The following is a 53,319-nucleotide window of genomic DNA, read 5'->3' on the forward strand; positions in this document are numbered from 1 at the left end:
GTGCGAGTCGGTACCGACGAGCGTGTCCGGATAGGCGACGGTCGCGCCGCTCGCGTCCTCGGAGGTCCACACGGCCTGCGCGAGATATTCGAGGTTCACCTGGTGGCAGATGCCCGTTCCCGGCGGCACGACGCGGAAGTTGCGGAACGCCTGCGCGCCCCATTTCAGGAACTTGTAGCGCTCCATGTTGCGCTCGTATTCGAGCGCGACGTTCTGCTCGAAGGCCTTGGGGTTGCCGAACTCGTCCACCATCACCGAGTGGTCGATGACGAGATCGACGGGGACGAGCGGGTTGATCTTCTCCGCGTCCGCGCCCAGCTTCGCCATCGCGTCGCGCATGGCGGCGAGGTCGACGACGGCGGGAACGCCGGTGAAATCCTGCATCAGCACACGCGCCGGGCGATACTGGATCTCGCGCTCGCCGAGGTTGGCGTTCAGGAAGGAACGGAACGCCTCGACGTCGCCCTCGGTGACGGTGTCGCCGTCCTCGAAGCGGAGCATGTTCTCGAGCAGCACCTTCATGGAGAAGGGCAAAGCCGAGAAGTCGCCGAAGCGCTCGGCGGCGGCGGGGATCGAATAATAAGCGAATTCGCGGCCGCCGACATTCAGCGTGCGGCGGGTGTTCAGGCTGTCGCGTCCGGTGGCGGTCATCTTCACGATCCCCTTGTCTTTGCCGTTCGGGCCCGGCCGGCACGCGCCTATTGCAGCGCAGCAACCGCCGGAGTCGCGGCTGCTTTAACGAAGGGGAGCCGGGTTGGGAAGGGGACGAAAGTCGCAGGCGGGCTTGTCAAAATGTTGACTGGAAACGGTCAAGGGGGTGTGCCGGTTATTTGCGTCCGGCAGGCATCGCGAGATGGTCGGCGCGCCGGGCTGGCCGGAGTGGACTGCGACGGGCGTGGAGGCGCGTGGGCCGATCCCGGCCCCGACATTGTAAATTAACCCCATATGCCCTATATGGGTGAGGCTGACGTTGCGCGCGACGGATTGCGGCGCTCCGGCTCCCCTTTTCAGAACTCCCAGCCTCTCGGCACCCGCCGCCATGTGGCGCGCGGGTACGATCACGACCAGAATACTGAGACAAGATATGCCTATCGGCACCGTAAAATTCTTCAACGCCCAGAAGGGCTATGGCTTCATCGCGCCGGAAGGCGCGGGCGAAGACGCGTTCGTCCACATCACCGCCGTGCAGATGGCGGGCATGGAGACGCTCGATAAGGACCAGCGCGTCAGCTACGAGCTGGAGCGCGACCAGCGCGGCCGCACGAGTGCGGTCAGCCTGAAATCGGCCTGACACGTCCGATCACGGTTCGGAAGGCCCGGCGAGGTTCGCCGGGCCGCCCAAAGATCTGAAGCGAAAGCGCTTCACCGGAATATGCCGCCGGACCGGCGGCCAAGAAAATGACAGACATGCAAACGACACTGAACAACGGACGCCGGCACCCGGCGCGCCGCACACTTTCGCCTATGCCGAATACCGCGCCCCCGACGGGCGCCCGGCGCGAGCCCGGCGGGCTCACGCGCCAGCAGCTGCGGCAGATCGTCTACGACCTGATCGGCTGATCGCCGGTCCCTGAACGAAAGAGCCTTCGCGTGAAAGACCAGACGGCATTCTACGAGGAACGGATCGCGGAGGCCCAACGCGCCATCGCCGAGGCCGTGCTCATGAACGTGCGGAAGCAGGCGATCCTTGCGCGCGATCGCTGGATCGAGCTTGCAGGGCAGCACACCAGGAACCTGCTGGAGGGCGAGAAGGTGCGCGCCGCCAAGCTCGCCCGCGACGCGGAACGCGAGCTTGCCGCCGCCGGAAAATGAAGGCGACCGAACGCCGGACGCTGGCCTTCACCAACGCCTTCACCATAGGCGGAGTCGACGGCACGCTGCCCGCGGGCGAATATCAGGTGGAGGTGGACACGGATTTCACCCCCGGAGAGGACGCGCCTCAGAAAGCGGTTTCCGCCTTCCTCTACGTGCGCCGCGGGGGGAAAGCCTATGCCTTCGAAGTCGATGCGGAAGAGCTCGGCCGCATTCACAAAGCCGACCGGAAGAAATCCGGAAATACACCGCGTTGACGGCAAAGATCCGATTCGGCGTTCGCCGCGAATCAGAAAATATGCTAGACGTCCTTATCACCCGATTTCCGACCGCAAGCATCTCGTGACTGAGAGACACCATGCCCCCGCTTGCACATCCGGGAGAAATCGTGTGCTTTCAAACGTAAGACGCGAAACGCTTTCGCTGTCCTCATTCAGGGGCAGGGAACAGGCGCCGGAAGATATAGACGACAGCGGCTATTCGGAACTGCAGCTGAACCTCGCACCGGTCTGCTATTTCGAGATCTATCGCGGGGAAGAGAAAAGTCTCACCTCCGCCATACACTGCGGCGGGGACTGGCGCTGGCGCTTCTGCGCGCCGAACGGGGCGATCATGGCGCAGGCCTCCGGGTATCGGGGCGAGGCCGAATGCCGCGCCGCCATCGACATGCTGCGCTCCAGAGCTGCGGGCGCCAAAATTCGCGACGCCGTGCAATACGCCTGACCGGCGCACGACGCCGCCAGCCTGAAGGGAACCTCATGGGCCTGAACCAGCTTCTCCGGCAGGAGCAGATCGCCATCATGCGACGCGATGCGGCGAGCGAGCCGCGCGTGGTCGAGAAATACGAGACGGAGGTTCGCCGCCTCGGCCGCGCGCTCGAAACCCACGCCTACCCCCACCGCCACTTCCCGGACCGCCGCCTGCGCGCACGCGCGATGAAACTCTCCCTGATGCGCTGGGACGACGATGGCGGCGCGATCCTCGGCAGGTCCGAGAAGGCGTTTGCCAATCAGGTCAAGTCGGATAAATTCGGGACATAAAGAGCCCGAAGGGAGAATTGCGCGGTGATGGCCGCGCGCGTCCGCGCCCTTCGATCAGCAGGAGGGCATGTTCATGCGCGCGTCGTCTTTCGTTTCCCGTTTCGTGCTTGCCTGTGCGGCGTTGATGGCGGCGTCTGCCGCTTCCGCGGCGGACGACGCGGCGTTTCTCGCCTTCCCGATGGCGACGGAGATCAGCGCGGCGCGCGTGCCTGCCTTCGCGTGGACCGTGCAGCAGGGCGACAGGACGCGACTCTTCGCGGCGCGCGGGCCGGGCTTCAAGCGCACGGCGCTGTTCGAGCAGAGCGACGTGGACGGCACGCCGATCACCGGCATCCGGATCTCGCCGGACGGTGCGTGGGTCGCCTTCACCACGGGCTTCGCGGCGGGCGGATACAACCCGGCGAGCCTCATCACGCCGCCGAAAGCGACGCTGTGGCTTGTCTCCGCCGCGGGCGGGACGGCGCCGGTGAGGATCGGCGAGGGCAGCGGGCCGGACTTCTCGCCGGACGGGTCGCGGCTCGTCTACCGCAGCGGGGCGGACCTGTGGGCGGTGAATGCCGGCACCGCGGCGCCGAAGCCGGAGCTGCTGGTGCGCGGCGGTGCGGCCTTCGCGCAGCCGGTGTGGACGGCGGACGGCAAGAGCCTGATCTTCGTGCAGGACCGGGGCGGATGGTCGTTCCTCGGCCGCTACACGCTTGGCAGCGACCGCGTGGAGTGGCTGGTGACGGGCGCGGACCGGCTCAGCCACCCGGTGCTCTCGCCCGACGGCAGGACGGTCGCCTACCTGCGCTGGCCGGGGCGCGAGCACACGGTGACCTACGACAACCTCGAGAACCAGCCGGTCTCCGTGGAGACGGTGGCGACGAGCGGCGGCAAGACGCGGACGCTGTGGTCGTCGGGGCCGCGCGGCGGCTCGCGCATCTCCGACGACGACGAAGGGCTGCTGCGCTGGTCCGACAGCAGGACCGTGGTGTTCCGCGCCGAGGAGGACGGCTGGGCGCGGCTCTACGCGGCGAGCCTTTCGGGCGGCAAGGTGCGGGCGCTGACGGGCGAGAAGTGCGAGGTCGCGGAGAGCGAGCTTGCGGCGCCGGACACGCTGTTCGTCATCCACAACTGCCGCGATCTCGATACGCGGCAGGCCTCGCTCATCACGGTTTCCACCGGGCGCGAGCGGGCGGTGGAGAGCAAGGACGCGGTGCTGGCGCTGGCGAGCGCGGCGGGCGACGGGCGGCATGTCGCGGTGACGGGCGCGGGGGCGGATGCGTCGGCGATGCTGCGCATCGTGGATGCCGCGAGCGCGAAGGTCGCCTATGCGGAGACGCCCGCCGACTACGGGTATCGCTACGGCTTCGCGGCGCCCGCGCCGCAGCAGGTGCGCCTCACCGCCGCGGACGGGGAGAGCGTGACGGGGCAGCTGTTCCTCCCCAAGGGCAAGGGGCCGCACCCGGCGCTCGTCTACGTGCACGGCGGGCCGACGCGGCAGATGTTCCCGGCGTTCCACTTCAGCGGATACTACGCGAACGACTATGCGATGAACCGGCGGCTCGCGGAGATGGGCTATGTCGTGCTCGCGCTCAACTACCGCTCGGGCGTCGGCTACGGGCGGGACTTCCGCGAGGCGCCGGGGCGCGGATGGCGCAAGGCCTCCGAATACGCCGACGTGCTGGGGGCGGGGCGCTGGCTTGCGGCGCGCGCCGACGTGGACCCGAAACGCATCGGCATCTGGGGCGGCTCCTACGGCGGGCTGCTGACCGGGCAGGCGCTGGCGCGGAGCTCCGACCTGTTCGCGGCGGGCGTCGCCATCCACGGCGTGTTCGACTGGAGCTGGCCCTCGCCGGTGCCGGGGCACCTGAACCCGAGCAAGTTCTTCGGCGTGGGCGAGGCGGACAAGGCCGCGGCGTTCGCCGCCTCGCCGCTCGGCGCGGTGGAAGGCTGGCGCTCGCCCGTGCTGCTGTTCAGCGGCGACAACGACATGAACGTCGACGTGCGCGAGACCGTCGACCTCGCGCAGAAGCTGCGGCGGCAGGGCGTCGACGTGCGTACCATGCTGCTGCCCGGCGAATCCCACGGGCTGATCCGCTTCTCGGCATGGCAGCGGCTCTGGCGCGATCAGGCCGCGTTCTTCGACGAGACGCTCGGCAAGCGCTGAACAGGCCCAAGCGCCGAACAGGCAGGGGCATATCGGGAATTCGGGCCGCCGGAACCGATACGGCATCGCAACGACCTCTCCCGTGTGGTACATGTCCGCAAAGGGAAAAACGAAAGGGGTCGTGATGCGTAGGCGTTGGTTGGCTGCTGCGGCATTCCTGGCCGCGGCCGGATTCAGCGGGGCGGCGGCGGCGCGCTGCGTGCTGCCGATCCTGGTGCAGCGCGACGCGGACGAGGCCGCGAAATACGTGTTCGCGAACGAGGCGCTGGTGATCGACGGCATCGTCCGCGAATTGCCGCGCGGCGACGGCACGCTGTTCCAGCGTGTCGAGGTGATCCAGTACCTGAAGGGCAAGGGACCGGAAGCGATCGACATCTGGCCCGGCCCCGGCAAGCGGACCCGGCACGAGATTCTGAACACCGACGACTGGGGGCGCATCGACGCGCCCGCCGGCGCGCGCGTGGTGACGGCGCTCAGGCAGACGCCCTATGGCTGGACGGTGGGCGAATGCGCCTATCAGGCGCTTGCCGTGCCGGGCGTGGAGAGCGCGCTGCGCGAACTGTCGCCGGTCCGCGCCCAGCCCGAAAAACCCAAGAAGAAGTAGCGCGCGCAGGCGCGAGCAGGTAGGTCGGGGCGCATGGGGGACATGCTCATCCGCGCCGAAAACCTCGCCTGCGTGCGCGGCGGACGGCTGCTGTTCGAAGGGCTGTCGCTGGCCGTGGCCGCCGGAGAGGCGCTGCGCGTGACGGGGCCGAACGGCAGCGGCAAATCCAGCCTGCTGCGCTGTCTCGCCGGGCTGCTGGCACCCGCGGCGGGGCGTATCGAACACCCGGCGAGGATCGCGTGGCTGGGGCACGAGAACGCCCTGAAGCCGGGGCGCACGCTCGCGCAGGAACTCGGCTGGTGGGCGCGGCTGGACGGGACGGAACCGGCGTTCGCGCTGGGGCTGGAGTCGCTCGGCGACGTGCCGGTCAGGATGCTTTCGGCCGGGCAGAAACGGCGCGCGGCGCTGGCGCGGGTGATGGCCTCGGGCGCGAGGCTGTGGCTGCTCGACGAGCCGGGCACGGGCCTCGACGCGGCCAATACGAAGGCGCTTTCGGCGGCGATCGGCGCGCATCTTTCGGCGGGCGGCGGTGCGATCGTGGTGACGCACGGCGAGACCGACGTGCCGGGCGCACGGGAGCTGGCGCTGTGAACTTCTGGCGTCTTGTTCTGCGCGGCGTGGATGTCGCTGCGGGCGGCCTCATCCCGCTCGTGTTCTTCGTGATGGTCGCCAGCATGACCGCGTTCGCGATCGGTCCCGATGCCGCGCTGCTGCAACGCGTCGGCGCGGGCAGCCTGTGGGTGGCGGCGCTGCTCGCGGCATTGCTGCCGGTGGGGACGCTGATCGCCGAGGACGTCGCCGACGGTACGATGGACCAACTCCGCGTGCGCGGCATCGCGCCCGAGACGATCATGGCCGCGCGGCTCGCCGCGCACTGGCTCGGCTTCGCGCCGGCGCTGCTCGTCGCGGCGGTGCTCGGCGGGGCGATGCTGAACGCCGATGTGCCTGCGCTGGTGACGGGCCTCGCGCTCGGCACGCCCGCGCTCGCCGGGCTCGGCCTCGTCGCGGCGGCGCTCGTCGCGGGCGCGCGCGGCGGGCCAGCGCTCGCCGGGCTCATCGTGCTGCCGCTGGCGCTGCCCGTGCTCATCTTCGGGAGCGCGGGCGAACTGCGCCTGCTCGCCGCGTCGAGCCTCGTCGTCACCGCGCTCGCGCCGTTCGCCGCGGCGGCGGCGCTCCGGCAGGGCGACGGCTGAATCGGGCTTGCCTATCAGGCGCTTCCGGCTAGGCTGAGCGTTGTCAACGGGCAGGAGAAACGGGCATGGCTCACGTTTTCGAGATCACCAAGGACAAGGCGGGCGAGTACCGCGTCGCCTTCAAGTACAACGCCGAGAAGATTTTCTGGACCGAAGGCTATTCGAGCAAGGCGAGTGCCAAGAACGCCATCGACTCCATCAAGAAGAACGGCCCCGGCGCCGACGTGGTCGACAACTCGGACGGCTGAGCCAGCCTGTAAGGCATCCGGGGCGCGGCAGGTGCGAAACCGTTTGTCGCGCTCGGCTCCCGGCCGGACCCGGACCTGATCGTCTTCGCCTTTGCAGGCGCTGCCGATAAAAGGATTTGTCGCGATCGCGTAGTTTGCGGGACGAATGCGTCATATGGGAAAGTCCGATGAACCCGGCAATCTCGAAGCGCGTATCCGGTCGAGTTTCGCCAGACAGGGGCTGATGAGCACGCTGGGGGCGACGCTCGGCGACATCACGCACGGGGCCGTGGACATTTTCCTGCCCCCGAGCCCCGCGATTTCGCAGCAGCATGGTTTTGTCCATGCCGGCGCGATCAGCGCCATTGCCGATACGGCGGCCGGCTACGCAGCGCTGAGCACGATGGCGCCCGGCAAGGGCGTATTGACCACGGAATTCAAGATCAATCTCCTTGCCCCGGCGGTCGGCAGCCGCTTCGTTGCCCGCGGCAAGGTGATCAAGGCCGGCCGGACCCTCACCCTCGCGCAGACCGAGGTGTTCGCCGAGCAGGAAGGACCGCCGAGGCTGATCGCATTCCTGACGGCGACCTTGATGGCGATCGAAGGGCGGAACGGCATCAGCGACTGAACCTCCGCCGCTCGCCTCATCCCGGAAATCCCGTTATTGCGTTTCCGGCCCGCGGGGCCTTCCGGCCGTCAGCGAAGTGTCAGTGCGCAGGCGGTAGCAGGCGGGCGGTGGATGGATCGAACGGGGGAGAGGACATGGCGACAGGTGGACCGGTTGCAGGCGCGCGCTACGGCAAGGCGACGATCGCGCTGCATTGGCTGATGCTGCTGCTTCTGGCGGCGGTGTTCGCGACGATCGAGATGCGCGTGCTGTTCGAGCGCGGAAGCGAGACGCGCGAGTTCGTGAAGGCGCTGCATTTCATGCTGGGGCTTTCGGTGCTCGCGTTCGTCGCCCTCCGTATCGCCGCGCGCGTCGCGGGCGGCATGCCGCCGATCTCGCCGCGTCCGCCGGTGTGGCAGACCGCGCTGGCGCACGGGATGCACGTGGCGCTCTACGCCTTCATGATCGGGATGCCGATCGCGGGGTGGTTGATCCTGAGCGCGGCCGGCGAGCCGGTGCCGTTCTTCGGACTCGAACTGCCGCCGCTCGTGTCCCCGGACGAGGCGCTCGCCGAACAGGTCGAGGAAATCCACGAAACGGTCGGCGAAGCGGGCTATTACCTGATCGGCCTGCACGCGGCGGCGGCGCTGTTCCACCACTACGTGATGCGCGACGACACGCTCGCGAGGATGCTGCCCGGCCGGGGCTGAGGGTTTTCGGAGCAGGGACGCTTCGGCAGTGGCGAACCGGGCGGCGCGCGCTTACCTATGCTTTCCCAAGCAAGGAGACGAGCGATGAGCGAACCGGCCGACTACGTGCCGCCGAAGGGGTGGACCTGGGACCAGCAGAGCGGCGGGCAGTTCGCCTCGATCAACCGGCCGGTGGCGGGCCCCACGCACGAGAAGGTGCTGCCGGTGGGGCGGCATCCGCTCCAGCTCTATTCGCTCGGTACGCCGAACGGGCAGAAGGTGACGATCCTGCTGGAGGAGCTTCTGGCGGCGGGGCACGCGGGCGCCGAGTACGACGCGTGGCTCATCAACATCATGGAGGGCGACCAGTTCGGATCGGGGTTCGTCGACGTGAACCCGAACTCGAAGATCCCGGCGCTCGTCGACCGCAGCGGAGCGGAAGCCGTGCGCGTGTTCGAAAGCGGCGCGATCCTCGTCCATCTCGCCGAGACGTTCGGCGCGTTCCTGCCCATGGCCGGCGCGGCGCGCGCGGAGACGCTGTCGTGGCTGTTCTGGCAGATGGGCAGCGCGCCCTTCCTCGGCGGCGGCTTCGGGCACTTCTATGCCTATGCGCCGGTGAAGATCGAATATGCGATCAACCGCTATGCGATGGAGGCGAAGCGCCAGCTCGACGTGCTGAACCGCCGCCTCGCGGAGTCCGAATATGTCGCGGGCCCGGACTACACGATCGCCGACATGGCGATCTGGCCGTGGTACGGCGGCGCCGTTCTCGGCGAACTCTACGGCGAGTCCGCGACCTTCCTTTCGGTCCACGAATACGCGCACGTGCAGCGCTGGGCGAAGCAGGTGGGCGCACGGCCGGGCGTGCGGCGCGGGCGGATGGTGAACCGCCGCACCGGCCCGCTCGAGGAGCAGCTCCACGAGCGCCACGACGCTGCCGACTTCGACACGAAGACCGCGGACAAGCTGGCGGGGGAATAGCCGCCGCTCCCCCCGGCGCTCAGTGTCCGAGCTGGCCGCGCAGCGCGCCCTTCGGGTGGGGCGCGTTGTGGACGTTGACGTAATAGTCGGCCGGCTTCGCCAGCAGCGCCGCCACCACGTCCGCCTCGGCTCCGGCGCAGCCTTTCGACGTGCCCGTCGCGGGCGGATCGAGCGTGACCACGGGCGGGCCGGCGACGCCAGCCGCACCCTTGTGGATGTGCGCCATCGTCGCGGTGTCGATGCCGCTCACTTCGAGCGTGTAGCAGATTTCGGTCTTCGTGCTGTCGAGCGTAACGCTCGCGGTGCCCTTGCCGTCGGGGTCGCCGGGGCCGGGAACCTCGGCGGCGCCGGTGAGATGGATCTGCATGGTGACGGGCTCCGCAGCGGCGGCCGGTGCGGCGATGGCGGCTGCGGACAGGAACGCAAGGATCGTGCGCATGGCGTTTTTCCTCCTCATGGGGCCGTGGAACGCCGTCCTTGCGGGGAGCGGCGAACCGGCGTTCGCCGAAACGCATTCGGATGTCCGCAGGTTCCGCCGATCGCCTAATTCATCGACGCCCTGATGTGCGCGACGAGTTGGTCGACGACGGTGTTCCAGCCCTCGTGGAAGCCCATCTCCTCGTGCTGCCTCCGCGTCTCTTCGTTGCCGTGGATGGCGATGGCGGTGTAGCGCGTGCCGGTCGCGGTCGGCTCCAGCAGCAGCGCGGCGGTGAAGAACGGCTTCGGCGCGGGACGGAAGCCGGGGAGCAGCGTGTCCGTGAAGACGAGGCGCTCATTGGGCACGATCTCGAGATAGCAGCCGCTGTTCGGGAACTCCTCGCCCTCGGGCGAGCGCATCACCGTGTTGAACCGGCCGCCGGGGCGCAGGTCGATCTCGCACGAACTCACCGACCACGGCTTCGGGCAGAACCATTCCCTGATGCTTTCGGGGCTGGTCCACGCCTCCCACACGAGCTGAACGGGAACGTCGATCTCGCGTTCGAGGACGAGGTCGAGCGCGGGGTCGGGGATGAACTGGAACAGGGGGGATGTCATTCCGATCTCTCCTTCTTCATCTTCAGCAGCCAGGCATCGAGCCGGTCCAGCCTGCGCTCCCACATCGTGCGCTGCCTGCCCAGCCAGTCTTCGGCGACCCGAAGCCGTTCGGGGGCGAGTTCATAGGTCCGGACCCGCCCTTCCTTTTTCGAGCGCACCAGCCCCGCGCCCTCGAGCACTCTCAGGTGCGCGACGAACGAGGGCAGCGCCATCCGGTAGCCAGCAGCGAGGTCGCTGACCGAGGCGGGCTTCGCGCTCAGCCGTTCGAGCACGCTGCGGCGCGTCGGGTCCGACAGGGCGCGGAAGATGCCGTCGATCATTGCGGGCGGCGGTGGCGGCGGGGCGCTGTGCGTCGCGGGAATCATGCGCGGCTCCTTTTTCTTTCCGGAAGCGGGCGCATAGGGTATCGAAATACTTAGGTCAATTCCTAAGTTTTGAATAACGGCGACGGCGCACTTGCGCGGCTCAATAAATCTGTCATCAGACCGTCACAAAACTGTCGCAAAGCGCGCTGTCACAGCCGGGGGACCGTTTCATTCGCCAGATCGCAGCCTTGCCCTATCGATCGGAGGGAGCCGCGATCGACGCGCCCGTGCGCATCCTGCTCGTCACCTCGCGGAGCAGCCGGCGCTGGGTGATCCCCAAGGGCAACGTCACCAAGGGACTCGCGCCGCACGCCGCCGCCGCCAGCGAGGCGGAGGAGGAGGCGGGCGTGCGCGGCGCGGTGTGCCCGACGCCGCTCGGCTCCTACCGCTACCGCAAGCGGCGCAGCAACGGCGCCTCGCTGATGGTCGACGTCGATGTCTTCCCGCTCGCGGTGACGCGCGAGCTGGAGAACTGGAAGGAGCAGGACGAGCGCGAGCGCCGCTGGTTCACGCTCGCCGAGGCGGCCGAGGCTGTGGAGGAGCGCGACCTGCGCGATCTCATCCGCTCGTTCGGCGCCTCCGAGTTCAAGGCCGCCGCCCGCCGCACCGGAATGCTGACGGCCGTTGCCCAGAAATCAAGGATTCCCAATATGTTCGCCTGGTTCCAGCGGCTGCTCCCCAAGACCGGCAACTTCTTCGAGCTGTTCGAGGCGCACGCGATGACCGTGGTCGCCGCGGCGGACGCGCTGGCGCGGCTGCTGGAGAACGGGTCGTCCGCCGAGGACCATATCCGCGAGGTGATGGAGCGCGAGCAGGACGCCGACGACATCATCCGCGAGGTGCTGCACACCGTGCGCCGTACCTTCCTGACGCCGTTCGACCGCGGCGCGATCACCAGCCTGATCGGCGCGATGGACGACGCCATCGACGAGATGCAGGCGACGGTCGCGGCGATCTCGCTCTACGAGGCCGGCACGTTCGAGCAGGAGATGCGCGACATGACCGCGATCATCGTGGACGGCGCGCGGCTTGCCGCAGAGGCGATGCCGCTGCTGCGCGACGTGGCGCGGAACGGCCAGCGGCTCCACGAGCTGACCGAGCGGCTGGTGCGCATGGAAGGCCACGCCGACGAGATCCACGCGATCGGCGTCAAGAAGGCGTTCAAGGAGTACGGGGCGAGCGACACGCTGCGCTTCATCGTCTCGCGCGAGATCTACAAACACCTCGAGCGGATCGTCGACGCGCTGGAGGATGTCGCGAACGAGATCGACGGCATCGTCATCGACCACGCCTGACGCCGCCCGATGCACGACCTCGCGTTTCCGCTGCTCATCGGCCTCATCGTCATCGCGCTGGCGTTCGATTTCCTGAACGGGCTCCATGATGCGGCGAACTCGATCGCGACCGTGGTCGCGACGCGCCTGCTGGGGCCGGTACAGGCGGTGGCCTTCGCGGCGGCGTTCAACTTCGCGGCATACTTTCTCAGCCTCATCTTCCCGGCGCTGCACAAGGTCGCCGAGACCATCGGGCAGGGCCTCATCGACAAGGACCTCGTGACGCCCGCCGTGGTGTTCGGCGCGCTCATCGGCGCGATGTTCTGGAACGTCGTCACGTGGCTGAAGGGCATCCCGTCCTCGTCGAGCCATGCGCTCGTCGGCGGCCTCGTCGGCGCGGGCGTCGCGCACGCGGGCATGTCCGGCATCGAGTGGAGCGGGCTCAACAAGACGCTGATCGCCATCGTGCTGTCGCCGATGCTCGGCATGTTCCTCTCCATGCTCATCATGCTGCTGACGAGCTGGCTGATGAAGGACGCGACCGCGCGCGGGGCGGAGCGCGGCTTCCGCTACCTGCACCTCGCCTCGTCCGCCGCCTACTCGATCAGCCACGGCCTCAACGACGCGCAGAAGACGATGGGCATCATCACCGTGCTGCTCTACTCGACCGGCTATCTGCGGGGCGAATTCCACGTGCCGCACTGGGTGGCGATCAGCTGTTACGTCGCCATCGCGCTCGGCACGCTCTCGGGCGGCTGGAAGATCATCGAGACGATGGGCTCGCGCATCACCAAGCTCTCGCAGCACCAGGGCTTCAGCGCCTCGGCGGGCGGATCGGTGATGGTGTTCGCCGCCTCGCTGCTCGGCATCCCGGTCTCGACGACGCACACGATCACCGGCTGCGTGATCGGCGCCGGCACCGCCCGCCGCGCCTCCGCCGTGCGCTGGGGCGTCGCGCAGAACGTGGTGATGGCGTGGGTGATCACGATTCCCGCGTCGGCGGCGGTGGGCGCGATCTTCTACATGCTCACGCGGCTGTTCTAGGGCTGGGGAAAGAGAGCTAAGCTTCCTTCGGCATGTCCGCGTCGTCGAGTGCGCTGGCGCGGATCTGCGCCGGGCGGGTTTCGAGGCGTTTCCAGTAGGCCTCGAACGCCGGGCGCTTCTCGATGGTGCCGAACTGGAGGCCCCAGGCGACGTGCGCGCCGACATAGACGTCGGCAGCGGTGAAGCTGTCGCCCGCGACGTAGGGCGCGGCGGAGACGGCCTTCTCCAGCGTGTCCATCACGTGGCCGTAGGTGCCGTAGCCGACCATCATCTGCTTGTCGGCGGGCACCTCGACGCCGAGCGCACGGTCGGAGATCGCGGCTTCGAGCGGACCCGCCGCGAAGAACAGCCAGCGGTAGTAGCTGCCGCGGTCCTTCGGCGCAGGCGCGAGGTTCGCCTGCGGGAAGGCATCGGCGAGATAGGCGCAGATCGCGGCGCATTCGGTGACGACGGTGTCGCCGTGGCGGATGGCCGGGACCTTGCCCATCGGGTTGATCGCGAGATACGCGGGCGCCTTCATCGTGGTGCCGTAGTCGAGGATCTCGGTGCTGTAAGGCGCACCCGTTTCCTCCAGCATCCAGCGCGCGATGCGGCCGCGCGACATCGGGTTCGTGTAGAGCACCAGATCGGTCATCGTCCTTCCCCTTCGACTCGGAATGGAAGGAACATATCAGGAACGATGGAAGCTGTCGATCAGCGCGTCATGGCGTTGGTGATGCCCGTGAAGACATCGACCAGCGACAGGCCGAGCATCTGGAAAGCGATGATCGCCGCAAGCGAGATCAGCGCCGCGATCAGCCCATACTCGATTGCGGTCGCGCCCCGGCGGCTGACGAGAAGACGGTGGAAAACGCGCATCGGCCAGATGCTCCTTCGGCTCTGCGGCAAAAGTATCGGCCGCGCGGGTTGCCGAAGCGTTACCGGCCCTTCATGGCGCCGGTCGCGGTCTGCAGGATGTCGGTGACGAACCAGCCGAGCACGCCCGCGACGACGACGATGATGACGATGGTGACGACGAGGCGGCGGGTGTTGCTCCGCTTCGGCGCAGCCGCGCGCCCACCGGGTTGCCCATAGTCCTGCATTCCGACTCTCCCCCCAACGATCCCGAACGCGATTTTAGGGCCGAAGGTGAGCCGCTGACAACTACGGCTGGCGCGCGCAGACCGGCGCGGCGGCGCGCGGCGGCAGGGCGCGGGCGAAGGCGCTGAGCGCGGCGTAGGTGGCGTCGCGCGCCTCCGCGTCCAGCATTTCACGGCAGGCGGTATCGAAGCGCGGACGGTCGTTTGCTGCGGCCGCCGCCGTCATTGCCGACAGCGCCATCTCGTCGGGCCCGAGCCCCCGGCAGCAGGGCGGGCTGATCAGGAAACAATCCGGCCAGTGATCGCCGACGATCTGCACGGCGGCGAGGAGCCGCGTGGCGGCGAGCGGGCTCCCCAGCCGCTCGGCGAGCGCCTCGCGCGGGTCGTGCCCGGCACGCTGGCAGATCACCACCAGCCGCGTGCCCATCACCATGTGCATCGGCGTGCGCGCGAGATCGCGCAGATCGGGCTTTCGCAGCAGGTCCTCGAGCGGGTTCGTCATTCGGTCTCCCTTCGTCGGCAGGCTTTGCACATGCGTCGCATTGACATATGTTGGGAATCAAATCTAATGAGAATCAGTTGCAGTAGCAACGGTGCATTTGGTTTGGGGGTGACAGTGAATTCAGCTTCGCGGGCCGCGTTGGCGGCCGCTCTTTGCTATGGAATGACAGCCGGTGCGGCGCTTGCGGCGGATGACGCGGCGGCGCTGGACGACAGCGGCACGATCACGGTGACGGCGACGCGCAGCCCGATCTCCATCGACGACGCCCCGGCGGTGGTGACGGTGATCGACGAGCAGCGCATCGCCGACGAGCTGGTGACGGACATCAAGGACCTCGTGCGCTTCGAGCCGGGCGTTTCCGTGCGCCGCGCGCCCGCGCGCTTCGGCGCCGCGCTCGGCACGACGGGCCGCGCCGGCAACGAGGGCTTCACCATCCGCGGCATCGGCGGCAACCGCGTGCTCATCCAGGTGGACGGCGTGCGCGTGCCCGACGGCTTCAGCTTCGGCGCGCAGGGTGTCGGGCGCGGCGACTACGTCGACATCGGCCTCGTGAAATCGGTGGAGATCCTGCGCGGCCCCGCCTCGGCGCTCTACGGCAGCGACGGGCTTTCGGGCGCGGTGAGCTTCGTGACGAGCAACCCTTCGGACATCCTGAAGGAAGGCCAGAGCGTCGGCGGGCTGGTGCGCGGCGCGTACAGCTCGGCCGACGAGGAGTTCAGCGAGACGGCGATCCTCGCCGCGCGCGGCGGCACGGTGTCGGGCATGGTCGCCTACACGCGGCGCGACTACAAGGACCTCGACAACAAGGGCGCCGACGACCGCACGGGATCGCTGCGCACGACGCCGAACCCGCAGGACGGCGAGTCCGACGCCGTGCTGGGCCGGCTGGTGTGGGAGCCGGGCGGCGGCCACACGGTCCGCCTGACCGGCGAGTACGTCGACACCGCGCTTTATTCGAACGTGCTCTCGGGGATCAGCGCGACGGTCGACCGGCTGGAGGCGTGGGACACCGGCAAGCGCGTCCGCGCCGCCGCCGACTGGACGTGGCAGGGCGAAGGCGCGATCAACTACGCCCGCGTCGGCGCCTACTGGCAGGACGCCGAGGACCACCAGTACACCGAGGAGGACCGCACGCCCGCGGCGGACCGCACCCGGCTCAACACGTTCGACAACCGGGTGATCGGTGCGTCGGCGGAACTCCACGCGGGCTTCTCGACCGGCGCGCTCGGCCACCGCCTCGTCTTCGGCGGCGACGTCAGCGAGACGCGGCAGAAGGGCGTGCGCGACGGCACCGTCGCACCGTTCGGCGAGACCTTCCCCACGCGCGCCTTCCCGGTGACGGACTACGTGCTCGCGGGACTCTACGTGGGCGACGAGATCAGCATCGCGGGCGGCACGGTGACGCTGTTCCCGGCGCTGCGCTTCGATCACTACAAGCTCTCGCCCGAGGACGACCCGCTGCTGCCGGGCTTCGCCGCCGCCGGACAGAGCGATTCCCGCCTCTCGCCGAAGCTCGGCGCGGTCGTGAAGCTGGGCGAGGCGGTGCGCCTGTTCGGCAATTACGGGCGCGGCTTCAAGGCGCCCGAACCGGGCCAGGTGAACCAGTTCTTCTCGAACCTCGCCTCCGGCTACACCTCGATCCCGAACCCGAACCTGGGGCCTGAAAAGAGCGAGAGCATCGAGGGCGGCGTGCGCGTGGTGACGGATGCGGTGCGCTTCGAGGCGAGCGTGTTCCACGCGAAGTTCGACGATTTCATCATCCAGAAGTGGGTGAGCGGCAACTTCACTCCCGACGATCCCGCCATCTACCAGTTCGTGAACCTCAATTCCGCGAAGGTGAACGGCGCCGAGGCGAAGCTGGAGGTGAAGCAGGGCGGCTTCACCGGCACGCTCGCGGTGAGCTACGCCGACGGCACGGTGACCGACGAGACCGGCGCGAAATCGCCGCTGGAGTCCATCGACCCGCTGAAGGTCGTGGCGGGCGTCGGCTACCGCGAGACGGACGGGCGCTTCGGCGGGCAGCTGATCGCGACGTTCGGCGCGCAGAAATCGATCGGGGACAGCATCGGCGTATGCAGCGGCCCCTGCTGGCGGCCGGGTGATTTCCTGATCCTCGACGCGACCGCCTTCGTGCGGATCGGGGAGGCGATTACGCTGCGCGCGGGCATCTTCAACATCACCGACAAGAAGTACGCGTGGTGGAGCGACGTGCGCGGCGTCGCCGACACCTCCGCGGTCAAGGACGCCTACACGCAGCCGGGGCGCAACGCGAGCGTCTCCGCGACGTTCCGCTTCTAGAACACGAGGGACCAAAAGGACATGAGACCCTTCTACCGGACCATCGGCGCGAGCCTGTTCGCGCTCGCCATCGCCGTTTCGCCCGCGCTTGCCGACGCGCCCGTGGCACCGCGCACCGCCGCGGCCGAAAAGGCGGCGTTCGAGGCCGACCGCGCCGACATCCTCGCCATGGCGGGGAACTACCGGGTGCGCTTCGAGATGCAGGAAACGACGCCGTGGACGACGGACTACACGCCGCTCGAGCCCAAGCGGTCGGGCGGGAACGAGGTCGTGCGCGTGATCGAGGACACCGGCCGCCGCATCGTGCTGCAGCACCTGCTGGTGGTGGAGGACGATGACGACAACACGCACATCATCAAGCACTGGCGGCAGGACTGGGACTACGAGCCCGCGAAGGTGCTGGTGTACAGGGGCGACGGCAACTGGGTGTGGGAAGAGGTTCCCGAGCGGATGCGCGCGGGCCGCTGGTCGCAGACCGTGTGGCAGGTGGACGACAGCCCGCGCTACGCCGGGTGGGGCCAGTGGGAGACGCAGGCCGGCATCCGCCGCTGGCGCTCCAACTGGACGTGGCGGCCGCTCGCCCGCCGCGACGCGATCCGGAACCCGGTCTACGACCGCTATTATTCGATCAACCGCCACCAGCCGACGCCCACGGGGTGGATCCACTGGCAGGACAACACCAAGATGGCCGAGGACGCGGGCAAGCTGCGCCCGATCGTGCAGGAGTACGTGCTGAACACCTACACGAAGTTCGACGGCTACAACGTGAAGGCCGCCGACGACTACTGGGCCAAGACCAAGGGCTACTGGGCGGCGGTCCGCGGCGTGTGGGACGAGGTCGCCGCGAAGCGCAGCGGCATCCACGTGACCGAGAAGGCCGAGACCGGCACGGTGATCTCGGGACGACTGCTGGAGATCGCGGGCGAGGTGAACGGCGGCAAGCTGAAGGAAGCCGCCGCGATCGCCGAGGCGCGGAGGCTCATCACCGCCGCGACGGTGCAGCCGCCGCAGGTCGCTAGCGCGCGATAACGAGCGCCGCGAGGCCGGCCGCGCCGGCGAGGAAGCTGAACATCAGCGTCGCCGCGGCCGCCCAGCCCTTCCGCCATCCGGCAAGGCCGATGCAGATCGCCGCCTTGAACGCCGTGTTGAGGAGGACGGGAACGCCCAGCACCGCGCCCGCCGTGACGGGATCGAGGCTGCCCGCCGGCAGCGCGCCCAGCGTCACCGTCGCCGCGTCGACGTCGAAGGCGCCGGTGAGTGCGATGATGACGCCGAGCCCGGCGTCGCCGTAGCGCGCCTCCGCCCAGCGCGCGAACAGCGCGGCGCCCGCGATGAGCGCGGCGAAGCCGAGCGCGGGCAGGATGTCGAAGGGGTTGTGCGATGTCATCGGCGCGGCGCGCGAGGGCGCGTGCCGGTTGTGCCGCATGACGAACGCCGTGGCGGCGAGCGCTGCGATCGCGCCCGGCACGGCGATCCACGCCAGTGTCGGCACGACGAACCCGGCGACGAGCGCGGCGAGGACGAGCGTGCGCACCATCATCACCGCGCCCGCGAGCGCGATGCCCGCGATGGCCGGGGCAGGGGGATCGTCGCCTTCCGCGAGACGCCGGGCGAGCGAGGCCGTGGCGGCGGTCGACGAGACGAGCGCGCCCGCCGCCGCCGTGGCGAGCGTGCCGCGCACCTCGCCGAAGCGCTTCGCCGCGACGTAGCCGACGAACGACAGGCCGGAGACGAGCACGACGACCAGCCAGATGCTGCGCGGGTTCCACGCGTCGTAGGGGCCGTAGGTGGTATCGGGGAGCAGCGGCCAGACGACGATGGAGATCAGCGCGAAGCGCGCCACCGCCTTCATCTCGGCGGCGGTGAGGCCCCGGATCCACGCATGGAGTTCGTCGCGCATCGAGAGCAGCAGCACCATGACGCCGGTGCAGACGAGGGCGATGAGCACGTTGCCCGTGGTCGTGAGCATCCCGAGCGCGAGCGTGATGAGCCCGGCGATCGTGGTGGTGGCGCTGACGTTGCCGTCCTGCGCCATGTCGCGCCAGTAGCCCGCCAGAAGCGCGATCCCGGCAAGGACGGCAAGCAGCGTCGCCAGCACGCCGTGGCCGGCCTCCAGCGCGATCCCGGCGATGCCGCCGAGCAGGCCGAGCAGGCCGAACGTGCGGAAGCCCGCGACGCGTCCGCCCGCCCGCTCGCCGCGCGCGCTCCAGCCGCGCTCGACGCCGACGAGCAGGCCGAGCGCGAACGCGATGCCGACGTCGCGAAGGGGCGTGAGGTCCTCCATGACGCCTGCACTATCACAGCTTTTCGGCTGGAGAACCGGCAATCCGCAAAAGCCGATGACGAACAAGGGGTTGAAGTCATGCCATGTTCATGAAAATCATGACAATCACGGCGCGGCCAGTTTACGGGGACAGGGGGAAATTTGCATGGCGGACACACGCATCGGCATCGTCAGGCGCATCATCTGGCCGGCGAAGGCATCGCTGTTCGCGCTGATCGGCGGCGCGGTCGGGCTGTTCGGCGACCTCGTGAACTTCTTCGCGGAGTTCCTTTCGGCGAACGTGCTGGTGATCATCTTCGCGGTGATCACCGCCGTGGCGGCGCTGCTCTGCTTCCAGCGCGCCTTCATGGTGAACGCGGCCGACGACAAGGCGGTGGACGAGGTGGTGCAGTGCGCCGCCTGCGACGGGTTCCGCTTCGGCCTGTTCGCCACGGCGGCGTTCATCCTGCTCATGCTGGTCGGGCAGGGCCAGTCCGCGACCGAGGCGGTCGGACGGCAGCTCGGGCTCATCAAGGAAGACACCGCCGTGATCCGCGATCAGGTGGGCGACCTTCACGCGATGGCGCAGCCGCAGATGATCATCAAACGGCCGAAATCGGCGGCGGACCATTTCAACAACGCGTGGATCTACCAGAACATGCAGCGCAACCCGGCGAAGGCGTTCGCCGAGATGCAGGCGCTGTACGCAAACTACGCGCCGAAGAAGCTCGACGCCGCGCAGCTCTATTTCGATGCGGGCAATGCCGTCACCGGCCGCACGCAGCTCGTGGAGGGGATGCAGGCGCTGGCGCGCAAGACCGGCGACGCGACGCTGCTGGTGATCGCGGCGCGCGCCGCGCCGAGCGAGGAAGCGGGCGACGCGATGGCCGCCGAGGCGCAGAAAATGGACCCGGTGCTGCCGTTCGCGTTCTGGGACATCATGCGGCCGAAGTCGATGCGGGTGACTGACATGACCCAGCGCGGCGCGGCGGCGCAGCGCGACCGGCTCACCGCCGACCGCGAGATCATCGAGAAGTTCCGCGCGCTCTACAACGCCCAGCCCGCGCAGCACTGGTACTTCCTGCCGCAGTACGCGGGCGACATGGAAAGCATTGCCCGGCAGCAGTCCGAAGGCCTTGCGAACAACATCGCCACCTACGACGACATCGCCAGCGGCCGCCTCGCGCAGCGGGTGCGCGAGGAATATCAGCGGAAGAACCGGTAGGCGCTATCGGCCACCTGCCCCTCTCCCCGACGGGGAGAGGGAGGTTGGCTGGTTCAGCGGCCCTGACGGCGTTGGCCGCCGCCGGGATTGCCGCGGCCACCGCCGCCGGCGCCGTGGGCGGGCTTCGCCGAATATTTCGCCTTGGGCTTGCCGAAATGACGGCGCTGGCCGTCGCGGTCGCCCTCGCGGCGTTCGCCGCCGGAGCGCTCGCCGCGGTCGTGGCGATGGCCCGTGTCGCGATGGCCGGGCGCGCCGCGGTGGCCGCCGTCGCGGCGGCCGTCACGGCGCTCGCCGCCGCCGAAGCCGCGCTGGTCGCCGCTGTTCTCGCCGGTGCGGGCGACCGGCTTCGCGAGCGCGGCGGCGCGGGTGAGGAAGTTCTCAGGCAGCGGCATCGGCTCCAGCTTCTGGCGGATCAGCCGCTCGATGTCGCGCAGGTACGCACGCTCGTCGCCGTCCGAAACCAGCGCGATGGCGATGCCCTCGCGGCCGGCGCGCGCGGTGCGGCCGATGCGGTGCACGTACTGCTCCGGCACGTTCGGCAGCTCGAAGTTGAAGACGTGGCTGACGCCCGGCACGTCGATGCCGCGCGCCGCGATGTCGGTGGCGACAAGGATGCGAACGTCGCCGGTGCGGAACAGGCCGAGCGCGCGCTCACGCTGCGGCTGCGACTTGTTGCCGTGGATCGCCTCCGCCGCGATGCCCGCGCCCTTCAGGTGGCGGACGACGCGGTCGGCGCCGTGCTTGGTGCGCGTGAAGACGAGGCCGCGGTCCATGTCCGCACCGAGGTCCTGGAGCATGATGGTGAGCAGCGCCTGCTTCTCGGCGGTGTTCACGTGGATGACGTGCTGCGCGACGCGCTCGGCGGTGGTCGCCTGCGGCTTCACCTCCACCTTCTGCGGATGGTCGAGGAACTGCGCGGCAAGCTCGGCGATCGCGGGCGGCATGGTCGCCGAGAAGAACAGCGACTGGCGCTTCTTGGGCAGGATGCGGACGATGCGGCGCAGCGCGTGGATGAAGCCGAGGTCGAGCATCTGGTCGGCCTCGTCGAGCACGAACACCTCGACCTGCGAGAGATCGAGCGCGTTCTGGTCGACGAGGTCGATGAGGCGGCCGGGCGTGGCGACGAGGATGTCGACGCCGCGCTGGAGCGCGCGCACCTGCCGCCCGATCGGCACGCCGCCGAACGCCGTGGTGATGGTGAGGCGCAGGAACTTGCCGTAGGTGCGGAAGGACTCCGCGATCTGGCTGGCGAGCTCGCGCGTCGGCGCCAGCACCAGCATCCGCGAGGCGCGCCCCTTCAGCGGCTTGTAGGTCTGCGACAGGTAGTCGAGCGAGGGCAGCGCGAAGGCGGCGGTCTTGCCGGTGCCCGTCTGCGCGATGCCGAGCAGGTCGCCGCCCTTCATCAGGATCGGGATCGCCTGCCGCTGGATCGGCGTGGGGATGGTGTAGTTCGCTTCGGTGAGCGCCTTTTCGATACGCTCGCCAAGGCCGAACTGGAGAAAATCGGTCATTTCAATCTTTCAAAAAACATGCCCGTGCCGCGCAGCCGGAATTGGCGCGCGGACGCGGGTGCGGTGTCGTGACGACCCGCGTGATGAGGGGAAGCCGGTGGGCCGAACCGTCTGAAGACGCGCGCTCAATCCCCGAAGGGAGCGATCACGCCGGGCGCGTCAGGGCCTTGCGGCCGACGTTCGGTCCCGGCGGCATGTGGGGGAGAAATGTGGCCGCGTCAAGGCATTGGATTTGCGGTGGGTCAAGACGGACGGCGCCGAGACGGAGTACAGGAAGGCATGACCGACCCGTTTCTCTTCCTCGCCGCCGTGCTCGCGCTGCTCGCCGTGCCGGGGCCGACGAACACGCTGCTCGCTGCCTCGGGCGCGACGGTCGGCCTCGCCCGGTCGCTGCGGCTCATCCCCGCCGAGCTTGCCGCCTACGCGCTGTCGATCGGCGCGCTGATCGCGGCGCTCGGCCCGCTGATGGCCCGCTATCCGCTGCTCTCCGCCGCCGCGCAGCTCGGCGTTGCCGCCTATCTCTTGGCCGCCGCCGTGCGCTTCTGGTCGTGCGGCGCGAGCGGGGAGCGGGGCGCGGTTTCGGTGCGGCGCGTGTTCGCGACCACGCTCATCAACCCCAAGGGGCTGATCTTCGCGCTCGCCGTGTTCCCGCACGAGGGCCTGCCGCGCGCCTTCGCGCTGTTCGCGGCGGTGTGCGTGCCGGTGGCGTTCGGCTGGATCGCGCTCGGGCAAGGGGCGGCGCGTCTCGGCGGAACGCTGGCGCCGCCGCGCCGCGTCTATCGCATCACTGCTGTCGGCCACGTGGTGTTCGCCGGCATCGTGGCGAACGGCGCGCTGCACGCGTTTTCATGACGCGCGGGGCCGATACGGAATCGTCACGAAAACTTCGTTAACCATTTCCGCCGCTGTCATGTTCGCATGGGAACCAGCCTTTCATCCATGATGAAAGGATTCGTGATGAACAGGGTTTGTGTGATTTCCATTCTTGCGGCCGCGGTGACGCTGGCCGCCGTTCCGGCCTCTGCGGCGGAGCTTCTCCTGAACGGCGATTTCAGCGCCGGGCTCGACAACTGGACGTCGTACACGACGGAGCGCGGCACCATCGGCGACATTCCCGCGCTCGGCTCCGCGGCGCAGACCGCCACGTTCGACGTGACGGGCACGGGCGCGCAGACTGCGCTGTGGCTGAACGCTGGCGACGCGGTCGGCCCGTTCGGCACCTCGCAGCAGGGTGGCGGCGTCTTCCAGACGTTCACGTCGGGCGCGGGCACGGCCACGTTCTCGGCCGACTTCGCGGCCTGGACCCGCGTTTCGGGTGCCATCGCGGGCGGCATCTTCAGCGTGCTCCTCGACGGCGTGGTGCAGGATACGTTCGACGTCGGCGCGCTCGCGCAGCTCGTCGCGGAGCGCGGGGTGCTGGAATTCACGACAGACCTCACCGCCGGTCTCCATACGCTCTCGCTTCAGGTGACGCGCCCCTACGCCCCGGCGCGCGGCGTCTATGCGCAGTACTTCACCAACGTCTCTCTCGATTTCACGCCCGCCGTGCCGGAACCCGCCGCGCTCGCGCTGTTCGGGCTCGGCGTTGCGGGCATTGCCGCCATGCGCCGCCGCCGCCGCGCGGCCTGAACCGCCGGAATTCGCATGAAGCCCCGCCGGTGCGTTCCGGCGGGGCTTGTCATGTCCACGCGATCGGGCAGTCCCGGTTCTTCGGGGAAGCCCCGCCTGCGAGCCCCGGCGCGTTCGGGCAGCGCCCGGATTTGACCTGTGACAATGCGTTCGCTTGGCCGGACGGCATCTGTACCGCCATACTTGACGCCTGCATCCGCCGCGCGCAAGCGCTGGCGGCGGCTGCAAACAGTGCGTATGAGACGGTTTCGATGCATCGGTTCGCAAATCCTGCCCGGTTCCTGAAGCTCGCCCGACCGCTGACGGCGGCGGCGCTCGCGCTCGGCCTCGCGCTCACCGCCGCGGGCCTGTGGTGGGGCGCGTTCCATGCGCCACCCGACTATCTGCAGGGCGAGAGCGTGCGCATCATGTACCTGCACGTGCCGACGGCATGGATCTCGATGGGTGCCTATCTGGGGCTCGGCATCGCCGGGATCGCCATCCTCGTGTGGAAGCACCCGCTCGCCGAGGTGGCGCTGGAGGCGCTGGCGCCGGTGGGTGCGGTCTATGCGGGCGTCTGCCTCGTCACCGGCTCGATCTGGGGCCGCCCGACATGGGGCACATGGTGGGTGTGGGACGGGCGGCTCACCTCGATGCTGGTGCTGTTCTTCCTCTACCTCGGCGTCGTCGCGCTCGCGGGCGCGTTCGACGAGCGCAGCCGCGGCGCGCGGGCGGCGGCGGTGCTCGCCATCGTGGGGCTCGTCAACCTGCCGATCATCAAGTTCTCGGTGGAATGGTGGAACACGCTGCACCAGTCCGCCTCGATCACGCTCAGAGGCTCCAGCATCCATCCCGACATGCTGTATCCGCTGCTGGCGAGCGCCGCCGGGCTCGGCCTGCTGATGGCGGCGGCGGTGCTGATGCGGATGCGCGCGATCATCGCCGAGCAGCGCATCGCGGCGCGGCGGGCGCGGCTTGCGGGAGAGGCGGCATGAACGCGCTGCCCTTCGTGATCGCGGCCTATGCGGTAGGGGTCTCCGGCATCGGCGGCGTGCTCTTGTGGAGCTGGCTTTCGATGCGCCGCGCCGAGAAGGCCGCGGACGCGCTGAGGGGAGACCGGCGATGAAGCCCAAGCACCAGCGGCTCGCGCTCGCGGGCGCGGCGTTGGCGGCGCTCGGTATCGCGGCGGCGCTCGCGCTCCCCGCGCTCAAGGACCAGGCGGCGTATTTCTACGCGCCCGCCGACGTGGCGGCGAAGGGCGTGGCGCCGGGGCAGGCGATCCGGCTCGGCGGGCTCGTCGAGAAGGGCTCGCTGAGGCGCAGCGCCGACGGGCTCACCATCCATTTCCGCGTCACCGACCGGCTCGAATCGGTGCCTGTCGCCTACACCGGCATCGTGCCGGACCTGTTCCGCGAAGGGCAGGGCATGATCGCCGACGGCCGCTTCGACGCGGACGGCACGTTCCGCGCCGAGACGCTGCTCGCCAAGCACGACGAGAACTACATGCCGCCCGAGGTCGCGAAGGCGGTCGAGAAGGCCGAGGCCGCCGCGAAGGCGCGGCCGGAGAAACCCGCGCCCTGACGCCCCTACTGCGGCGGCAAGTCCTCGAACGCTTCGAGCGTATCGGTTCCCGTCATCCACGGTTCGCGGTGGCGCGTGAAGATGTGCATCGTCGGCGGCAGGGCGGCGGGGTCGTCGAAGCTGGCGACGGTGAGGTCGATGAGGCCCTCCATGAAATCCGCCTCGTAGCTGACGGCGGTGCCGCAGCGCCCGCAGAAGCCGCGGCGCACGCCTTCGGACGAGGCATAGGCGGCAAGCGGCGCGCCGGTGAAATCGACCGCGCCGCGCTCGAACATCGCCCACGCCACCATCGGGGCGCCTGCTGCGCGCTTGCATGACGGGCAATGACAAAGGCTGACGTTCAGGCTTTCGCCGCTGACGGTGAAGGTGACTGCGCCGCAAAGGCAGTGGCCGGTTGGCATCGTCGTTCTCCCCAGGAGACTCAGGAGGGTGCAGGTTACGGGCGTGACGAATGATCGCAAGCGGGCTGCATTGCGCGCGCGCCGATGCTAAGGCGCTGGTGATGAGAGTGTTGGGGCGGCGCCAGCGATGATTCCCGAGATCGGCCATGCAGCCCTGTGGCTGGCCGCGGGCCTTGCGCTCGCGCAGGCGCTGGCCGGATTCCGGGCGGACGGCGGGCGCATCGCCGTACCCGCCGCGCTTTTGCAGGGCGCGCTCTGCGCCGTCGCCTTCGCGGCGCTGACGTGGGCGTTCGTGAAGTCCGATTTCTCGGTGGCGCTCGTCGCGGGCAACAGCCACACGGCGAAGCCGGAGCTTTACAAGTGGACGGGCGTGTGGGCGAACCACGAAGGCTCGATGCTGCTGTGGGTCTCGGTGCTCGCCGCGTTCGGCGCGCTCGCCGCGATCCGCGCGAAGGGCCTCGGCGAGCGGTTCCGTACGGTGATGCTTTCGGCGCAGGGCTTCATCGCGCTCGGCTTCTACGCCTATCTGCTCATCGCCTCGAACCCGTTCGCGCGCATCGCGCCTGCGCCGGTCGAGGGCTCGGGGCTCAATCCCTTGTTGCAGGACCCCGGCCTCGCCTTCCACCCGCCGCTCCTCTACATCGGCTACGTCGGGCTTTCGGTGACCTTCTCGTTCGCGGTGGCGGCGCTGGTGCTGAACCGGGTGACGCCGGAATGGGCGCGCGCGGTGAAGCCGTGGGTGCTCGGCGCGTGGAGCTTCCTCACCGCGGGCATCACGCTCGGCAGCTTCTGGGCGTACTACGAACTCGGCTGGGGCGGCTGGTGGTTCTGGGACCCGGTGGAGAACGCCTCGCTGATGCCGTGGCTCGCGGCGACGGCGCTGTTCCACTCGGTGGGCGTGCTCGCGGCGCGCGGCGCGCTCAGGAACTGGACGCTGCTGCTCGCGGTCGTCGCCTTCTCGCTCAGCATGGTCGGCACGTTCATCGTGCGCTCGGGGCTGCTGACGTCCGTGCACGCCTTCGCGGTCGATCCGGAGCGCGGCATCTTCCTGCTCGTGCTGCTCGCGCTCTACGTCGGCGGCGCGCTGACACTCTATGCGCTGCGCGCGGGCACGGTGACGGCGGGCGCGCCGTTCCGGCCGGTGAGCCGCGAGGGCAGTCTCGTCGTCAACAACCTGATCCTGTCGGCGGTGCTCGGCGTCGTGTTCCTCGGCACGCTCTATCCGCTGCTGCTCGAAGCCGCGACGGGGGAGCAGGTCTCGGTCGGGCCGCCGTACTTCGAGACGGCGCTACTGCCGCTGCTGCTGCCGCTGCTGCTGCTGATGGCGGCCGGACCGCTGATGCGCTGGCGGGCGATGGACTGGGCGGGGCTGGCGCGGCGGCTGGCGCCCGCGCTGGTGCTCGGCCTTGCAGCCATCGTCGTTGCCATGCTGCTCGGGATGCGCAGTCCGCTCGCGCTGGCGGGCGTCGCACTTTCGGCGTGGCTCGCCGCGGCGAGTGTGATGATCTTCCGGGGCCGCAAGCTGAAGCGCATCCGCCGGATTCCGGCGAGCGTGTGGGGCACGGCGCTCGCGCACCTCGGCATCGCCGTCACCACGCTCGGCATCGCGGCGAGCGGGGCGGGCTCGGTCGAGACGCTGGCGAACATTGCGCCGGGCGGGCGGCTGAGCGCGGGGGCGTACACGGCGCAGCTCGACGACATCACGCCCGCGGCGGGGCCGAACTACACGGCGATCCGCGCCGTGCTCACCGTCACCGGGGCGGGTGAGACGGTGCTGTCGCCGGAACGGCGCACCTTCGTGAATCCCGGCAACGAGACCACCGAGACCGACATCTGGCCGCGCTGGACCGGCAACCTCTATGCGACGCTCGGGCCGGGCGACGGCAGCGGGCGCTGGCAGGTGCGGCTGGTGTGGCAGCCGCTCATCGGGCTGATCTGGATCGGCGGCATGATGGCCGCGCTGGGCGGGCTGATCGCGATGCGGCAGGGGCGCAGGCGGCACGGAGAGGTGGAATGACCGCAAGACGCGTGGCGCTGATCGTGCCGCTCCTCATGTTCCTCGGCTTCGTCGCGCTCGCCGTCTACCGCATGGGCGAGCCGCAGCAGCGCGTCATCGCCTCGAAGATGGTCGGCCAGCCGGTGCCGGCGATCGACCTCGTCGGCATGGACGAGATGCACCCTGGCCTCAACGACAGCGATCTCCGGCAGGGCACGGTGACGCTGGTGAACCTGTTCGCGAGCTGGTGCGCGCCGTGCCGGGTGGAGGCGCCGCAGCTCGCCGCGCTCGCCGGAAAGGGCGTGGTGATCCACGGCATCGCGGTGCGCGACACGCCGGAGAACATCGCGGCATTCCTGAAGGAACACGGCGACCCGTTCCGCCGCATCGGCATGGACCCGAACAGCAAGGCGCTGCTGAACCTCGGCGCGTCGGGCCTGCCCGAGACGTTCCTGATCGACGGCAAGGGCATCATCCGCAAGCAGTACATCGGCCAGATCCGGCCCGAGCAGGTGCCCCAGATCCTGAACGACATCGCGGAGGCGAAGCGGTCATGAGGGCGCTGCTGCCGCTCGCGTTCCTCGCCCTGACGGCCGCCGCCGAGGGGCCGACGCTGCCGCCCGCCGAGGAGGCCGCGGCGCGCGCGCTGATGCACGAGCTGCGCTGCCTCGTCTGCCAGCACCAGTCGATCGCCGACAGCGACGCCGACATGGCGGCGGACATGCGCGCCGTCGTGCGCGAGCGGATCGCGGCGGGGGAAAGCCCCGACGAGGTGAAGGCGTATCTCGTCAGCCGCTACGGCGGCTACGTGACGTTCGATCCGCCGAAGACCGGCGCGAACCTCGTGCTGTGGGCGGCGCCGCTGCTGTTCCTCGCCATCGGCGGCGTCGCCGTGTGGCGGCTCTACCGGAGGAAGGGCGCATGAGCGGCTGGATCGCCGTCGCCGTGCTGACGCTGCTGACCGGCGCGGCGCTGTGGCGGATGAAGATGCCGCTGCTGCCGGTGGGGCTCGCGCTCGCCGTGGGCCTCGCGGGCTATCTGCTGACGAGCGATCCGGCGCTGCCGAGCAAGCCCGCGCCGCCGCGCGCGATCGACGCCAGCGCGGCGCCGCAGCTCGAGGAGGCGCGCATGCGCCTGCTCCAGAACACCGGCGATGTCGGCGCGTGGCTGATGTTCGCCGACATTCTCAGCCATCAGGGCAAGACCCAGTCGGCGGTCGACGGCCTCAGCCTCGCCGCGAAGGCGATGCCGGACGTGCCCGACCTGTGGGTGGGGCTCGGCAACGCGCTGACGCGCCATGCCGACGGGTTCATCACCCCCGCGGCGCGACTCGCCTTCGGGCGCGCCTCGGCGATCGACCCGAACCATCCGGGCCCGCCCTATTTCCTCGGCCTCGCATGGTTGCAGGCGGGCGAACCCGACGAGGCGCTGAAGGTCTGGCAGGACCTCTACGCGCGCAGCCCTGAGGACGCGCCCTACCGCCCCGAGCTCGAACGGCTGATGCGCGGCGCGCGCGCGATGATCGCGGCGGGCATCGACGGCGGCCGCTTCCCGGGCGCGGACGACAGCACGCCCGCGCTCGAGCAGCGTTGAGCCGAAAGGTCCTGCGGGCGTGTGCCCGTCAGCGCGGCAACCGCTCTAGCGGATGCCGGCCATGACCTCCTTCAGCCTCAGCTTTTCCTTTTTCCATTGTGCGATGAGAAGTTCGTCGGGCATCGGTCGATGGGTTTCCTGATTGATCTGGCTTTCAAGGGAAGCGTGTTTTTCCGAAAGCGCAGTCAGGTGTGCGTCGACCATAATCCGATCTCCTCTGTCGAAGTGCATCAGGATGAGCGAGTGGACCATATTTCGAAGCGCTTGTCAGCGGGGAAGCGGTAAGCTGCGCATTTACTACAATCTGTGGTGGGGCGGGCCTGCCTCTCCCCAGAATCTGGGCACCATGCCGCAGGCTCGTCAAAACGACTCGCAGCCGGCGTGCGCGCGCTTATGGTAGCGCCATGACCAGACGACTCGCGAACCGGCGACCGGAGTGCAGACATCGTGGATGAAAGCGACGTGAGGGCCCGCCTCGAGTCGCTGCTCGAGGAACACCGCGATCTCGATGCCGCCATCGAGGCGATCCGCGCCCTGCCGGGCTGCGACCAGCTCCAGCTCGCCCGTATGAAGAAGCGCAAGCTGCGCCTCAAGGACGAGATCGAGATGCTGCGCGATCAGCTGCTGCCCGACATCATCGCATAAAACTCCATGCTGCGCGAAAGCGCGCGCGGGTGTACACTGTGCCGCATCGTTTCCCTGACAGGGGAGGTGGCGCCATGACGAAGAGACTCTGGTTCGCGGCCGTTCTGGCCGCGCTTCCCGCCGCCGGGGCCGACGCGGCCGTGACCATCCTCGGCGACGGCTACGCCCGCAAATGCTACGAGGCGGCGGAATTCAACCGCGGCGGGCGCGCGGCGTTCGCGGACTGCGACCTTGCGCTCAAGTTCGACAAGCTCTCCAGGTCCGAACGCGCGGCGACGCATGTGAACCGCGGCATCCTGTTCATGCAGGGCCGCGACTACGCAAGCGCCATCGCCGACTACGACACGGCGCTCGGCATCGACGGCGATCTCGCCGAGGCCTATGTGAACAAGGGGATCGCGGTGCTGCACCGCGGCGGCAGCGAGACGCTCGCGGTCGACCTGCTCTCGCGGGGCATCGCGCTCGAGCCGAACCGGGTCGAGGTCGCGCTCTACGCGCGCGGCGTCGCGCACGAGAAGCTGGGGCGCGTGCGCGAGGCCTACGACGACTACCGGCAGGCGGCGGCGCTGAAGCCGGACTGGCCGGAACCCGCGCAGGAGCTCACCCGCTTCAAGGTGGTGGAATAGCGCGCGCCGCGAGGGCGACGGCTGTTCGCCGGACGGGTTTCGCGAGAACGGTTCAGGCCGGGAAGCGGCGCTTCTCGGTGATGTCGAGTTGCACGATCCGCGCGTCGTGCACGGTGAGCGTGATCGTGCCGTAGCGAAGGTGTTCGAGCGCCTCGCGGATGGTCTGCAGGGCCTCCTCCGTCGACGTGACGGGCTGCGGCGTGGCTTCGGTCATGGGCTTCTTTCCCCCCGGCTGATGACGCGGTGTCAGGATGCCGCCGCCCGGCGCTCCGGCAGGCGGGCGTCCTGTTCGCGGCCCTTCGCCGCGAAGACGAGGCGGTCGAGCAGGCGCGCGCCGAACGGCCAGTCGCCGATGCCCGAATCGGCGTTGATGTGGCCGCAGTCGCCCGCATCGACGAGGAAGCTGCCCCAGCGGCGGGCGAGGAAGCTCGCCCACGAGAATTCGGCATAAGGGTCGTTGCGGCTGGCGACGACGATCGACGGGAACGGCAGGAACACGTTCGGCAGGCCGCGGAAGCTGTCGAAGCGGCCGGCCTCTCCGCGCTCGCAGTCGGGCGGCGCGACGAGCAGCGCGCCGGCGACGGGCGCGCCGTAGGCCTGCCCGCGCTCGGCCACCCACCACGCCGCCGCGATGCAGCCGAGGCTGTGGGCGACGAGGATGACGGGGGCGGGGGAGGCGGTGATCGCCGCGTCGAGACGGGCGACCCAGCCCGCGCGTTCCGGCCGGTCCCAGCTGCCGAGGTCGGCGCGCACGGTGTCCGGGTGCGCCTGTTCCCACAGCGTCTGCCAGTGCTGCGGGCCTGAATTTCCATAGCCCGGCACGACCAGAACACGGGGCGCGGCCACGAAATCGCTCATCGTCATATCTCCACTTATTGAGTAGAGAATATATTCAATTGAAAAAGTAGACAATCGGCGAAATTCAACGCTTCGTCGCTCGCAGCGAACGGCTCGCCGATGGGATGACGCCGTTTCGCTTCGCCGGAAGGACGTGCGACCGCGCCGCGATTCGCGGCGGGTCCCGGACAGCCGGCTTTCCACCGGCCGCGATCGCGGCTACGGAGATTTTGGGACAGGTTTTCCGGATTTTACAGCGCTATGAAACTCGATTCCAAGGATAAGGCCATTCTTGAAATCCTTCAGCGTGACGCCACGCTCTCGATCCAGGAGATCGGGGATCGGGTGGCGCTGTCGGCGAATCCCTGCTGGCGCAGGATCCGGCACATGGAGGAGGCGGGAATCATCGAGCGCCGCGTCGCGGTCGTGAACCCGGCGGCGCTCGGGCTCGCGATGACCGTGTTCGTCTCGATCCGCATTTCCGCGCACGACAGGGGATGGCTCGACCGGTTCGCCGCGGCGATCCGCACGATCCCCGAGATCGTCGAATGTCACCGGATGAGCGGCGATGTCGACTACCTGCTGAAGATGCTGGTGCGCGACATCCGGCACTACGACCGCGTCTATCAGCGGCTGATCAGCGAGGTGCCGGGGCTGTCCGACGTCAGCTCCACCTTCTCGATGGAGCAGATGAAGGCGACGCCCGTGCCGGTGAACGCGATCCCCGCAGGCGGCCCGTAGGCTTCAGGCCGCCGCGTCGGTTTCGCCGGCGCGCGCGAGGCGGGTCGGCAGATAGGCGCGCAGGTAGGAGATCGTCGCCAGCTTCGCCTCGACGAGCGCATCGTCCGTGACGCGGTCGTGATCGGCGACCGACAGCGAGAAGAACACGTCGGCGATCAGCAGCGCCTTGAAGAACAGCTCGCGGGAATCGGCAAGGCCGGGCAGCACGAACTGCTGGCGCACCACGATCCAGAGCGCCGTGCCGAAACGGAAATCCTCCTTGCAGCCGGCGTGCTTGATCTCGGGCGGCGTGTGCGGCCCGAGCATGAGCTGGCGCGCGGCGCGGTTGCCGTTGAACGCCTTCTGGTGATGCGCGAGCGAAAGCTCGACGAGCGTTTCCCACTCGTCCACCTCCGGCAGCATCAGGTCTTCGGCCGCCTGCGCCGAGGCGAGCGCGCGCGCGAGTTCCTTCCAGAGATCGCCGATCTCCGGGAAGAAATGATAGGCCGACGACGCCGGTATGCCTGCCGCCTCGGCGACCGCGATCATGCCGATCTGGTCGATGTTCTGCGTATCCAGCATCGTGCGCGCCGCTTCGAGAAGCTCGGCGCGCCGGGCCCGGCCGCGGGCCTGCGTCGCCTTCCGCGCGGGCGGCCTGATTTTCACATTGGTGATCATGCGACCCGTTTCCATGGTTTTCGGGCTGTTGACAACCCCCCTGTTTTCATCAATAGTCGAACAAATTCGATTTAAGCACAAATGCGGGGTGGGGATGGGTGTAAAGCGGACGGGACGTGCGTAACATCGTATTTTTCCTGAAAAAATGAAATCGGCGCGCGCATCGGAAATCGGCCTCGATCCGTGCGGCGTTGGACAGATGCAAAATTAACTCGAAGATATACGGGTTAATGTTCGAGTCCCTGAACGGGTCCGCTGCGCGGATCCCGGTCGCGGGCACGCGCATTCCCGCGTCAAGGCCCCTTCAGGAAGAATCATCAGATGCCGCAAACCTACAGTCTGATCATTGACGGCGCGTCTGTTGAGGCGAGCGCGTATTTCGACGTGCTGAACCCTGCGGACGGGACCGTGTTCGCGCGGTGCCCGTCGGCGCGCGCGTCGGATCTGGACGCGGCGGTCGCGGCGGCGCGGCGTGCGTTCCCGGCGTGGGCGGGGACGCCGGACGCCGAGCGCAAGGCGGCGGTGAACGCGATGGCGGACATCATAGAGGCGAACGCCGCCGAGCTTGCCGGGCTGGTGACGCTGGAACAGGGCAAGCCCCTGGGCGGGCTCGGCTCGCAGTGGGAGATCGGCGGCGCGGTGGCGTGGACGCGCCACACCGCGAGCCTCGACCTGCCCGTGGAGACGATCCAGGACGACGCGGGCGGCCGTGTGACGCTGCACAGGAAGCCGATCGGCGTCGTCGGCTCGATCACGCCGTGGAACTTCCCGGTGATGATCGCGATCTGGCACATCATGCCGGCGATCCGCGCGGGCAACACCGTGGTGCTGAAGCCCTCACCCTACACGCCGATCGCGACGCTTCGCCTCGCCGAGCTGCTGCAGGCGGCGCTGCCGCCCGGCGTGCTGAACGCGGTGGCGGGCGAGGACGAGATCGGCCGCGCCATGTCGGTGCATCCGGGCATCGACAAGATCGTGTTCACGGGCTCGACGCGCACGGGGCGGCGCGTGATGGCGAGCGCGGCGGAGACGCTGAAGCGGCTGACGCTGGAGCTCGGCGGCAACGACGCGGCGATCGTGCTGCCCGACGCCGATCTCGATGCCGTCACCGAGAAGCTGTTCTGGGGCGCGTTCATCAACAACGGCCAGACCTGCGCAGCGATCAAGCGGCTCTACGTGCACGATTCGATCTACGACGCCGTGTGCAGGCGGCTCGTCGACTATGCCGCGAACGTGAAGGTGGGCGACGGCCGCGAGGCCGACAGCGCGCTCGGCACGGTGCAGAACCGGATGCAGTTCGACCGCGTGCGCACGCTCGTCGACGCGGCGATCGCGGACGGCGCCCGACCCTGTGCGGCGGCGCGCCGATGGAAGGCGCGGGGCTGTTCTATCCGGTGACGATCCTTGCCGACGCGAAGGACGGCATGGCCATCGTCGACGAGGAGCAGTTCGGCCCGGCGCTGCCGGTGATCCGCTACAGCGACGTCGAGGATGCGCTGGCCCGCGCCAACGACAACCCGAGCGGCCTCGGCGGCTCGGTGTGGTCGCGCGACGTCGCCAGGGCCGCGGCGCTCGCGGGCCGTCTCGAATGCGGCAGCGCGTGGGTCAACGCCCACGGCGCCATCCGCCCCGACGCCCCCTTCGGCGGCGTCAAGCAGTCCGGCATCGGCGTCGAGTTCGGAACCCTCGGACTCGCCGAGTTCACAACCGTTCAGGTCATTCACCAATGAACGGAATCGGTCTTGACGCGATTGAGCACGCGTCGCGTGACGAGCTTGGCGCGTTGCAGTTGTCGCGCCTCAAGCAAAGCCTCGCCCACGCGTATGCGGGCAACCCTGCATACCGTGCGAAGTTCGACGCGGCGGGTGTGCATCCTGACGACCTCGTGTCGCTGGAGGACCTTGCGAGGTTCCCGTTCACGACGAAGGCGGACCTGAGAGACGCCTATCCGTTCGGCTTCTTCGCGGTGCCGCAGGAGAAACTCGCCCGCATCCACGCCTCGTCGGGGACGACCGGCAAGGCCACGGTCGTAGGCTACACGAAGCGCGACATCGAGACGTGGTCCGGCCTCGTCGCGCGCTCGATCCATGCTGCGGGCGGACGCCCGGGCATGAAGGTGCACGTCGCCTACGGCTACGGCCTGTTCACCGGCGGCCTCGGCGCGCACTACGGCGCGGAGGCGCTCGGGTGCACGGTGATCCCGATGTCGGGCGGGCAGACCGAGAAGCAGGTGCAACTGATCACCGACTTTGCCCCCGAGATCATCATGGTGACGCCGAGCTACATGCTGGCGATCCTCGACGAGTTCCGGCGGGAAGGCATCGACCCGGCGGCGAGTTCGCTGAAGGTGGGCATCTTCGGCGCCGAGCCGTGGACGGAGGCGATGCGCGCCGAGATCGAGGGGGCGTTCGCGATCGACGCGGTGGACATCTACGGGCTGTCCGAGGTGATGGGTCCGGGGGTGGCGCAGGAGTGCGTGGAGACCAAGGACGGGCTCACCGTCTGGGAGGATCATTTCTACCCCGAGGTGATCGACCCGGAGACGGGCGAAGTGCTTCCCGACGGCGAGGAGGGCGAGCTGGTGTTCACCTCGCTCAGCAAGGAGGCGATGCCGATCGTGCGCTACCGCACGCGCGACCTGACCCGGCTTCTGCCCGGCACGGCGCGCACGATGCGGCGCATGGCGAAGATCACGGGGCGGTCGGACGACATGCTGATCATCCGGGGCGTGAACGTGTTCCCGAGCCAGATCGAGGAGCACATCCTGTCGGTGCCGGCGCTGGCGCCGCACTTCCTGATCGAGCTCACCCGCCCGGACCGCATGGACATGGTGCGCCTCTCCGTCGAGGCCCGCGAGGACACCGACCCGGGCACACACGCCGAGCACGCCTACACGCTCGCACACCGCATCAAGACCATGGTCGGAATCAGCGTCAAGATCGACGTCCAGCCCGCAGGGTCACTGCCACGGTCACAGGGGAAGGCGGCAAGAGTCATAGACAAGAGAACACTGGGTTCCTGAGCAACACGAAGCGCATTTCACAAGACAACAAGGCAAACAGGAGGGGGTAAAGATGAAAAGACAGACCATCCACGCTCTGGCGAAATCGTCCGTCGCGATCGCGGCGCTGATCCTGCCGGCAGCGGCATTCGCGCAGGCCGCGGGCGAACAGTCCGCGTCGGAAAGCACGGGCGAGGCCCTTGTCGGTTTCGAGGACATCGTCGTCACCGCGACCCGCCAGTCGCAGGCGCTGAGCAAGGTGCCGCTCAGCGTCAGCGCCTTCTCGCAGGAGACGCTCGACAGCCGCGGCGTGCGCGAGTTCGCCGACGTGATCCGGCAGACGCCGGGCGTCGTCTTCGAGGCGACGAACACGACGACGAACATCTCGATCCGCGGCATCAATTCGACCGCGGGCGCGGCGACCACGGGCGTCTACATCGACGACACGCCCATCCAGATCCGCTCGCTCGGCTACAGCGGCGGCAACGCCTATCCGGTGATCTTCGACCTCGAGCGCGTCGAGGTGCTGCGCGGCCCGCAGGGCACGCTGTTCGGTGCGGGCTCGCAGGGCGGCACGATCCGCTTCATCTCGCCGCAGCCGAGCCTGAACCGCACCTCCGGCTACGTGCGTGCGGAAGCCGCGCTCACCGAGGACGGCGGCCCCAGCTACGAAGCCGGCGTCGCCTACGGCGTGCCGCTGGTCGAGGACAAGCTCGGCGTCCGCGTCAGCGGCTACTACCGGCGCGACGGCGGCTTCATCGACCGCGTGCGCTTCGAGGACAAGGGTGTCGTCGACGACGACGCGAACTACCAGAATTCCTACGTGGGCCGCGCCGCGTTCACGTGGTCGCCGGTGCCCGAGCTCCGCATCACGCCGTCGATCGCCTATCAGAAGATCTACACCAACGACAGCCCGGAGACGTGGGACAACGTCCGCGCCGATTTCACCGTGCCGGACGCGCCGCTCTCGAACTACGAGAAGGGCGTGTTCCTGAACGGCAACCGCGTGCAGGAATCGGGCCGCGACCGCTTCTACCTGCCGACGCTGAACGTGCAGTATTCGTTCGGCGCCGTCGACCTGACGGCGATCGGTTCCTATTTCGACCGCAAGCAGACGTTCAGGGCGGACTACACGACGTTCGACCAGAGCCTGTTCGCGGGCGTGACGCTGCCGATCTTCCCGGACCAGGCGGCGTTCAGCGATTTCGTCAACACGCAGAAGATCACCACCGGCGAGATTCGCCTGCAATCGTCGAACACCGACTCGCCGCTCACGTGGGTGATCGGCGGCTTCTACCAGAAGGCGAAGCAGACCTCGATCCAGCAGGTGGAGGACCGCTTCCTGTTCGAATACGCGCCGTTCCTGATCCCGTTCTTCCCGCCGCTCGTCGACGGGCGCCTCATCTACGATCAGGCGACAAGCTCGAAGGACACGCAGATCGCGGCGTTCGGCCAGGTGAACTTCCGCCCCGTGGACCGGCTGACGCTGACCGTCGGCCTGCGCTACGGCGAGACCAAGTTCGACATCAATTCGTTCGCGCAGGGCCCCGTGGTCGGCGATCCCGTGACGGACGTCGGCCGCCAGAAGGAGAAGCCGTTCACGCCGAAGTTCGGCGTGGAGTTCCAGGTCGATCCGGCGAACCTCGTCTACGCCTCCGCGTCCAAAGGCTTCCGGCCCGGCGGCTACAACCCGCAGGTCGGCGCGCCCTGCCAGGCGACCGATCTCGATCCGCTCGGCTACCCGGACGGCCGCCCGGAAACCTACAAGTCGGACTCGGTGTGGAGCTATGAAGCGGGCGTGAAGAGCCGGACGCTCGGCGGACGCCTCAGCCTGCAGGGCAGCGTCTACCAGATCGACTGGAAGAACATCCAGCAGGTCGTCGGCCTCGGCGGCTGCGGCTTCCAGTTCACGGCGAACCTCGGCTCGGCGCGCAGCCGCGGCTTCGACCTTCAGCTCGATTTCCGCGTGACCGACGACTTCACGCTGCAGGCCGAGGTCGGCTACACGAACGCCAAGTTCCTCGACACGTTCTTCGGCGGCCCGCTCGCCACCGTGCCGCTGGTGACGGACGGCAACCACATCACCACGCCGCCGTGGACGATCTCGGTGCACGCGCAGCACGAGTTCTCGCTGCGCGAGCAGGACGACGCCTATCTGCGCGCTGATTTCGATTACCGCGCGCACCAGACGAGCCTGACGCCGGGCATTGATCCGCGCAACGGCGGCGTCGACCCGACGCTCGACAACGCGCCCGCCATCCGGGCGCTGTCGCTGCGCGCCGGTTATCGCCTGAACGGCGTCGACCTCTCGCTGTTCGCCAACAACGTGCTCGATCAGGCCGTGTGGGCCGGCCGCCGGGCGCGCGACAACAACAACGCCACGATCTATCGTTCGCACATCGTGCGGCCGCGGACGTTCGGCGTGACGGCTGCGTACCGGTTCTAGCCGCCGGAAGGCAGGCGCCGCAGCCGTGCCGGGCGGCTGCGGCGCCGCGGTTTTCGAAAAGGGGAGAGGGGCATGGTTTCAGGGTCGGCCAAGGTTCAACGGACAGTTCGGCGGATGGTGCGGCTGACGGCGCTTGCCGCCGGTGCGGCCGTGCTCGCGTCCGCTGCCCAGGCGTCGTCGGCGGCGACGATCTACCGGAATGCGCAGGTCTACACGCCCTCGGGCTGGAAGACGGCCTTCGCGGTGAAGGACGGGCGCATCGTCGCGGTGGGCAGTGATGCAAAGGTGCGAAAGGCGGCGAAGGGCGCGCGCGAGGTCGATCTCGGCAACCGGACCGTGCTGCCCGGCCTCTACGACATGCACGTGCATCCCGTGCTTCAGGCGAAGGGCGGCGAAGGGCGCTGCGGCATCTCGCCCGACGTTCCGGCGGCCGAGCTTCTCGCCGGGGTGAGCGCCTGCGTGAAGGCCGCGGCGAAGGGCGAATGGGTGGCGGGCGGCCAGTGGCAGGCCTCCGTGCTGGCGGGCACGCCGATCACCGCCGCGACGCTGGACGCGGTTTCCCCCGACAACCCGGTGATGCTGTTCGACGTGAGCGGCCATAGCCTGTGGGTGAATTCCCGCGCGCTCGCGATCGCGGGCATCGCGAAGGAGACGCCGAACCCGGAAGGCGGTATCATCGAGCGCGACGCCGCGGGGCTTCCGACCGGCGTGCTGCGCGAAACCGCGCGCGATCTCGTGCTGCGCCACATTCCGCCGCAGCCCGCCGAGCAGACGCAGGCGGAGCTGAAGAAGAACCTCGATTATCTCCTGTCCCTCGGCATCACCGGCTATGTCGAGGCGATGGCGTTCCGCGACGACCTCGAAGCCTATGCCGCGCTCGCCGACAGGGGCGAGCTCAAGCAGCACGTGCAGGCGTGCATCGCCTACAGCCACGCGGGCCATCCGAACCCCGATCTCGACGCGACCATCGCGGCGATCCCCGAGTATACGCGCGAACGCTTCAAGCCGACGTGCATCAAGGTCTTCGCGGACGGCGTGCCGACCGAAAGTCACACCGGCGCGATGCTGGAGGCGTATCAGGGCGGGCAGCCGAACGCGCCCGCGAAGGGCCTGCTGCTGTTCGATCCCGCGAAGCTGGGTCCGCTGATGGCGAAGTGGGACAGGCTCGGCCTCAACGTGCTGTTCCACGCGGCGGGCGACGCTGCCGTGCGCGCCTCGCTCGACGCCATCGCTTATGCGCGGCAGCAGAACGGCGGCGATGGCCCGATCCATCAGGTCGGGCACCTGACGTTCATCGACCCCGCCGATCTGCCGCGCGCGAAGGCGCTGCATTCCGCGTTCGAATTCTCGCCCTACCTGTGGGACCCGCAGCCGATCAACGACGACATCACGATGGCGGTCGGGGAACCGCGGATCAGCCGGGTGTGGCCGATCCGCGAAGGCTTCGAGGCGGGCGCGCTGGTGATCGCGGGATCGGACTGGGCGGTGATCCCCGCGCCCGATCCGTGGCTCGGCATGGAGACGGCGGTCACGCGGCGCAATCGCGGCGGCGGCGATCGCAGCTTCGGCCTCGATGAAGCGATCACGATCGAACAGGCGGTGCGGATGTTCACGATCAACGCTGCGACCCGCCTCGGGCTCGACAAGGACCTCGGCACGATCGAAACCGGCAAGCGCGCCGACTTCATCGTGATCGACAGGAATCCGTTCCGGATTCCGGCGACCGAGATCCACACGATCAAGGTGCAGCAGACCTATATCGACGGCGAGGTCGTGTTCGACCGTCAGGCGAACGGCGGCCGGTGAAGGCGGCGTTCGCCTTCGCGCTGCTCGCCGCGGTCGCGGCGGCGCCCGCGCACGCCGGGCCGGTGCGGACGGTCACGGTCTACAAGGGCGATTTCGCCACGGTGAACTCGTTCGTCTTCTCGAACGGCACGTCGCTCGTGGTGATGGACGTGCAGCGCAAGGCGAACGAGGCGCGTAGGCTCGCCGCCATGATCAAGGCGATGAAGCTGCCGCTGACGCACGTCCTCATCAGCCACGGCCATACCGACCATTTCACCGGCATGGCGGTGTTCCGCGAGGAATTCCCGGACGCGAAGATCGTCGTCGCGAACGAGGACATCAAGGCCGACATCAAGCGCTACGCGATCTACATGGACACGGGCGGCGAGACCGGCGCCGAGCCGCCGCTCGACCCCGCGCTGAAGCCGAAGACGCCGGAGCGCCCGGACGGCTTCGACTATGAACGCAACATCGCGGTTCTGAACGCGCCGACGCTGGAGATGGTCGGCGGCGGGACGCTCGAACTTTCCACCGACTACATGCGCGCGGAAACGCCTTTCATCACCACCGTCTACAGCCCCGATCTCAACGCGCTGTTCCTTTCGGATTTCGGCTACAACGGCGTCCATTTCTGGATGGGCGACGACATCAGCCGCGAGGACCTGAAGAACTGGCGCGCCGAGCTCGTCGCGCTGAAGGCGCGCTACGCGAAGCTCAAGCCCAAAATCTATCCCGGCCACGGCGACCCCGCCGACATGCGCATCTTCGATCCGTCGGTGCGCTACATCGACGATTTCCTCGCCGTGACCGAAACCGCCAAATCGCCGGAAGAAGCGATGGGGAAGATGATCGCGCTTTACCCGGGTTACAAGGAGGCCGACTTCTTCCTGAAATACAGCGCCATGGAGCATGTGCCGGGCCGCCCTTCGAGCGTCGGCCACCGGGCGGAGGCGGCATGGCGCGCGAAGGTGCGCGAACTGGCGGCCAAGGAATTCCGCAATCCCGCGTGGGGCTATTCGCACAGCGTGCGGGATTATGTGCTGGCGCAGCAGCTCGCCCGCGCGGACGGCGTCCGGCTGGACGACGACGTGATGTTCGCCGCCGCTTACCTCCACGACATGGCGGCGTTCCCGAAATGGGCCGCGGAGGGCACCGACCATGCCGACCGCGCCGCCGCGATCGTCGACACGATCCTGAAAGACAGCGGCTTTCCCGAGCGCAAGCTGGACGCCGTGCGCGAGGCGATCCGCACCCACATGTACGACCGCGAGCCGAAGACGCCGGAAGCGCTCTACCTGCACGATGCCGATGCGCTCGACTGGCTCGGCGCGGTGGGCGTGGCGCGCGTGATGGCGCTCGTCGATCCGCAGGGCGGCAAGCCCGAAGGGCCGGACGTGGTGAAGATGCTGGAGGCCAATCTCGCGAACGTGCCCGCGCGGGTATTGTCGCCCGCGGGCAAGGCGCTGCTGCCGGAACGCAAGGCCGAGCTGGAAACCTTCCTCCGCGATCTGCGCCATCAGACGGAAGACTATTCGACACTTTAGGAACGAGCAGGGGAGACAGGGGATGCTGAAGACGATTGCAGGGAGCGTGCTTGCCCTTTCGGTGATCGGCGGCGCGGCGGCAGCGGAAGCCCCGGCGGACACGATCCTGCTGAACGGCGACGTGCGCACCCCGTCCGGCTGGGCGCAGGCGGTCGCGATCCGGGACGGCGTGATCGTCGCGGTCGGCGATGCGAAGGCGGCGGAAGCGTATCGCGGGCCGGGTTCGGTCGTCGTCGATCTGAACGGCGCGGCGGTGCTGCCCGGCCTCCACGACATGCACGTCCACAGCCATTTCGCGGGGCTCGAGCAGTTCGCGTGCGGCTTCGCCTATGGTGCGAAGCCCGCCGCCATCGCCGCGCGCGTCAAGGAGTGCGTGAAGGCCGCGAAGCCGGGCGACTGGATCGTCGGCGGCAACTGGGTCGGCGCGGTGTTCAAAAAGGGCGAGCAGACGCGCGCCTTCCTCGACAAGGTCGCGCCGAACAATCCCGTGCTGCTTTCGGACGAATCGCACCACAGCATCTGGGCGAATTCGAAGGCGCTGGAGGTCGCGGGCGTGACGCGCGACACGAAGGACCCGGCGGGCGGCATCATCGAGCGCGATGCGAAGGGCGATCCCACGGGCGTGTTCCGCGAAACGGCGACGGAGCTTGTCGAGAAGGCCGTGCCCGCGCCGAGCGAGGAGCTGAACCGCAAGGCGCTGGCGCTTTCGACGGCGCAGATGCTGTCGTTCGGGATCACCTCGTTCACCGAGGCGACGGTCCGCGACAGCAACATGAAGACGATCTCCGACCTTTCCGGCGAAGGCGTCGTCAAGCAGCGCGTGCGCGGGTGCATCGTGTGGACGCCGGGCGATGCCGCGGGCGACCGCCTGATCGAGACGCGCGCCCTCTATGCGAAACCGCGCTTCAAGACGGACTGCGTGAAGATCTTCATGGACGGCGTGCCGATCGAGAGCCACACCGCCGCGATGCTCGAACCCTACAAGGGCGTGTCGAACACCGATCCCGCCAACAAGGGCATATTGCTGATCCCGCAGCCGGTTCTCGACGAGGCGGTCGCGCGGTTCGATCGCATGGGGTTGCACGTGAAGTTCCACGCGGTCGGCGACGGCGCGGTGCGCTCGGCGATTTCCGCTGCCGAACATGCGCGCAAGGTGAACGGCTGGGCGGGCTCCGCGCACGATATCGGCCACACGACCTTCGCCGATCTCGCCGACATCCCGCGCGTGCGCGACCTGCACCTGACATGGGAGTTCTCGCCCTACATCTGGTATCCGACGCCGATCACCGACACGGATATCCGCCGCGCGGTGGGCGACGAGATGATGAAGCGGCTGATCCCGATCCGGGAGGCGGTGGCGAGCGGCGCGAACGTCGTCGCGGGGTCGGACTGGTCGGTGGTGCCGTCGGTCAACCCGTGGCTCGCCATCGAGACGATGGTGACGCGCCAGTCGCCGGGCGGCGGCGGCGCGGTGATCGCGCCGGACGAGCGCGTGACGCTCGACGAGGCGTTCCGCATCTTCACGGAGAATTCGGCGGCGCTGATGGGCACGCGCGATCTCGTGGGGTCGATCGAGCCGGGAATGCGCGCCGACGTCATCGTCACCGAAAGGAATCCGTGGAAGGTGCCGGTCACCGAAATCCACGCCACGAAGGTGCGGATGACCTTCATCGACGGCGAAAAGGTCTATGATGCCGCGAACCCGCCGAAGTTGACGGCTGACTGAGGAGGACAGGGCCATGCCGCGCACCGGATTCTACACCGACGAACGCACCTTCTGGCACGCGACCGGGATGCAGGCTCTGTTCCTGCCCGTCGGCGACTGGGTGCAGCCGCCCGGCGGCACGGCGGGCGCGGACACGCCCGATTCCAAGCGCCGCCTGCTCAACCTCGCGAACGCCTCCGGCCTCACGCGTAAACTTGTGATGGCGGACTCGGTCTCCGCCACGGTGGAGGACGTCTGCCGCGTGCACCCCCGCGACTACATCGACAACTTCAAGAGGGTGAGCGACGCGGGCGGCGGCGATCTCGGCCGGCTCGCGCCGTTCAGCAAGGGCGGCTTCGAGATCGCGATGATCTCGTGCGGCCTCGCGATCTCGGCGGTCGACGACGTGCTGGCCGGCGAGGTGGACAACGCCTACGCGCTCTGCCGCCCGGCGGGGCATCACTGCCTTGCCGACATGCCGATGGGCTTCTGCCTGCTCGCCAACATCCCGATCGCTATCGAGGTCGCGAAGGCGCGGCGCGGCATCTCGCGCGTCGCGGTGGTGGACTGGGACGTGCACCACGGCAACGGCACGCAGTCGATCTTCTACGACCGTGACGACGTTCTGACGATCTCCGTGCATCAGGACCGCTGCTTCCCGCCGGGATACAGCGGCACGGAGGATCGCGGCGCGGGCGCGGGGCTCGGCTTCAACCTCAACATCCCGCTTCCCGCCGGCGCGGGGCACGACGCCTATGTCCACGCGTTCGACGCGCTGGTGCTGCCTGCGCTCGAAAGCTTCAAGCCGGAACTCATCATCGTCGCGTGCGGGCTCGATGCGAACAGCGTTGATCCGTTGGCGCGGATGCTGCTGCACAGCGAAAGCTACCGCGTGCTGACGCGGAAGATGATGGACGCCGCCGGGCGCCTGTGCGGCGGGCGGCTCGCGGTCGTCCACGAGGGCGGCTATGCGGAAGCCTATGTGCCGTTCTGTGGCCACGCCATTCTGGAGACGCTGAGCGGCGAGCGGACGGCGGTCGTCGATCCGGTGCTCGAGATGGCGCTCGGCTGGCAGCCGGGGCCGGAAGCGACGGCGTTCCACCGGCAATGGGTCGAGCGGCTGGCTGCGGCGCTCAAATGACTGCGCTTCGCGCTGCGACTGCGGCCCTGCTGTTGTCGCTGCCGTCGGCGGCGCTCGGCAGCGAGTGGCTGATGATGGTGAAGTCCGAGAACGTCGATCCGGCGCGCGAGGCGGAATTCGAGCACTGGTACAACGAAATCGACATTCCCGACGTGCTCGCCGTGCCCGGATACGAGCGCGCGCGGCGCGGGGCCGCCGTCACGGAGGACGGCGCGCGGCCCTACGTGGCGCTGTACACGATCACGTCGTCCGACATGGACAAGACGATCATCGCGATGCTGATGGCGAGCTGGCGCATGGACCAGCTCGGGCGCGGCACCGATCTCATCAAGGTGACGGAGCGCATCTACTACAAGCGGGAGGGGAAGGGTATGCGTAGCGCAGATGCGCCGAAGCCGACGCATCTCTACCTGCACCGGTCGAAAGGTGTGGCGCCGAAAGAATTGAGGGCCATCGTGAACGCGGGACTCGCGGCCGGTGTGACGCCCTACCGGGTCTACAATGTCCTGATGCACGAACCGGTCGCGGTGCCGGATCAGCTTGTCGTGTTCGAGATTTCAGCCGCGTCAGATGCCGCGGCAAAGGATGCGGTGAAAGCGATCGGGACGCGGACCGGCGTCAGCGGATGCGGAGCCGACTGCGCGGCGCTCTATCGGTTGACGCTCGACGTTTCGGGCTGAGCGAACTTCGCGACGAGCGCGGCGCGCGTGCCGGTAACGTCGACGAGTCGCTGCGCGCGATAGAGCGCGACCTCTTCCGCTGTATAAGGTTCGAATCCATCCGCCGTGATGCCGCCCATCTTCGGGAGCAGCCAGTTGAGCAATGCGGCGAGATCGGCATCGCTGAGCTTCGAATTCGCCGAGCCCGGAACCTGCACGAGGAATTCGCGGCCGCCCTCCACCGTCAGGAAGCGGTGAAGCTCGCCCTTCATCGACGGCACGCTGCCTTTCTGGCCGCTGCCGTCGGGTAGGTGGCAGCCCTGGCATTCGGTCATGTAGTTGACGTGCGCCGAACGCCCGTTGCGCGCGAGGTTCGGCGCTATGCCGGCGTGCGCCGCCATGGCGGCGGTGCACAGCAGGACGGGAAAGACGGCAAGACGCATCCCTAGTCGGCGGCGCCGAGCACGACGGCGGTCGAGCAGTTGTAGACGACGCCGACCTCGGTGCCGAGGCACCAGTTGATGTCGTTGGAGCCCGCGGGCTGGTGGACGGGCGTGTCGCCTTCGTTGCGGTTGCACATGCAGCGGCCGCACGCCGACTTGCCGCAGCAGTCGTTGTAGGAGATCACGTAATCCTTGCCGTCCATCGGGTTGCGGCAGGTGCCGACCCACGTGATCGGCGACGGCTCGGTGCCCGGCGGACACGACGAGGTGCTGCCGCCGCAGCAGGAGCAGAGGAAGCCGTCGATCGCGCAGTAGCGCCAGTAGTCGCAGGATTGCGGATCGCCGCTCTCGCCCGGCTGCTGCGCCGCGTTGGCGCGCGAGACGGGGAGCAGCGGCATGGACGCCGCGGCGATGCCGAAGGCACTGGCGCGACCGAAGAAGCTGCGGCGCGACATGCCGCGCGCGGCCGTGCGGCTCAGCCGCTCCATGATCCTGTCGAGCCGGTTCATTGGCCTGTTCATTTCGCAGCTCCTGTCGTTGCGCCCGTAGCGTCACGGCGCGCCATATAATCCTGGATCGAGGCGATGCCCGTCCGTTCGGCTTCGAACAGGCTCTCGACATGCTCGCGGTTATTGACGAGGCCCTTCGAGGCGACGCGCCCGTCCGCGCCGAGCAGCACCGCGTAAGGCAGCTTGCCGACGCCGTGCGCACGGCCGAGATCGGTGGAGAGCACGAACGGATGGTCGCCGAGCTTCTGCTGCACGATCATCTTCATCTGCGCGACCTCGTCACCGTCGCTCGCGAACACGAGGCGCGTGGTGGCGGCATTCTCGCGCGCGACCGAGAGCAGCACCGGCAGCATGGACTTGCACATCGGGCAGGTCGGCGAGAGGAAGAATACCAGCGTCGAGCGTCCGTCGCCTGCGATGCCGCCGATGCGGACCTCGCCGCCGGTGAGGCTGGGAAGCTCGAACACCGGCGCCGTCTCGCCGACCTTGGCGCCGCCCGAGAGCGTCAGTGCGCCGACCGGCCCGAGCCGTTCGTGGAGCATCCCGACCTGACGCAGCAGGCCGACCATCAGCAGCGCGAGTCCGACGATCGCCACCCATTGCAGCGCGAACGCTGCGAGAAAGAACTCGTTCATCTCACCACCGCCTTTCTTTGCAGGCGAATTGCACTGAACTGTCCGAAACCGAGATAGAGAAACGTGAACGCCGCCACCGCACCGATGCCCGAAATCCAGTCGATGGGTCCGAGCGGGCGGGCGCTGATGGGAAGCGCGAACACGGCGAAGGCGATGACGCCGAGCGCCACGTTGCGGGCGACGAGTTCCCAGCCGAGCGATGCGTGCGTCGCGCCGAAGCTGCAGCCGCAATCAATGTGATCGCGCCCGCGCGCGATGTTGATGCCCATCGCGGCGGCATAGACGAGCAGAAGCGCGGCGACGCCGAGCATGGCGATCTGACTGCCGAGCGGCACGGCGACAATCGCCGCGGCGCCGAGGGCGAGTTCGGCGAGGGCGATCACCGCGCCCGCCGGACGGACAAGCGGACCCGGGAGCAGCCGGTAGTTGCCGAGCGTTTCCGCGAAAGCGGTGAAGTCCCTGAGCTTGCTCGCGCCGCCGACAAGGAACAGGCCGCCGAACAGCACGTCCGTCACCAGAACGGGCAGGATGTCGAGGCCGCTCACTGGCCGGTCACCGGCGAGGGCTGGATGATCGTCATGAATCCGCCGAGCCCTTCGATCTTGCGGATGAGCGCGCCGGTCATGGCGTCGCGGACCGTGAAATCGGTCTCGCCCGGCATCGTCGTGTAGAGCAGCGGCTTCGTGTCCTGGCTGACGGCGACGGAGAGCGCGATGCCGTCCAGCGGGATGCGCTGGATGCGCGTCTGCTTCGCGGCGTCGTAGACCCAGATCTCGGTGCCGGGGTCCTTGTGCGTGTCGGGGCCGCCCTCGTGCATCAGCACATAGAGACGCCCGGTGCCGCGATGATAGGCGGCGGTCTGGAGCGCGCCGGGACGCCAGCCCGCGTCGGCCGCCGTGGTCAGCGACCATGTCTTTGCGAGCGTCGGCACGTCCTTCGCATGGTCGATCACGTGCACCTTGCCGCTCGGCGTGAAGAACAGCCACTGCTTGCCGGTCCACACGCCCTTCTCGGTGACGGGGTCGTCGTCCGCGAACAGCTTCTTCGAGGTCTTGCCGAGCGTGACTTTGCCTTCAGCGTCGAGCGTCGCCGGTTGCAGCGCGCCGTCGCCGCAGATGAGGAAGAATTTCGACGGGCCGGTCGGGAAGACGAGGCCGCAGCCCGAGGTCACGAACTCGCCCACCGTCTTCTGCGCCTGCATGTCGACGACCGTGACGGACTGCTCGGGCGTGAAATTGTAGATGAGCGCGAAGCGTCCGCCCGGCATCACCGGCGCCGACGACAGGAACGGCATACCGCTGAAGCGCTTCGGCGGAATGATCGCTTCCGGCCCGGCCTTGAGGTCGGAGGTCTTGTAGAAGGTGACGACGTCGGTGCGCTCGCCGCGCGTGCCGCGCGAGAGGTGGATCGAGGGAACGCCGAATGTCTTGCCGTCCTCGGCGAGCAGCAGGGAGCCGTGACCATAGCCGCCGCTCACCATGCCGAGCATCTGGCCGCTGTCAGCATCGAGCAGATAGGCGCGGCCGTCGAGCATACGGTCGAACGCGATGTCGTTCACCCATACCCAGTGCGGCTGCATCACCTCGGCGAGCGATTCCGTCGTCAGTTCCTCCGGCTGAAGCTGTGCGCTTGCCGGGATGGCGACGGCGGCGAGGCAGAGTGCGGTGAAGGCGGTGATTGTCTTCATGTCGGTCCTCCGGCGGGTCAGGCTATTTCCGCGTGGTGAGATAGGCGATGATGTTAGCGCGGTCCTCCGCGCGCGGCAGGCCCGCGAAAGCCATGCGCGAGCCCTTGATCGTTGCGGCGGGCTTCTGGAGGAAGGCGTCGAGCATGTCCGGCGTCCAGACGATGCCCGACGCTTTCATCGCGGGCGAATAGTTGAACTCAGCCGTGCCGGCCTTGCGCCCGACGACACCCGACAGGTTCGGACCCATGGCAATCTTCTTGCCGGGATCGACGGAATGGCACATGGCGCAGCGCTTGAACACGGCCGCGCCTGCGGCCGCATCGACGGCGGCGTGCGCGGGGGCCGATGCAAGCGCCGCGAACGCGGCCAGCCACAACCTTGAACCCACCAAACCCGTCTCCCTCCCGGAAGATGCTAGAAATTATACGTGACGCTGCCGCCGAACCAGCGCGGGCGCGCGTAGGTCTGGTTCGACGTGCCGAGCGCGGCGCCGAGATCGAGATTGTAGATGCGGTATTCCTTGTCGGTGACGTTGTTGACGAAGGCCGCGATCACCCAGCGGTCGTCATCGGTTTCGAACGACACGCGGACGTTGCCGACGACGTGCGAATCCTCGTGGTCGATGGGCGCGTTGAAGGTCGAGAAATACTGCGCGCTGTCGTATTTCCAGTCGGTCTGGAACGCGAGCGATCCGGGGCCGACGGGGAAGGCGTAGCGCAGCATCCCGCCGAGGCTCCACGCGGGCGCCTGCGGCATCTTGCGGTCGGCGACGCGGCCGCCGGGCAGCGTGATGCCTTTCACCTTGGTGTCGAGGTGCGTGAGGAACGCCGACAGCAGGAGGCCGGTCGCGGGCCGCAGCGTCAGCTCGCCCTCGAAGCCGGTGACCTTCGCCGGGCGGTTGGTGACGAACTGCGACAGGCCTTCGAGCGAGAAGGCCTGATAGTCCTTGTAGTCGTAGTGGAAGACGGAGCCGTTGAACGTGACCGCGCGGTTCGCGAATGTCGCCTTGAAGCCGCCCTCGTAGTTGGTGAGCACCTCCTGGTCGTAGGGCAGCGTCGCGGGGTCGATCGGCGCGAACGCCTGCACGCCGAAGCCGCCGCTCTTGGTGCCGCGGTTGACGCTGGCGTAGAGCAGCACGTCGTCGCTGGGGCGGTAGTCGATCTCGATCTTGCCGGACCAGTTCTTGAACGTCTGCTTGGCGAGGTCGGGATTGGTCGTGCTGTTGAAGACGAAATCGGTGACGCCGTTCTCGGCGTGTGTGAAATCGTACTTTTTCCAGTCCCAGCTGTAGCGGCCGCCGACGATGAGGCTGAGCGCCTCGCTCGCCTTGAATTCCACCTGTCCGAACACGGCGACCGACTCGGTCTTCTGCGTGCCGCCGTAGTTTTCCATGAACTCGAGGATGCTGCTGGCGTCGATCTGGTAGGCGTTTTCGGTCTTGATCTTGAGGCCGTAGATGCCGGCAAGCCAGTTGAGCCGGTCGGTGTCGCCCGACAGGCGCAGCTCCTGCGAGAGCTGATAGAGGTCCTGCGCGGTGTCGTAGTCGAAGATCGGCAGCGGGGACATGTCGGTGTCCTCGCCGTAGCGCTTGCGGAGGTCCTGGTAGTCGGTGATCGAGGTGAACTGCGTACCCCCGAAATCATGCTCGTAGCGGACCGTGGCGCTCCAGAACTTGCGGTCGAAATAGCCGTTCCGGTCGTAGTCGCCGGTGAACGGGTCGTTGTCGGAATCGCGGTAGCCGAACACGTCGCAGCCGCCGCAGGTTTCCCAGAAATCTTCCGTGGGCCCGAGCACGTAGCCGAGGCCGTCCTCGTCGAAGCCGGCCGCGACATGCGTGTAGATGCCGCCGCTCGTCTCGTCGTCGTTGCGCAGGCCCTGCAGCTTCACGAGCAGCGTGCCGTTCTCGCCGACGTCGGCCTCCACCTGCAACCGCCCGCCGAAGAAGCGCGAATTGCCGAGGTCCTTGCCGATGCGGTTTTCGAGATAGCCGCCGTGATGGTTGGTGGTGACCGAAAGGCGCGCGCGCACGGTGTCCGACAGCGGGCCACTGATCGCGCCTTCGGTGGCGATCTGCCCGTAGCTGCCGACCGTCACGCTCGCGAAGCCCTCGAACGTGCTCGTCGGCCGCTTGGTGATCGCCTGCACGAGGCCGCCCGTGGCGTTGCGCCCGAACAGCGTGCCCTGCGGGCCGCGCAGGATCTCGACGCGCTCGAGGTCGAACATCTGGCTGCTGATCGCGCCGAGCGCGCTCACGTAGACCTCGTCGTTGTAGAAGGCGATCGGCGCTTCCTGCGAATCGGCGAAATCGTTCTGCGAGACGCCGCGGATGTTGAACACGGTGATCGTCGGGCTGTACTGGGCGACCTGAAGGCTCGGTACCTGCCCGGCGAGCGCGGTCACGTCCTGCCGCCCCATCGAATCGAGCGACGCGCCGCCGAGCGCGGTGACGGACAGGCCGATGTCCTGCAAATTCTGCTCGCGCTTCTGCGCCGTGACGACGATCGCATCGTCAATGACGGCGGCCTCCTGCGCTGCGGCCGTCGCCGGCGTGAGCGCGGCGCCCGCAAGCAGCAGGAGCCTCAGCGGCGGGCGACGGAATCGGATATGGCTGCGCATGTGATTTTCCCCTCCCTGCAGTGCAATTCGAATTGTTTTGGGTACTATATTTCGAATCAATTCGATTTGTAAAGCCGCTCCGGGCAGGGTTTCCGTCCTCGGGATGGTGGAATGTTGGAACAGTAACCGGATTAAATTCGAATTGACTTGACTCCGGCGATCAACGAGTGAACGCAGACCGGTGCAACGGGACAGACGGGCGGCGTGTGGGCGGATCGGCGAGACGGACACAGGAGCGGGGACGCACGCGCCGGGCTATGCTGGTCGACGCGAGCCGCAAGCTGCTGCGCGCGCGGGAGATCGACGAGATCTCGCTGGCGGACGTGGCGGACGAGGCCGGAATCCCCAAGAGCTCCGCCTACCATTTCTTCTCGCACGTGCTGGAGGTCTACGAGGCCGCCGCGAGCGACATGGAGGCCGAACTCCAGGCCGATCTCGACGGCCTGTCGGTGGCGGACTGCGGGGACTGGCGGCAGGCGGTGACCCGCTTCGTGAGCCGCGGCGCCGCGTTCTTCAATGCGAACCGCGACGCCATGCAGCTGCTGATCGGCCCCAAAAGCCCCTCGGCGATCAAGCTGAAGGACCGGCAGAACGATTTCGCCATCGCCGGGCAGCTGAGGGACAAGATTTCCGGGAATTTCGAGCTTCCCGAGCTCGCCGACACGCCGGAGATCTTCTTCCGCGCGATCGAGATCGCCGATCTGTTCTTCGGGCTTTCGGTGATCCGGCACGGCCACATCACCGATGCCTTCAACGACGAGGCCGGGCGCGCCACGTGCGCCTACCTGTCGCTCTACCTTCCGGTCGTGCTGCCGCGCGTGCGCCGGGCCTGACACGGGGCATTAAGCGGATCGCAACGTCTCTCGCCGATCCTGTGCCCCGGACAGGGCAGGCGCATGGACACACAGACGCTCCGCAAGCAGCACGAGGAGATCGGGGAAACTTCCGAGGCGCTGATCAACGCGGTCATCGCGCGCGACCGCCTGGAGGTCGCGAAGTGCCGCTGGCGGCTCGCGCGCGTGCTCATCGCGCACCTCGCGTGAGGATCAGCGTGCAATAGGCACCCCCTTCGTGGGGTGATCGGCGTGCAAAAAGGACCCCTTCATCCCGGGGATTTAGTCGGCCGACTGGTTTTGATCAGTTGGCGAGAACGGGATGTTGATCGTGGAGACAGTGGTTCGGATTCGGCGTGAGCATGCAGCGGGTAAGGCGATCAAGGCGATCGCTCGTGACCTTCGTTTGTCGCGGAAGGTCGTCCGCAAAGCGATCCGGTCGCCGGAGGCGGCGTTCAACTATCAGCGCAAAGTCCAGCCGCTGCCGCGGATCGGTCCTTATCAGGATCGTCTCGATGCGCTGCTTGAGGAGAACGAAGGTCGCGGCCGCCGCGATCGGCTACGGATGACGCGTATCCATGACCTGCTGGTGCGCGAGGGGTTCGATGGATCCTATGATGCGGTGCGCCGCTATGCGGCGCGCTGGCGTGCTGCGCGGCGGAAGGATGCTGGCGAAGGCGCACCGGCGTTCATCCCGATGACCTTCCAGCCGGGTGAGGCCTACCAGTTCGACTGGAGCCACGAGGATGTGGAGATCGCCGGCAAGCCGATGCGGGTGAAGGTGGCGCATATGCGTCTCTGCGACTCGCGCGCACCCTATGTCCGAGCCTATCCGCGCGAGGGCCAGGAGATGCTGTTCGATGCCCATGCCCGGGCGTTCGCGTTCTTCGGCGGTGTGCCGCGACGCGGTATCTACGATAATATGAAGACGGCGGTGACGGCCGTGTTCACCGGCAAGGAGCGTGTGTTCAACCGCCGCTTCCTGATCATGACCGATCATTACATGGTCGAGCCGACCGCCTGCTCGCCGGCGGCGGGATGGGAGAAGGGCCAGGTCGAGCAGCAGGTCCAGACGATCCGAGGCCGCTTCTTCCAGCCGCGACCCGGTTCGCCAGCCTGGCCGAGCTCAACGGGTGGCTGGAGGCCGAGTGCCGGCGCTGGGCCGAGCATCATGCCCATCCCGAACGCGGGGATATTACCGTCGCCGAGGCGCTGGATATGGAGCGACCGGCCCTGCAGCCGATCCTGGCACCGTTCGACGGCTTCCATGAGAGCGAGCATGCCGTCACCGGCACCTGCCTCATCAGCTTCGATCGCAACCGCTACTCGGTCATGTCGACGGCCGCACGCCGGACCGTTCAGGTGCGCTCCTATGCCGATCGCATCGTCATACGCTGCGGCGATGCGATCGTCGGGGAGCATGAGCGCCACTTCGGTCGGAACCGCACGATATACGATCCCTGGCATTATCTGCCGGTCCTCGCGCACAAGCCCGGCGCGCTGCGTAACGGCGCACCGTTCCAGGACTGGGATCTGCCGCCCGCCCTGCACCGATTACGGCGAAGGCTCGGCACCGGGGACGAGGCCGATCGCAGGTTCGTGCGGGTCCTCTCGGCGGTGCTCACCGATGGCCTGGAGCCGGTAGAGGCTGCCGTGCGCGAAGCGTTGGCGAACGGAACGGCCAGCGACGAGCTGATCCTCAACATCCTCTCCCGGCGCCGCGAGCCGGCGA

The 53,319-nt window shown here is 68.3% G+C and carries 62 protein-coding genes and 2 pseudogenes (2 of these 64 cut by a window edge); 42 read left to right on the plus strand and 22 right to left on the minus strand.

What is annotated here, in order from left to right:
- Positions 1-651: the start of an aconitate hydratase AcnA gene (acnA, locus tag PE061_RS09050; RefSeq protein WP_271258760.1), read on the minus strand. Its footprint begins 2,031 nt before the window's first position; 651 of the gene's 2,682 nt are visible here — the first part of the coding sequence; the start codon lies at positions 649-651; its stop codon lies beyond the left edge, outside the window.
- A gap of 433 nt (positions 652-1,084) precedes the next feature.
- Here acnA and PE061_RS09055 point away from each other — a divergent pair, with 433 nt between their 5' ends.
- From PE061_RS09055 to yghU, 14 genes are all read left to right on the plus strand, one after another.
- Positions 1,085-1,291: a cold-shock protein gene (locus tag PE061_RS09055; RefSeq protein ID WP_271258761.1), complete on the plus strand. Its 207-nt coding sequence runs from the start codon at positions 1,085-1,087 to the stop codon at positions 1,289-1,291.
- A 116-nt stretch (positions 1,292-1,407) separates the two neighbouring features.
- A complete protein-coding gene (locus PE061_RS09060; RefSeq protein ID WP_271258762.1) occupies positions 1,408-1,560 on the plus strand; it encodes a hypothetical protein in 153 nt (50 codons plus the stop codon).
- Between the two features lie 30 nt (positions 1,561-1,590).
- Complete coding sequence (locus PE061_RS09065; RefSeq protein ID WP_271258763.1) at positions 1,591-1,812, plus strand: hypothetical protein; 222 nt, start codon at positions 1,591-1,593, stop codon at positions 1,810-1,812.
- Positions 1,809-2,069: a hypothetical protein gene (locus tag PE061_RS09070; protein WP_271258764.1), complete on the plus strand. Its 261-nt coding sequence runs from the start codon at positions 1,809-1,811 to the stop codon at positions 2,067-2,069. Before PE061_RS09065 ends, PE061_RS09070 begins: the two co-directional genes overlap by 4 nt.
- A gap of 133 nt (positions 2,070-2,202) precedes the next feature.
- Positions 2,203-2,535, plus strand: a complete 333-nt coding sequence (locus PE061_RS09075; protein ID WP_271258765.1) for a YegP family protein — start codon at positions 2,203-2,205, stop codon at positions 2,533-2,535.
- Between the two features lie 35 nt (positions 2,536-2,570).
- Positions 2,571-2,852 (plus strand): hypothetical protein, encoded by a 282-nt coding sequence (locus tag PE061_RS09080; RefSeq protein WP_271258766.1) that lies wholly within the window; start codon positions 2,571-2,573, stop codon positions 2,850-2,852.
- Positions 2,853-2,925: 73 nt separating this feature from the next.
- Complete coding sequence (locus tag PE061_RS09085; RefSeq protein ID WP_271258767.1) at positions 2,926-5,001, plus strand: S9 family peptidase; 2,076 nt, start codon at positions 2,926-2,928, stop codon at positions 4,999-5,001.
- Positions 5,002-5,125: 124 nt separating this feature from the next.
- Positions 5,126-5,605: a hypothetical protein gene (locus PE061_RS09090; protein ID WP_271258768.1), complete on the plus strand. Its 480-nt coding sequence runs from the start codon at positions 5,126-5,128 to the stop codon at positions 5,603-5,605.
- Positions 5,606-5,638: 33 nt separating this feature from the next.
- Entirely contained in the window at positions 5,639-6,196 is a 558-nt protein-coding gene (ccmA, locus tag PE061_RS09095) for a heme ABC exporter ATP-binding protein CcmA (RefSeq protein ID WP_336297023.1), read from the plus strand.
- On the plus strand, positions 6,193-6,798 hold the full coding sequence (locus tag PE061_RS09100) for a heme exporter protein CcmB (RefSeq protein WP_271258769.1): 606 nt from the start codon (positions 6,193-6,195) through the stop codon (positions 6,796-6,798). Before ccmA ends, PE061_RS09100 begins: the two co-directional genes overlap by 4 nt.
- Positions 6,799-6,863: 65 nt before the next feature.
- Positions 6,864-7,046 (plus strand): YegP family protein, encoded by a 183-nt coding sequence (locus PE061_RS09105; RefSeq protein WP_271258770.1) that lies wholly within the window; start codon positions 6,864-6,866, stop codon positions 7,044-7,046.
- A 154-nt stretch (positions 7,047-7,200) separates the two neighbouring features.
- Positions 7,201-7,653 (plus strand): PaaI family thioesterase, encoded by a 453-nt coding sequence (locus tag PE061_RS09110; protein WP_271258771.1) that lies wholly within the window; start codon positions 7,201-7,203, stop codon positions 7,651-7,653.
- A 134-nt stretch (positions 7,654-7,787) separates the two neighbouring features.
- Positions 7,788-8,342, plus strand: a complete 555-nt coding sequence (locus tag PE061_RS09115) for a cytochrome b (RefSeq protein WP_271258772.1) — start codon at positions 7,788-7,790, stop codon at positions 8,340-8,342.
- 84 nt (positions 8,343-8,426) lie between these two features.
- Positions 8,427-9,302, plus strand: a complete 876-nt coding sequence (yghU, locus tag PE061_RS09120) for a glutathione-dependent disulfide-bond oxidoreductase (protein WP_271258773.1) — start codon at positions 8,427-8,429, stop codon at positions 9,300-9,302.
- A gap of 19 nt (positions 9,303-9,321) precedes the next feature.
- Here the strand turns inward: yghU and PE061_RS09125 are convergent, their stop codons facing one another.
- The 3 genes from PE061_RS09125 to PE061_RS09135 all read right to left on the minus strand — a co-directional run bounded on the left by PE061_RS09125 (position 9,322) and on the right by PE061_RS09135 (position 10,702).
- Positions 9,322-9,741: a CHRD domain-containing protein gene (locus PE061_RS09125; protein ID WP_271258774.1), complete on the minus strand. Its 420-nt coding sequence runs from the start codon at positions 9,739-9,741 to the stop codon at positions 9,322-9,324.
- Between the two features lie 104 nt (positions 9,742-9,845).
- Positions 9,846-10,337: an SRPBCC family protein gene (locus tag PE061_RS09130; protein ID WP_271258775.1), complete on the minus strand. Its 492-nt coding sequence runs from the start codon at positions 10,335-10,337 to the stop codon at positions 9,846-9,848.
- Positions 10,334-10,702, minus strand: a complete 369-nt coding sequence (locus PE061_RS09135) for an ArsR/SmtB family transcription factor (protein ID WP_271258776.1) — start codon at positions 10,700-10,702, stop codon at positions 10,334-10,336. Before PE061_RS09135 ends, PE061_RS09130 begins: the two co-directional genes overlap by 4 nt.
- A gap of 188 nt (positions 10,703-10,890) precedes the next feature.
- On the opposite strand from PE061_RS09135, the gene PE061_RS09140 reads away from it, so the two are divergent.
- On the plus strand, positions 10,891-11,997 hold the full coding sequence (locus PE061_RS09140) for a DUF47 family protein (protein ID WP_271258777.1): 1,107 nt from the start codon (positions 10,891-10,893) through the stop codon (positions 11,995-11,997).
- 9 nt (positions 11,998-12,006) lie between these two features.
- Positions 12,007-13,020, plus strand: a complete 1,014-nt coding sequence (locus PE061_RS09145) for an inorganic phosphate transporter (RefSeq protein ID WP_271258778.1) — start codon at positions 12,007-12,009, stop codon at positions 13,018-13,020.
- Positions 13,021-13,036: 16 nt separating this feature from the next.
- On the opposite strand, the gene PE061_RS09150 is transcribed toward PE061_RS09145, so the two are convergent.
- The 4 genes from PE061_RS09150 to PE061_RS09165 all read right to left on the minus strand — a co-directional run bounded on the left by PE061_RS09150 (position 13,037) and on the right by PE061_RS09165 (position 14,601).
- Positions 13,037-13,654, minus strand: a complete 618-nt coding sequence (locus tag PE061_RS09150) for a glutathione S-transferase family protein (protein ID WP_271258779.1) — start codon at positions 13,652-13,654, stop codon at positions 13,037-13,039.
- Between the two features lie 59 nt (positions 13,655-13,713).
- Complete coding sequence (locus PE061_RS09155) at positions 13,714-13,878, minus strand: Flp family type IVb pilin (protein ID WP_271258780.1); 165 nt, start codon at positions 13,876-13,878, stop codon at positions 13,714-13,716.
- Between the two features lie 59 nt (positions 13,879-13,937).
- The gene (locus PE061_RS09160; RefSeq protein WP_271258781.1) at positions 13,938-14,102 is read right to left on the minus strand and encodes a hypothetical protein; all 165 of its coding nucleotides are present in this window, start codon (positions 14,100-14,102) and stop codon (positions 13,938-13,940) included.
- 61 nt (positions 14,103-14,163) lie between these two features.
- Complete coding sequence (locus PE061_RS09165; RefSeq protein WP_271258782.1) at positions 14,164-14,601, minus strand: addiction module antidote protein; 438 nt, start codon at positions 14,599-14,601, stop codon at positions 14,164-14,166.
- A 162-nt stretch (positions 14,602-14,763) separates the two neighbouring features.
- Between PE061_RS09165 and PE061_RS09170 the strand changes: the two genes are divergently transcribed.
- Both PE061_RS09170 and PE061_RS09175 read left to right on the plus strand, forming a co-directional pair.
- Positions 14,764-16,899, plus strand: coding sequence for a TonB-dependent hemoglobin/transferrin/lactoferrin family receptor (locus PE061_RS09170; RefSeq protein WP_271258783.1), 2,136 nt, complete (start codon positions 14,764-14,766; stop codon positions 16,897-16,899).
- Between the two features lie 21 nt (positions 16,900-16,920).
- Entirely contained in the window at positions 16,921-17,928 is a 1,008-nt protein-coding gene (locus PE061_RS09175) for a DUF6607 family protein (RefSeq protein ID WP_271258784.1), read from the plus strand.
- Here the strand turns inward: PE061_RS09175 and PE061_RS09180 are convergent.
- Complete coding sequence (locus PE061_RS09180) at positions 17,915-19,183, minus strand: MgtC/SapB family protein (protein WP_271258785.1); 1,269 nt, start codon at positions 19,181-19,183, stop codon at positions 17,915-17,917. The genes PE061_RS09175 and PE061_RS09180 overlap by 14 nt on opposite strands.
- A 145-nt stretch (positions 19,184-19,328) precedes the next feature.
- On the opposite strand from PE061_RS09180, the gene PE061_RS09185 reads away from it, so the two are divergent.
- Positions 19,329-20,387 (plus strand): hypothetical protein, encoded by a 1,059-nt coding sequence (locus PE061_RS09185; RefSeq protein ID WP_271258786.1) that lies wholly within the window; start codon positions 19,329-19,331, stop codon positions 20,385-20,387.
- Positions 20,388-20,440: 53 nt separating this feature from the next.
- Here PE061_RS09185 and PE061_RS09190 read toward each other — a convergent pair whose 3' ends face one another.
- Entirely contained in the window at positions 20,441-21,898 is a 1,458-nt protein-coding gene (locus tag PE061_RS09190) for a DEAD/DEAH box helicase (protein ID WP_271258787.1), read from the minus strand.
- A gap of 279 nt (positions 21,899-22,177) precedes the next feature.
- On the opposite strand from PE061_RS09190, the gene PE061_RS09195 reads away from it, so the two are divergent.
- From PE061_RS09195 to ccmE, 5 genes are all read left to right on the plus strand, one after another.
- Positions 22,178-22,750, plus strand: coding sequence for a hypothetical protein (locus PE061_RS09195; RefSeq protein ID WP_271258788.1), 573 nt, complete (start codon positions 22,178-22,180; stop codon positions 22,748-22,750).
- A gap of 120 nt (positions 22,751-22,870) precedes the next feature.
- Positions 22,871-23,527: a PEP-CTERM sorting domain-containing protein gene (locus PE061_RS09200; RefSeq protein WP_271258789.1), complete on the plus strand. Its 657-nt coding sequence runs from the start codon at positions 22,871-22,873 to the stop codon at positions 23,525-23,527.
- A gap of 251 nt (positions 23,528-23,778) precedes the next feature.
- A complete protein-coding gene (locus tag PE061_RS09205; RefSeq protein WP_271258790.1) occupies positions 23,779-24,501 on the plus strand; it encodes a heme ABC transporter permease in 723 nt (240 codons plus the stop codon).
- Positions 24,498-24,632 (plus strand): hypothetical protein, encoded by a 135-nt coding sequence (locus tag PE061_RS09210; protein ID WP_271258791.1) that lies wholly within the window; start codon positions 24,498-24,500, stop codon positions 24,630-24,632. Before PE061_RS09205 ends, PE061_RS09210 begins: the two co-directional genes overlap by 4 nt.
- Positions 24,629-25,087: a cytochrome c maturation protein CcmE gene (gene ccmE, locus PE061_RS09215; protein ID WP_271258792.1), complete on the plus strand. Its 459-nt coding sequence runs from the start codon at positions 24,629-24,631 to the stop codon at positions 25,085-25,087. Before PE061_RS09210 ends, ccmE begins: the two co-directional genes overlap by 4 nt.
- A gap of 5 nt (positions 25,088-25,092) precedes the next feature.
- Here the strand turns inward: ccmE and PE061_RS09220 are convergent, their stop codons facing one another.
- Complete coding sequence (locus tag PE061_RS09220; protein WP_271258793.1) at positions 25,093-25,488, minus strand: GFA family protein; 396 nt, start codon at positions 25,486-25,488, stop codon at positions 25,093-25,095.
- Between the two features lie 127 nt (positions 25,489-25,615).
- Here PE061_RS09220 and PE061_RS09225 point away from each other — a divergent pair, with 127 nt between their 5' ends.
- The 4 genes from PE061_RS09225 to PE061_RS09240 are packed head-to-tail and all read left to right on the plus strand — an operon-like array spanning position 25,616 to position 29,077.
- Positions 25,616-27,505 (plus strand): heme lyase CcmF/NrfE family subunit, encoded by a 1,890-nt coding sequence (locus tag PE061_RS09225; RefSeq protein WP_271258794.1) that lies wholly within the window; start codon positions 25,616-25,618, stop codon positions 27,503-27,505.
- Entirely contained in the window at positions 27,502-28,041 is a 540-nt protein-coding gene (locus tag PE061_RS09230) for a DsbE family thiol:disulfide interchange protein (protein WP_271258795.1), read from the plus strand. Before PE061_RS09225 ends, PE061_RS09230 begins: the two co-directional genes overlap by 4 nt.
- Positions 28,038-28,409 (plus strand): cytochrome c-type biogenesis protein, encoded by a 372-nt coding sequence (locus PE061_RS09235; RefSeq protein WP_271258796.1) that lies wholly within the window; start codon positions 28,038-28,040, stop codon positions 28,407-28,409. Before PE061_RS09230 ends, PE061_RS09235 begins: the two co-directional genes overlap by 4 nt.
- A complete protein-coding gene (locus tag PE061_RS09240) occupies positions 28,406-29,077 on the plus strand; it encodes a tetratricopeptide repeat protein (protein ID WP_271258797.1) in 672 nt (223 codons plus the stop codon). The genes PE061_RS09235 and PE061_RS09240 overlap by 4 nt, the downstream gene beginning before the upstream one ends.
- Positions 29,078-29,122: 45 nt before the next feature.
- On the opposite strand, the gene PE061_RS09245 is transcribed toward PE061_RS09240, so the two are convergent.
- On the minus strand, positions 29,123-29,281 hold the full coding sequence (locus tag PE061_RS09245; protein WP_271258798.1) for a YdcH family protein: 159 nt from the start codon (positions 29,279-29,281) through the stop codon (positions 29,123-29,125).
- A 243-nt stretch (positions 29,282-29,524) separates the two neighbouring features.
- Here PE061_RS09245 and PE061_RS09250 point away from each other — a divergent pair, with 243 nt between their 5' ends.
- The gene (locus PE061_RS09250) at positions 29,525-29,722 is read left to right on the plus strand and encodes a YdcH family protein (protein ID WP_271258799.1); all 198 of its coding nucleotides are present in this window, start codon (positions 29,525-29,527) and stop codon (positions 29,720-29,722) included.
- Between the two features lie 74 nt (positions 29,723-29,796).
- Positions 29,797-30,348 carry a tetratricopeptide repeat protein gene (locus PE061_RS09255; protein WP_271258800.1) on the plus strand — a complete coding sequence of 184 codons (552 nt, stop codon included), beginning with the start codon at positions 29,797-29,799 and terminating at the stop codon, positions 30,346-30,348.
- 52 nt (positions 30,349-30,400) lie between these two features.
- On the opposite strand, the gene PE061_RS09260 is transcribed toward PE061_RS09255, so the two are convergent.
- Positions 30,401-30,562 carry a YezD family protein gene (locus PE061_RS09260; RefSeq protein WP_271258801.1) on the minus strand — a complete coding sequence of 54 codons (162 nt, stop codon included), beginning with the start codon at positions 30,560-30,562 and terminating at the stop codon, positions 30,401-30,403.
- A gap of 32 nt (positions 30,563-30,594) precedes the next feature.
- Positions 30,595-31,206, minus strand: coding sequence for an RBBP9/YdeN family alpha/beta hydrolase (locus PE061_RS09265; RefSeq protein ID WP_271258802.1), 612 nt, complete (start codon positions 31,204-31,206; stop codon positions 30,595-30,597).
- A gap of 240 nt (positions 31,207-31,446) precedes the next feature.
- On the opposite strand from PE061_RS09265, the gene PE061_RS09270 reads away from it, so the two are divergent.
- A complete protein-coding gene (locus PE061_RS09270) occupies positions 31,447-31,926 on the plus strand; it encodes an Lrp/AsnC family transcriptional regulator (protein ID WP_271258803.1) in 480 nt (159 codons plus the stop codon).
- 3 nt (positions 31,927-31,929) lie between these two features.
- Here PE061_RS09270 and PE061_RS09275 read toward each other — a convergent pair whose 3' ends face one another.
- Complete coding sequence (locus PE061_RS09275) at positions 31,930-32,583, minus strand: TetR/AcrR family transcriptional regulator (RefSeq protein ID WP_271258804.1); 654 nt, start codon at positions 32,581-32,583, stop codon at positions 31,930-31,932.
- 321 nt (positions 32,584-32,904) lie between these two features.
- Here PE061_RS09275 and PE061_RS09280 point away from each other — a divergent pair.
- The 8 genes and pseudogenes from PE061_RS09280 to PE061_RS09315 all read left to right on the plus strand — a co-directional run bounded on the left by PE061_RS09280 (position 32,905) and on the right by PE061_RS09315 (position 44,885).
- Positions 32,905-34,313, plus strand: a pseudogene (locus PE061_RS09280) (aldehyde dehydrogenase family protein).
- Entirely contained in the window at positions 34,310-35,605 is a 1,296-nt protein-coding gene (gene paaK / locus PE061_RS09285) for a phenylacetate--CoA ligase PaaK (RefSeq protein WP_271258805.1), read from the plus strand. The pseudogene PE061_RS09280 and the gene paaK overlap by 4 nt, the downstream one beginning before the upstream one ends.
- Positions 35,606-35,657: 52 nt before the next feature.
- The gene (locus tag PE061_RS09290; RefSeq protein WP_271258806.1) at positions 35,658-38,030 is read left to right on the plus strand and encodes a TonB-dependent receptor; all 2,373 of its coding nucleotides are present in this window, start codon (positions 35,658-35,660) and stop codon (positions 38,028-38,030) included.
- A gap of 72 nt (positions 38,031-38,102) precedes the next feature.
- A complete protein-coding gene (locus PE061_RS09295; protein ID WP_271258807.1) occupies positions 38,103-39,836 on the plus strand; it encodes an amidohydrolase in 1,734 nt (577 codons plus the stop codon).
- Positions 39,833-41,359 carry an HD domain-containing protein gene (locus tag PE061_RS09300; RefSeq protein ID WP_271258808.1) on the plus strand — a complete coding sequence of 509 codons (1,527 nt, stop codon included), beginning with the start codon at positions 39,833-39,835 and terminating at the stop codon, positions 41,357-41,359. Before PE061_RS09295 ends, PE061_RS09300 begins: the two co-directional genes overlap by 4 nt.
- Before the next feature lie 22 nt (positions 41,360-41,381).
- Positions 41,382-43,085 (plus strand): amidohydrolase, encoded by a 1,704-nt coding sequence (locus PE061_RS09305; RefSeq protein ID WP_271258809.1) that lies wholly within the window; start codon positions 41,382-41,384, stop codon positions 43,083-43,085.
- A gap of 13 nt (positions 43,086-43,098) precedes the next feature.
- The gene (locus tag PE061_RS09310) at positions 43,099-44,205 is read left to right on the plus strand and encodes a class II histone deacetylase (RefSeq protein WP_271258810.1); all 1,107 of its coding nucleotides are present in this window, start codon (positions 43,099-43,101) and stop codon (positions 44,203-44,205) included.
- Complete coding sequence (locus PE061_RS09315) at positions 44,202-44,885, plus strand: DUF4286 family protein (protein WP_271258811.1); 684 nt, start codon at positions 44,202-44,204, stop codon at positions 44,883-44,885. Before PE061_RS09310 ends, PE061_RS09315 begins: the two co-directional genes overlap by 4 nt.
- Here the strand turns inward: PE061_RS09315 and PE061_RS09320 are convergent.
- From PE061_RS09320 to PE061_RS09350, 7 genes are read right to left on the minus strand one after another with little or no spacing between them, the layout of a single operon-like run.
- Positions 44,855-45,307 carry a c-type cytochrome gene (locus PE061_RS09320; protein WP_271258812.1) on the minus strand — a complete coding sequence of 151 codons (453 nt, stop codon included), beginning with the start codon at positions 45,305-45,307 and terminating at the stop codon, positions 44,855-44,857. The two genes, PE061_RS09315 and PE061_RS09320, sit on opposite strands and share 31 nt — an antisense overlap.
- A 2-nt stretch (positions 45,308-45,309) precedes the next feature.
- Positions 45,310-45,816, minus strand: a complete 507-nt coding sequence (locus tag PE061_RS09325; RefSeq protein WP_271259164.1) for a methylamine dehydrogenase light chain — start codon at positions 45,814-45,816, stop codon at positions 45,310-45,312.
- 8 nt (positions 45,817-45,824) lie between these two features.
- Complete coding sequence (gene mauD, locus PE061_RS09330; RefSeq protein ID WP_271258813.1) at positions 45,825-46,451, minus strand: methylamine dehydrogenase accessory protein MauD; 627 nt, start codon at positions 46,449-46,451, stop codon at positions 45,825-45,827.
- Positions 46,448-46,996 carry a MauE/DoxX family redox-associated membrane protein gene (locus PE061_RS09335; RefSeq protein WP_271258814.1) on the minus strand — a complete coding sequence of 183 codons (549 nt, stop codon included), beginning with the start codon at positions 46,994-46,996 and terminating at the stop codon, positions 46,448-46,450. Before PE061_RS09335 ends, mauD begins: the two co-directional genes overlap by 4 nt.
- On the minus strand, positions 46,993-48,138 hold the full coding sequence (locus PE061_RS09340) for an amine dehydrogenase large subunit (protein WP_271258815.1): 1,146 nt from the start codon (positions 48,136-48,138) through the stop codon (positions 46,993-46,995). The genes PE061_RS09335 and PE061_RS09340 overlap by 4 nt, the downstream gene beginning before the upstream one ends.
- Positions 48,139-48,160: 22 nt before the next feature.
- On the minus strand, positions 48,161-48,526 hold the full coding sequence (locus PE061_RS09345) for a c-type cytochrome (RefSeq protein ID WP_271258816.1): 366 nt from the start codon (positions 48,524-48,526) through the stop codon (positions 48,161-48,163).
- 26 nt (positions 48,527-48,552) lie between these two features.
- Complete coding sequence (locus PE061_RS09350) at positions 48,553-50,754, minus strand: TonB-dependent receptor (protein WP_271258817.1); 2,202 nt, start codon at positions 50,752-50,754, stop codon at positions 48,553-48,555.
- Between the two features lie 257 nt (positions 50,755-51,011).
- Between PE061_RS09350 and PE061_RS09355 the strand changes: the two genes are divergently transcribed.
- The 3 genes and pseudogenes from PE061_RS09355 to istA all read left to right on the plus strand — a co-directional run.
- Entirely contained in the window at positions 51,012-51,587 is a 576-nt protein-coding gene (locus PE061_RS09355; protein ID WP_271258818.1) for a TetR/AcrR family transcriptional regulator, read from the plus strand.
- 63 nt (positions 51,588-51,650) lie between these two features.
- Entirely contained in the window at positions 51,651-51,797 is a 147-nt protein-coding gene (locus tag PE061_RS09360; protein ID WP_271258819.1) for a hypothetical protein, read from the plus strand.
- 112 nt (positions 51,798-51,909) lie between these two features.
- Positions 51,910-53,319, plus strand: a pseudogene (gene istA, locus PE061_RS09365) (IS21 family transposase); it runs 104 nt beyond the window's last position.

It is taken from the genome of Sphingosinicella microcystinivorans (assembly GCF_027941835.1).
GTDB lineage: Bacteria > Pseudomonadota > Alphaproteobacteria > Sphingomonadales > Sphingomonadaceae > Sphingosinicella.

Excerpts from the sequence above, each read along its gene's own strand:
- paaK (WP_271258805.1), top strand. The coding sequence starts at position 34,310 with ATGAACGGAATCGGTCTTGACGCGATTGAGCACGCGTCGCGTGACGAG.
- PE061_RS09090 (WP_271258768.1), top strand. The coding sequence starts at position 5,126 with ATGCGTAGGCGTTGGTTGGCTGCTGCGGCATTCCTGGCCGCGGCCGGA.
- PE061_RS09275 (WP_271258804.1), bottom strand. The coding sequence starts at position 32,583 with ATGATCACCAATGTGAAAATCAGGCCGCCCGCGCGGAAGGCGACGCAG.
- PE061_RS09355 (WP_271258818.1), top strand. The coding sequence starts at position 51,012 with ATGCTGGTCGACGCGAGCCGCAAGCTGCTGCGCGCGCGGGAGATCGAC.
- PE061_RS09115 (WP_271258772.1), top strand. The coding sequence starts at position 7,788 with ATGGCGACAGGTGGACCGGTTGCAGGCGCGCGCTACGGCAAGGCGACG.
- PE061_RS09085 (WP_271258767.1), top strand. The coding sequence starts at position 2,926 with ATGCGCGCGTCGTCTTTCGTTTCCCGTTTCGTGCTTGCCTGTGCGGCG.
- PE061_RS09105 (WP_271258770.1), top strand. The coding sequence starts at position 6,864 with ATGGCTCACGTTTTCGAGATCACCAAGGACAAGGCGGGCGAGTACCGC.
- PE061_RS09235 (WP_271258796.1), top strand. The coding sequence starts at position 28,038 with ATGAGGGCGCTGCTGCCGCTCGCGTTCCTCGCCCTGACGGCCGCCGCC.
- PE061_RS09270 (WP_271258803.1), top strand. The coding sequence starts at position 31,447 with ATGAAACTCGATTCCAAGGATAAGGCCATTCTTGAAATCCTTCAGCGT.
- PE061_RS09125 (WP_271258774.1), bottom strand. The coding sequence starts at position 9,741 with ATGCGCACGATCCTTGCGTTCCTGTCCGCAGCCGCCATCGCCGCACCG.
- PE061_RS09230 (WP_271258795.1), top strand. The coding sequence starts at position 27,502 with ATGACCGCAAGACGCGTGGCGCTGATCGTGCCGCTCCTCATGTTCCTC.
- PE061_RS09255 (WP_271258800.1), top strand. The coding sequence starts at position 29,797 with ATGACGAAGAGACTCTGGTTCGCGGCCGTTCTGGCCGCGCTTCCCGCC.
- PE061_RS09130 (WP_271258775.1), bottom strand. The coding sequence starts at position 10,337 with ATGACATCCCCCCTGTTCCAGTTCATCCCCGACCCCGCGCTCGACCTC.
- PE061_RS09165 (WP_271258782.1), bottom strand. The coding sequence starts at position 14,601 with ATGACGAACCCGCTCGAGGACCTGCTGCGAAAGCCCGATCTGCGCGAT.
- PE061_RS09295 (WP_271258807.1), top strand. The coding sequence starts at position 38,103 with ATGGTTTCAGGGTCGGCCAAGGTTCAACGGACAGTTCGGCGGATGGTG.
- PE061_RS09135 (WP_271258776.1), bottom strand. The coding sequence starts at position 10,702 with ATGATTCCCGCGACGCACAGCGCCCCGCCGCCACCGCCGCCCGCAATG.
- PE061_RS09360 (WP_271258819.1), top strand. The coding sequence starts at position 51,651 with ATGGACACACAGACGCTCCGCAAGCAGCACGAGGAGATCGGGGAAACT.
- PE061_RS09055 (WP_271258761.1), top strand. The coding sequence starts at position 1,085 with ATGCCTATCGGCACCGTAAAATTCTTCAACGCCCAGAAGGGCTATGGC.
- yghU (WP_271258773.1), top strand. The coding sequence starts at position 8,427 with ATGAGCGAACCGGCCGACTACGTGCCGCCGAAGGGGTGGACCTGGGAC.
- PE061_RS09170 (WP_271258783.1), top strand. The coding sequence starts at position 14,764 with ATGACAGCCGGTGCGGCGCTTGCGGCGGATGACGCGGCGGCGCTGGAC.
- PE061_RS09110 (WP_271258771.1), top strand. The coding sequence starts at position 7,201 with ATGGGAAAGTCCGATGAACCCGGCAATCTCGAAGCGCGTATCCGGTCG.
- ccmE (WP_271258792.1), top strand. The coding sequence starts at position 24,629 with ATGAAGCCCAAGCACCAGCGGCTCGCGCTCGCGGGCGCGGCGTTGGCG.
- PE061_RS09225 (WP_271258794.1), top strand. The coding sequence starts at position 25,616 with ATGATTCCCGAGATCGGCCATGCAGCCCTGTGGCTGGCCGCGGGCCTT.
- PE061_RS09305 (WP_271258809.1), top strand. The coding sequence starts at position 41,382 with ATGCTGAAGACGATTGCAGGGAGCGTGCTTGCCCTTTCGGTGATCGGC.
- PE061_RS09265 (WP_271258802.1), bottom strand. The coding sequence starts at position 31,206 with ATGAGCGATTTCGTGGCCGCGCCCCGTGTTCTGGTCGTGCCGGGCTAT.
- PE061_RS09080 (WP_271258766.1), top strand. The coding sequence starts at position 2,571 with ATGGGCCTGAACCAGCTTCTCCGGCAGGAGCAGATCGCCATCATGCGA.
- PE061_RS09240 (WP_271258797.1), top strand. The coding sequence starts at position 28,406 with ATGAGCGGCTGGATCGCCGTCGCCGTGCTGACGCTGCTGACCGGCGCG.
- PE061_RS09175 (WP_271258784.1), top strand. The coding sequence starts at position 16,921 with ATGAGACCCTTCTACCGGACCATCGGCGCGAGCCTGTTCGCGCTCGCC.
- PE061_RS09190 (WP_271258787.1), bottom strand. The coding sequence starts at position 21,898 with ATGACCGATTTTCTCCAGTTCGGCCTTGGCGAGCGTATCGAAAAGGCG.
- PE061_RS09205 (WP_271258790.1), top strand. The coding sequence starts at position 23,779 with ATGCATCGGTTCGCAAATCCTGCCCGGTTCCTGAAGCTCGCCCGACCG.
- PE061_RS09310 (WP_271258810.1), top strand. The coding sequence starts at position 43,099 with ATGCCGCGCACCGGATTCTACACCGACGAACGCACCTTCTGGCACGCG.
- PE061_RS09185 (WP_271258786.1), top strand. The coding sequence starts at position 19,329 with ATGGCGGACACACGCATCGGCATCGTCAGGCGCATCATCTGGCCGGCG.
- PE061_RS09195 (WP_271258788.1), top strand. The coding sequence starts at position 22,178 with ATGACCGACCCGTTTCTCTTCCTCGCCGCCGTGCTCGCGCTGCTCGCC.
- PE061_RS09070 (WP_271258764.1), top strand. The coding sequence starts at position 1,809 with ATGAAGGCGACCGAACGCCGGACGCTGGCCTTCACCAACGCCTTCACC.
- PE061_RS09060 (WP_271258762.1), top strand. The coding sequence starts at position 1,408 with ATGCAAACGACACTGAACAACGGACGCCGGCACCCGGCGCGCCGCACA.
- mauD (WP_271258813.1), bottom strand. The coding sequence starts at position 46,451 with ATGAACGAGTTCTTTCTCGCAGCGTTCGCGCTGCAATGGGTGGCGATC.
- PE061_RS09245 (WP_271258798.1), bottom strand. The coding sequence starts at position 29,281 with ATGGTCGACGCACACCTGACTGCGCTTTCGGAAAAACACGCTTCCCTT.
- PE061_RS09145 (WP_271258778.1), top strand. The coding sequence starts at position 12,007 with ATGCACGACCTCGCGTTTCCGCTGCTCATCGGCCTCATCGTCATCGCG.
- PE061_RS09210 (WP_271258791.1), top strand. The coding sequence starts at position 24,498 with ATGAACGCGCTGCCCTTCGTGATCGCGGCCTATGCGGTAGGGGTCTCC.
- PE061_RS09150 (WP_271258779.1), bottom strand. The coding sequence starts at position 13,654 with ATGACCGATCTGGTGCTCTACACGAACCCGATGTCGCGCGGCCGCATC.
- PE061_RS09350 (WP_271258817.1), bottom strand. The coding sequence starts at position 50,754 with ATGCGCAGCCATATCCGATTCCGTCGCCCGCCGCTGAGGCTCCTGCTG.
- PE061_RS09290 (WP_271258806.1), top strand. The coding sequence starts at position 35,658 with ATGAAAAGACAGACCATCCACGCTCTGGCGAAATCGTCCGTCGCGATC.
- PE061_RS09160 (WP_271258781.1), bottom strand. The coding sequence starts at position 14,102 with ATGCAGGACTATGGGCAACCCGGTGGGCGCGCGGCTGCGCCGAAGCGG.
- PE061_RS09155 (WP_271258780.1), bottom strand. The coding sequence starts at position 13,878 with ATGCGCGTTTTCCACCGTCTTCTCGTCAGCCGCCGGGGCGCGACCGCA.
- PE061_RS09315 (WP_271258811.1), top strand. The coding sequence starts at position 44,202 with ATGACTGCGCTTCGCGCTGCGACTGCGGCCCTGCTGTTGTCGCTGCCG.
- PE061_RS09260 (WP_271258801.1), bottom strand. The coding sequence starts at position 30,562 with ATGACCGAAGCCACGCCGCAGCCCGTCACGTCGACGGAGGAGGCCCTG.
- PE061_RS09340 (WP_271258815.1), bottom strand. The coding sequence starts at position 48,138 with ATGAAGACAATCACCGCCTTCACCGCACTCTGCCTCGCCGCCGTCGCC.
- PE061_RS09320 (WP_271258812.1), bottom strand. The coding sequence starts at position 45,307 with ATGCGTCTTGCCGTCTTTCCCGTCCTGCTGTGCACCGCCGCCATGGCG.
- ccmA (WP_336297023.1), top strand. The coding sequence starts at position 5,639 with ATGGGGGACATGCTCATCCGCGCCGAAAACCTCGCCTGCGTGCGCGGC.
- PE061_RS09325 (WP_271259164.1), bottom strand. The coding sequence starts at position 45,816 with ATGAACCGGCTCGACAGGATCATGGAGCGGCTGAGCCGCACGGCCGCG.
- PE061_RS09220 (WP_271258793.1), bottom strand. The coding sequence starts at position 25,488 with ATGCCAACCGGCCACTGCCTTTGCGGCGCAGTCACCTTCACCGTCAGC.
- PE061_RS09180 (WP_271258785.1), bottom strand. The coding sequence starts at position 19,183 with ATGGAGGACCTCACGCCCCTTCGCGACGTCGGCATCGCGTTCGCGCTC.